47 protein-coding genes and 1 pseudogene are annotated in these 50,432 nt (G+C 69.1%); 24 read left to right on the top strand and 24 right to left on the bottom strand.

What is annotated here, in order from left to right:
- Positions 1-23 precede the first annotated feature (23 nt).
- Entirely contained in the window at positions 24-464 is a 441-nt protein-coding gene (locus E5198_RS08420; RefSeq protein WP_136489553.1) for an NAD(P)-dependent oxidoreductase, read from the top strand.
- Positions 465-484: 20 nt separating this feature from the next.
- A pseudogene (locus E5198_RS08415) lies at positions 485-655 on the top strand (type II toxin-antitoxin system HigA family antitoxin); the annotation flags it as partial.
- 46 nt (positions 656-701) lie between these two features.
- Here the strand turns inward: E5198_RS08415 and E5198_RS08410 are convergent.
- Together E5198_RS08410 and E5198_RS08405 are read right to left on the bottom strand one after the other, a co-directional pair.
- Positions 702-1,748: a metal-dependent hydrolase gene (locus E5198_RS08410; protein WP_136489552.1), complete on the bottom strand. Its 1,047-nt coding sequence runs from the start codon at positions 1,746-1,748 to the stop codon at positions 702-704.
- Positions 1,749-1,751: 3 nt separating this feature from the next.
- On the bottom strand, positions 1,752-2,399 hold the full coding sequence (locus tag E5198_RS08405) for a TetR/AcrR family transcriptional regulator (RefSeq protein ID WP_218569046.1): 648 nt from the start codon (positions 2,397-2,399) through the stop codon (positions 1,752-1,754).
- 227 nt (positions 2,400-2,626) lie between these two features.
- Here E5198_RS08405 and E5198_RS08400 point away from each other — a divergent pair, with 227 nt between their 5' ends.
- Positions 2,627-3,106 (top strand): histidine phosphatase family protein, encoded by a 480-nt coding sequence (locus E5198_RS08400; RefSeq protein WP_136489551.1) that lies wholly within the window; start codon positions 2,627-2,629, stop codon positions 3,104-3,106.
- A gap of 59 nt (positions 3,107-3,165) precedes the next feature.
- Here E5198_RS08400 and E5198_RS08395 read toward each other — a convergent pair whose 3' ends face one another.
- The 11 genes from E5198_RS08395 to E5198_RS08345 all read right to left on the bottom strand — a co-directional run bounded on the left by E5198_RS08395 (position 3,166) and on the right by E5198_RS08345 (position 14,548).
- Positions 3,166-3,585, bottom strand: coding sequence for a hypothetical protein (locus tag E5198_RS08395; protein WP_136489550.1), 420 nt, complete (start codon positions 3,583-3,585; stop codon positions 3,166-3,168).
- A 39-nt stretch (positions 3,586-3,624) separates the two neighbouring features.
- Positions 3,625-4,020, bottom strand: coding sequence for a DUF6306 domain-containing protein (locus E5198_RS08390; protein ID WP_136489549.1), 396 nt, complete (start codon positions 4,018-4,020; stop codon positions 3,625-3,627).
- A 225-nt stretch (positions 4,021-4,245) separates the two neighbouring features.
- Positions 4,246-5,184, bottom strand: coding sequence for an OB-fold domain-containing protein (locus tag E5198_RS08385; protein ID WP_136489548.1), 939 nt, complete (start codon positions 5,182-5,184; stop codon positions 4,246-4,248).
- A 5-nt stretch (positions 5,185-5,189) separates the two neighbouring features.
- Positions 5,190-6,401 carry a thiolase family protein gene (locus E5198_RS08380; RefSeq protein WP_136489547.1) on the bottom strand — a complete coding sequence of 404 codons (1,212 nt, stop codon included), beginning with the start codon at positions 6,399-6,401 and terminating at the stop codon, positions 5,190-5,192.
- Positions 6,402-6,597: 196 nt separating this feature from the next.
- A complete protein-coding gene (locus E5198_RS08375) occupies positions 6,598-8,193 on the bottom strand; it encodes a DUF1302 domain-containing protein (protein ID WP_136489546.1) in 1,596 nt (531 codons plus the stop codon).
- A gap of 70 nt (positions 8,194-8,263) precedes the next feature.
- Entirely contained in the window at positions 8,264-9,349 is a 1,086-nt protein-coding gene (locus tag E5198_RS08370) for an MBL fold metallo-hydrolase (RefSeq protein WP_136489545.1), read from the bottom strand.
- Complete coding sequence (locus tag E5198_RS08365) at positions 9,342-11,201, bottom strand: long-chain-acyl-CoA synthetase (RefSeq protein ID WP_136489544.1); 1,860 nt, start codon at positions 11,199-11,201, stop codon at positions 9,342-9,344. The genes E5198_RS08370 and E5198_RS08365 overlap by 8 nt, the downstream gene beginning before the upstream one ends.
- Positions 11,202-11,237: 36 nt before the next feature.
- Positions 11,238-12,311, bottom strand: a complete 1,074-nt coding sequence (locus tag E5198_RS08360; protein WP_136489543.1) for an alkene reductase — start codon at positions 12,309-12,311, stop codon at positions 11,238-11,240.
- A 10-nt stretch (positions 12,312-12,321) separates the two neighbouring features.
- A complete protein-coding gene (locus E5198_RS08355; RefSeq protein WP_136489542.1) occupies positions 12,322-12,954 on the bottom strand; it encodes a nuclear transport factor 2 family protein in 633 nt (210 codons plus the stop codon).
- Positions 12,955-13,023: 69 nt separating this feature from the next.
- A complete protein-coding gene (locus tag E5198_RS08350) occupies positions 13,024-13,797 on the bottom strand; it encodes an SDR family NAD(P)-dependent oxidoreductase (RefSeq protein WP_136489541.1) in 774 nt (257 codons plus the stop codon).
- A gap of 13 nt (positions 13,798-13,810) precedes the next feature.
- Complete coding sequence (locus E5198_RS08345) at positions 13,811-14,548, bottom strand: SDR family NAD(P)-dependent oxidoreductase (protein ID WP_136489540.1); 738 nt, start codon at positions 14,546-14,548, stop codon at positions 13,811-13,813.
- 179 nt (positions 14,549-14,727) lie between these two features.
- On the opposite strand from E5198_RS08345, the gene E5198_RS08340 reads away from it, so the two are divergent.
- From E5198_RS08340 to E5198_RS08320, 5 genes are all read left to right on the top strand, one after another.
- Entirely contained in the window at positions 14,728-16,062 is a 1,335-nt protein-coding gene (locus E5198_RS08340; protein WP_136489539.1) for an MFS transporter, read from the top strand.
- 14 nt (positions 16,063-16,076) lie between these two features.
- On the top strand, positions 16,077-16,907 hold the full coding sequence (locus tag E5198_RS08335) for an alpha/beta fold hydrolase (protein ID WP_136489538.1): 831 nt from the start codon (positions 16,077-16,079) through the stop codon (positions 16,905-16,907).
- A 54-nt stretch (positions 16,908-16,961) separates the two neighbouring features.
- The gene (locus E5198_RS08330) at positions 16,962-19,091 is read left to right on the top strand and encodes an FAD-dependent oxidoreductase (protein WP_136489537.1); all 2,130 of its coding nucleotides are present in this window, start codon (positions 16,962-16,964) and stop codon (positions 19,089-19,091) included.
- A 64-nt stretch (positions 19,092-19,155) separates the two neighbouring features.
- Complete coding sequence (locus E5198_RS08325) at positions 19,156-19,626, top strand: nuclear transport factor 2 family protein (protein WP_136489536.1); 471 nt, start codon at positions 19,156-19,158, stop codon at positions 19,624-19,626.
- A gap of 220 nt (positions 19,627-19,846) precedes the next feature.
- On the top strand, positions 19,847-20,251 hold the full coding sequence (locus E5198_RS08320; RefSeq protein WP_168772499.1) for a LysE family translocator: 405 nt from the start codon (positions 19,847-19,849) through the stop codon (positions 20,249-20,251).
- 33 nt (positions 20,252-20,284) lie between these two features.
- Here the strand turns inward: E5198_RS08320 and E5198_RS08315 are convergent, their stop codons facing one another.
- The 7 genes from E5198_RS08315 to rlmE all read right to left on the bottom strand — a co-directional run bounded on the left by E5198_RS08315 (position 20,285) and on the right by rlmE (position 29,183).
- Positions 20,285-21,889, bottom strand: coding sequence for a FadD3 family acyl-CoA ligase (locus E5198_RS08315; protein WP_136489534.1), 1,605 nt, complete (start codon positions 21,887-21,889; stop codon positions 20,285-20,287).
- A gap of 16 nt (positions 21,890-21,905) precedes the next feature.
- Positions 21,906-22,934, bottom strand: a complete 1,029-nt coding sequence (locus E5198_RS08310; RefSeq protein ID WP_136489533.1) for a ferredoxin--NADP reductase — start codon at positions 22,932-22,934, stop codon at positions 21,906-21,908.
- A gap of 2 nt (positions 22,935-22,936) precedes the next feature.
- Positions 22,937-23,710, bottom strand: a complete 774-nt coding sequence (locus tag E5198_RS08305) for a glucose 1-dehydrogenase (protein WP_136489532.1) — start codon at positions 23,708-23,710, stop codon at positions 22,937-22,939.
- A gap of 14 nt (positions 23,711-23,724) precedes the next feature.
- Positions 23,725-25,428 carry an FAD-binding protein gene (locus E5198_RS08300; RefSeq protein ID WP_136489531.1) on the bottom strand — a complete coding sequence of 568 codons (1,704 nt, stop codon included), beginning with the start codon at positions 25,426-25,428 and terminating at the stop codon, positions 23,725-23,727.
- Between the two features lie 11 nt (positions 25,429-25,439).
- A complete protein-coding gene (locus E5198_RS08295; protein WP_136489530.1) occupies positions 25,440-27,146 on the bottom strand; it encodes an FAD-dependent oxidoreductase in 1,707 nt (568 codons plus the stop codon).
- A gap of 37 nt (positions 27,147-27,183) precedes the next feature.
- Positions 27,184-28,371: an acyl-CoA dehydrogenase family protein gene (locus E5198_RS08290; RefSeq protein ID WP_136489529.1), complete on the bottom strand. Its 1,188-nt coding sequence runs from the start codon at positions 28,369-28,371 to the stop codon at positions 27,184-27,186.
- Positions 28,372-28,562: 191 nt separating this feature from the next.
- On the bottom strand, positions 28,563-29,183 hold the full coding sequence (gene rlmE / locus E5198_RS08285) for a 23S rRNA (uridine(2552)-2'-O)-methyltransferase RlmE (protein WP_136489528.1): 621 nt from the start codon (positions 29,181-29,183) through the stop codon (positions 28,563-28,565).
- 197 nt (positions 29,184-29,380) lie between these two features.
- Here rlmE and E5198_RS08280 point away from each other — a divergent pair, with 197 nt between their 5' ends.
- The 4 genes from E5198_RS08280 to E5198_RS08260 all read left to right on the top strand — a co-directional run bounded on the left by E5198_RS08280 (position 29,381) and on the right by E5198_RS08260 (position 33,501).
- Positions 29,381-31,018: an NAD(P)/FAD-dependent oxidoreductase gene (locus tag E5198_RS08280; protein WP_136489527.1), complete on the top strand. Its 1,638-nt coding sequence runs from the start codon at positions 29,381-29,383 to the stop codon at positions 31,016-31,018.
- Between the two features lie 10 nt (positions 31,019-31,028).
- Positions 31,029-31,757: an RNA methyltransferase gene (locus E5198_RS08275; RefSeq protein ID WP_136489526.1), complete on the top strand. Its 729-nt coding sequence runs from the start codon at positions 31,029-31,031 to the stop codon at positions 31,755-31,757.
- 278 nt (positions 31,758-32,035) lie between these two features.
- Positions 32,036-32,863: a hypothetical protein gene (locus tag E5198_RS08265; protein ID WP_136489525.1), complete on the top strand. Its 828-nt coding sequence runs from the start codon at positions 32,036-32,038 to the stop codon at positions 32,861-32,863.
- Complete coding sequence (locus E5198_RS08260) at positions 32,860-33,501, top strand: hypothetical protein (RefSeq protein ID WP_136489524.1); 642 nt, start codon at positions 32,860-32,862, stop codon at positions 33,499-33,501. Before E5198_RS08265 ends, E5198_RS08260 begins: the two co-directional genes overlap by 4 nt.
- A 121-nt stretch (positions 33,502-33,622) precedes the next feature.
- On the opposite strand, the gene E5198_RS08255 is transcribed toward E5198_RS08260, so the two are convergent.
- On the bottom strand, positions 33,623-35,056 hold the full coding sequence (locus tag E5198_RS08255) for an aldehyde dehydrogenase family protein (RefSeq protein ID WP_136489523.1): 1,434 nt from the start codon (positions 35,054-35,056) through the stop codon (positions 33,623-33,625).
- A 157-nt stretch (positions 35,057-35,213) separates the two neighbouring features.
- On the opposite strand from E5198_RS08255, the gene E5198_RS08250 reads away from it, so the two are divergent.
- From E5198_RS08250 to E5198_RS08225, 6 genes are all read left to right on the top strand, one after another.
- On the top strand, positions 35,214-36,194 hold the full coding sequence (locus tag E5198_RS08250) for a flavin reductase (protein ID WP_136489522.1): 981 nt from the start codon (positions 35,214-35,216) through the stop codon (positions 36,192-36,194).
- Positions 36,195-36,234: 40 nt separating this feature from the next.
- Positions 36,235-37,008 (top strand): glucose 1-dehydrogenase, encoded by a 774-nt coding sequence (locus E5198_RS08245; protein ID WP_136489521.1) that lies wholly within the window; start codon positions 36,235-36,237, stop codon positions 37,006-37,008.
- A gap of 79 nt (positions 37,009-37,087) precedes the next feature.
- Entirely contained in the window at positions 37,088-37,879 is a 792-nt protein-coding gene (locus E5198_RS08240; protein WP_136489520.1) for a fumarylacetoacetate hydrolase family protein, read from the top strand.
- A 25-nt stretch (positions 37,880-37,904) separates the two neighbouring features.
- The gene (locus tag E5198_RS08235) at positions 37,905-38,825 is read left to right on the top strand and encodes an acetaldehyde dehydrogenase (acetylating) (RefSeq protein WP_136489519.1); all 921 of its coding nucleotides are present in this window, start codon (positions 37,905-37,907) and stop codon (positions 38,823-38,825) included.
- Between the two features lie 10 nt (positions 38,826-38,835).
- Positions 38,836-39,867: a 4-hydroxy-2-oxovalerate aldolase gene (gene dmpG, locus E5198_RS08230; RefSeq protein ID WP_136489518.1), complete on the top strand. Its 1,032-nt coding sequence runs from the start codon at positions 38,836-38,838 to the stop codon at positions 39,865-39,867.
- A gap of 167 nt (positions 39,868-40,034) precedes the next feature.
- A complete protein-coding gene (locus E5198_RS08225) occupies positions 40,035-41,351 on the top strand; it encodes an MFS transporter (RefSeq protein WP_136489517.1) in 1,317 nt (438 codons plus the stop codon).
- A 132-nt stretch (positions 41,352-41,483) separates the two neighbouring features.
- Here the strand turns inward: E5198_RS08225 and E5198_RS21500 are convergent, their stop codons facing one another.
- Positions 41,484-41,654: a hypothetical protein gene (locus tag E5198_RS21500; protein ID WP_168772498.1), complete on the bottom strand. Its 171-nt coding sequence runs from the start codon at positions 41,652-41,654 to the stop codon at positions 41,484-41,486.
- Positions 41,655-41,839: 185 nt separating this feature from the next.
- On the opposite strand from E5198_RS21500, the gene E5198_RS08220 reads away from it, so the two are divergent.
- Complete coding sequence (locus E5198_RS08220; RefSeq protein WP_136489516.1) at positions 41,840-42,583, top strand: hypothetical protein; 744 nt, start codon at positions 41,840-41,842, stop codon at positions 42,581-42,583.
- Positions 42,584-42,586: 3 nt separating this feature from the next.
- On the opposite strand, the gene E5198_RS08215 is transcribed toward E5198_RS08220, so the two are convergent.
- Entirely contained in the window at positions 42,587-43,507 is a 921-nt protein-coding gene (locus tag E5198_RS08215) for a LysR family transcriptional regulator (protein ID WP_136489515.1), read from the bottom strand.
- A 123-nt stretch (positions 43,508-43,630) separates the two neighbouring features.
- Between E5198_RS08215 and E5198_RS08210 the strand changes: the two genes are divergently transcribed.
- The 3 genes from E5198_RS08210 to E5198_RS08200 all read left to right on the top strand — a co-directional run bounded on the left by E5198_RS08210 (position 43,631) and on the right by E5198_RS08200 (position 46,334).
- Positions 43,631-44,329 (top strand): CoA transferase subunit A, encoded by a 699-nt coding sequence (locus tag E5198_RS08210; RefSeq protein ID WP_136489514.1) that lies wholly within the window; start codon positions 43,631-43,633, stop codon positions 44,327-44,329.
- A 35-nt stretch (positions 44,330-44,364) separates the two neighbouring features.
- On the top strand, positions 44,365-45,024 hold the full coding sequence (locus E5198_RS08205) for a CoA transferase subunit B (RefSeq protein ID WP_136489513.1): 660 nt from the start codon (positions 44,365-44,367) through the stop codon (positions 45,022-45,024).
- 128 nt (positions 45,025-45,152) lie between these two features.
- Positions 45,153-46,334, top strand: coding sequence for an acetyl-CoA C-acetyltransferase (locus E5198_RS08200; RefSeq protein WP_136489512.1), 1,182 nt, complete (start codon positions 45,153-45,155; stop codon positions 46,332-46,334).
- Positions 46,335-46,410: 76 nt separating this feature from the next.
- Here E5198_RS08200 and E5198_RS08195 read toward each other — a convergent pair whose 3' ends face one another.
- Entirely contained in the window at positions 46,411-48,393 is a 1,983-nt protein-coding gene (locus E5198_RS08195; RefSeq protein WP_136489511.1) for a DEAD/DEAH box helicase, read from the bottom strand.
- Between the two features lie 402 nt (positions 48,394-48,795).
- Here E5198_RS08195 and E5198_RS08190 point away from each other — a divergent pair, with 402 nt between their 5' ends.
- Positions 48,796-49,878, top strand: a complete 1,083-nt coding sequence (locus E5198_RS08190; RefSeq protein WP_136489510.1) for a DNA-binding protein — start codon at positions 48,796-48,798, stop codon at positions 49,876-49,878.
- 207 nt (positions 49,879-50,085) lie between these two features.
- The coding region (locus E5198_RS08185) for a citrate/2-methylcitrate synthase (protein WP_305956038.1) at positions 50,086-50,432 on the top strand (347 nt) is incomplete at its 3' end.

Below are 50,432 nucleotides of genomic sequence, written 5' to 3'. Positions count from 1 at the left end.
CAATGCTGAGTTCGTGGTAAGACATGGCAACACCGTACCGGAAAGGTCAGGTGTTGCACTCAGTTTTTGCCGCCGCCTACGATAACGCGCAAGAATTGGCTGCCAATGTCGATTTTCTTGTGGTGTGCGCGAGTGGTGGAAGCACAACACGGGCATTGATCGACGAGGCAGTACTCGCTGCGCTTGGGCCGTCAGGTGTACTGATCAATGTCGCCCGCGGATCCATTGTCGATGAGAACGCACTGGTGCAAGCCTTGCGTGAACGCAAGATTCTGGCGGCGGGGATCGACGTGTTCTGTAATGAACCTCATATCCCAGAGGCATTTTTTTCGCTCGATAACGTGGTATTAACGCCTCATATGGCGAGTACCACTGGCGCTACCCTGCGAGCAATGCTGGATTTGACGTTCGATAACCTTGCGGCTCATTTTTCGGGGCAGCCTGTACTGACGCCAGTAGAGTAATCATCTTTTAACCCCGTACGGAGGTGCTGCGCTACCTGATGCAGGAGCACGGCCTGACCCAGGCCAACCTGCCCGAGGTCGGCGCGCAATCGGTCATTTCCGAGATCCTTGGCGGCAAGCGCCAACTCAATGTCCGTCACATCCGCGCGCTGTCGGAGCGCTTTGGCGTGCCAGCGGACGTGTTTTTCTGAGGCTGCACATGCCTTCTGTGGTGCTCCAGCGGTCGGGACCGGTGGCTCAATCCAGCCCTTGCCGCGAATCGGCCGAGAAGTAGCGCAGCCGATACAGCCGCCAGGGCTGGGTTTCACTGCCGCGGCAGAAGCCGTAGCGAAAGGTATCGGGCAGGGTCGGCAGGTCGTAGCGCAGGTCGGTGAACCAGATACAGGTTTCGCCGCCGTGGTCGATCCGCGACAGCGCCGGAAAGATCGCGAACCGGCGGTAGGAGGCGAAGCGGGGGTCGTGCCAGCGCGCCTGCACCTGCGGCTGCAGGTCAGCATCCTCCCCGTAGCGATGGCGCCGCTGCCAGACCATCTGCTGTGGCGACCTATAGGCCCGAGCCAGCTCACCCAGTGTGCCCGGGATCGGCAGCGCTGCGGCGCCAACGTCGAGCTTCAGATGGGCCTGATGATAATGGTCGCCATCGACCACGAGCAGTTTCCAGTTGAAGGGCGATAGCGGCTGGGCCAGCGCCGCCACCCGCACCGGTGCGATGCCATTGGCCTGCGCCCACTGGCGGGCGATGTCGCTGGCACGCAGTTGCTGCAGCGTCTGCCCTCCCGCATAGAGTGCCAGCAGCGCGAGGCCCGCGAGGGCGGGCCAGGGTCTGCGCAACCTCAGGCTGGCGACCAGCGCGCCCAGGGCGATCAGCAGGAAAACCGGGTCCACCAGGAACAGGCTGCCGATCCAGAAGCGCTGCTGGCTGAGCGGATACAAGAGCGCGGTGCCGTAGGCAGTCATCAGGTCGAGCCCGATGTGCGAGGCAAGCCCGACGGCGGCGAACACGCAGGCGGGCAGGAACGCCGCCTTGCGCCTGCCCACCAGCGCGAACGCGCCACCGATCAGCGCGGCCCATAGCGGCAGCAGGATGAGCGAATGCGTCGGGCCCTGGTGCCACTCGGCGAGAAAGCGCAGCGGATCGACGAGGAAGCCGATGAAGTCGATATCGGGGAAGACCGCCGAGCTGACGCAGATCGCCAGGCATTGCCGTGGCGACAGCACAGTGCAGCGCGCCGAGGTGGCTTGCGCCAGCGTAGCGCCCAGCAGCGCGTGGGCGAGCGCGTCCATCGCTCAGCCGCCGCTATCGGTCCCGCTGCCGCTGTTGCTGGCCGGTGCTGCGCCGAGCCAGCCGGCCAGCCACTCGGCCCGGGCGAGCAGCCGGTCGAGCAGGCTAAGGCTGCGGCTGGCGCCGGGACTGTCGTCGCGCAGCCAGCAGGCGAAGGTGGTCAGGTAGATGGCGGTGAGCGCCGCTTCCTCGCACTCGCGCCGCCAGCCGGTGGCGGGCAGCAGGGCCGCCTCGCGGATCCATTGCACCGTGCGGCTGACGCGCAGCGCGCCCTGAACCTGGAGATGCAGATGCTCGGGCTGCAGCTTGTAGCGCAGCATCTCGGCGGCCAGCTTGCGGTGCGGGGCCAGCGCGTCCAACCAGCTAAGGATCGCGCGCTGCAGGCGTTCGCGTGGGCTGAGGAACTGCCAGCCCGGCGTGTCCGCCGCGGCCAGCAAGGCGGCGTCGGCATGCCCGAACCAGGCTTCGGCGATCGCATCCTTGCCGGCGAAGTGCTGGGCGATGTCGGCCAGGCCGATGTCCAGTCGCGCCGCGAGGTCGTGGAGATGAAACCCGTCCCAGCCGCGCTCGGTGCCGAGGGTCAGCGCGGTGTCGATGATCCGGCATCTGAGCTCGGTCTGGCCGAGGTCGCCGGGGGCAGCCATTTCGCTCATCGGGTTGTCTCCGCCAAAGGGTGCTGTTCGGTCTCCCGGAAGCGTAGATGCACCGTCGCCCGGCGGTGCGCCGCCCAGCGGAATGCCGCCCAACGGAATGCCCGTGCCGCGTTGGCGCGGTACGCATCGTCGACGACAACGGACGCATCCTGGCCCCCGCGTGCATCTGTTTGTAAGCAGCGCCAGGTAGCCTGAGGCTCAAGCCCCAGCGCCAAGAGGTGCACACCATGAAGACACTGTTCCTCGTCCGCCACGGCCAGTCGAGCTGGGACGACGTCAGGCTGGCCGACAGCGAGCGCCCGCTGACCGACAAGGGCAAGAACGATGCGGTGAAGATGGGCAAGCGCCTGGCCGAGTCCGAACTGGCCGTCGACGCGATCGTTGCCAGCCCGGCGAAGCGGGCGCTGGCAACGGCGGAGGCCATCGCCCGGAAGCTCGACTTCAAGCGCAGGCACATCGTGCAGGACGGGCGGCTCTACAGCGGTGGGGTGGATGACCTGCTGGAGCTGATCCGCGAGCTGGGTGGCGAGCACAAGCGGCTGATGCTGGTCGGCCACAATCCGGCGCTGTCGGAACTGCTGCTGCACCTGGCGGACAAGGACGTCAACCTGCCGACCTGCGCCGTGGCCGTACTTCGGTTCGATGGCAGGTCGTGGGCGAAGATCGGCCGGAAAAGGCTCGAGAAGGTGGCGATCAAGTATTCGTGATGGGCGGAGTGGAGAGCCCCTCTCCTGCGGCCTGCGCCACTCGGGGCTCTCCTGCCGGTTCAGCAGCGCCCGTCGGCAGCCCCCGTCGGGGCGGCGCACAATCCGGACGGGGCCTGTCCCGAGTCGCTGCGTGCATAGAGCCGCCCGCCGCGATGGTCGACCTGCTCGCCGATGGCGAACTGGCGATTGGGCGAGCGCACCACGCGGGTTTCGCCGTCGGCGCCGCGCACGGTGTAGGCGTTCTCGCTGAGGCCGGTGCCTTCCTGCACGCCCCAACCGGCCAGCCAGCCGACACCGGCACCGACCAGGGCGCCCAGCGGCCCGCCGGCAGCGCCGCCGACCATCACGCCGGTCAGCGCGCCGACCGACTTGCCGGCGGTGTTGTCATGGGCAGGCGACAGTACTTCGTCGGCCTGCACGCCTCCTGCGATGAGCAGGCAGGCGCTCAACGCGAGAGAAACGGTGATCGAAGGTTTCATCTTGGGGTCTCCTCAAACTGGTACAGCGCGTACATCCAGTCAGGCTGGCGTGGCCGCACTGTTCTCTTCGTGAATACGCAGCACCGTTGCCAGCTCCGTGCGCACCAATGGGTCCGCGCAGTCGGGCAACGCCTCCTGCAGCTTGCGGATCACCCAGCGCTGGCCGCGGTCGATGAACGCCATGCGTTCATGCAGATCGGCGATGGCCATCGCCCTGGCGTGGAACTCGCCGGTCTGCCGGTTCGGCTCCAGGCCCAGGTGCTGCATGCAGGCCAGCAGGCGTCGGCAGCTTTCCCCCTCGCCGGCCAGGATCTGCTCCAGCAGCGGCCGCAGCTCCGGATCCTGGCACTCCCGCAGGCTCGCCGAAGCCACCTGGACGCCGGCACGTTCGGCACTGAGCAGGGTTTGCAGCAATTCATCGAGCGGCAGGGACATGGTTCGAACTCCTGTAGTGCGGGATCTCCAGCGAAATCCCGGGCGGGGTGGACGGTTCCAGTGTCATGCCTGGCGATGCATTTGGATAACGAATATTGCTGCACCTTCGGATCATTTTTTTTGCACCAAAGGCCGTGTGGAGTCCCCTCTTCCAGGGCCGCCGGAAACAAAAAGACCGCCCGACGCATGCGCCTCGGGCGGCCAAAGGGTGACACTCTCAGCAAATCACATGTACAGCACGACCAGATCGTTGATCACCGCCGGGCGATCGCTGCCGACCACGTGGATGTTCAGCTCCAGGGTCAGCTGGGTGCCGCGCTTGCCGATCTCCACGGCCTTGACCCGGCCGCGGGAATGGATGCGCGAGCCGGCCGGTACCGGGCTGGGGAAGCGCAGGCGGTCGGAGCCGTAGTTGACCATGTTGGTGAAGCCGACGATCTCGTGATCGAACGGCACCTTCAGGCGCGACATCAGCACCTGGACCAGCGCGCCGTGGGCGATGGTGCCGCCGAACGGGCCCTGCTTGCGGGCGCGTTCCGGGTCGGTGTGGATCCAGTAGTCGTCGCCGGACAGCTTGGCGAACTCGTCGATCAGCGCCTGGTCGACGACGATCTGGTTGCTCCACGCCGTGAACTCGTCGCTGACCAGCGCCTGCAGGGCCTCGGCGTCGTCGACGCGGATCTGCCGGCGCGGCGCCTGCTCCTCGACCTGCTCGACTACTTCCGGTTCGTCGAAGCGGCGCGGGACCACCTGCTTGTCGACGCCGGTGAAGCGCAGCAGGGTGTCGCCTTCGGCGTTGACGGTATCGAACACCGGCTTGAGGCGCATGCCGATCTTGATCTCGTCCTCGGCGAGGCCGACGAGGGTGGTGTTGATCCGCACACCCTCGTCCAGCTCGACCACGGCGAGCTTCTGCGGCGCCTCGTCGGCGAAGTCCGGCAGGGTCGGGATGCGCGCCACGGTGAAGCTGTAAAGCGTGCCGCTGCCGGAAACGTCCTGCCATTTCAGGTCGTGGGAATAGCAGCGGTCGCAGTGGCGACGCGGGTAGAAGATCCAGTGGCCGCAGGCCTGGCACTGCGGCAGGGTCAGGCGCTGCTCCTTGAGGCCGGCCCAGAACGGCGCCGAGATTTCCGTCTGTACGGGCATCGGTTTGTTGGTCGACATCTCGCTCATGCTCCCTGAAGAATCAGTGCGCCCTGCTCGCTCATCACGCCGCCGGTACCGGAGACGTAGACGTTGTCGCAGCGGGCGAGCTGGCGGTCGCCGGCGCGGCCGGCGATCTGGTGGAAGGCCTCGACCACCTGCGACATGCCGCCGGCCGCGCCGGACTGGCCGAAGCTGAGCTGGCCGCCGTGGGTGTTCATCGGGAAGTTGCCGCGCCAGGTCAGGTCGTTGTCGCGGACGAAGCGCATGCCCTCGCCCTTGGGCGCGAAACCGGCGTCCTCGAGGGTGAGCAGCACGGTGATGGTGTAGCAGTCGTAGATCTGCGCGGCGTGCATGTCGGCAGGCTTCAGGCCGGCCATGGCGAAGGCGCGCTGGGAAGCCGGGCCGATGGGGGTGGAGGTCATGTCGGCGGCGTAGGACGGCGACTTGAACTCCAGGTGCTCGCCGAAGCCGGTGACCACCGCACCGCGGTTGCGCGCACGGGCGGCGACTTCCTTGGAGGCGACGATCAGCGCCGCGCCGCCGGCGACCGGCATGACGATCTCCAACACGTGCAGCGGGTCGGCGACCATCTTGCTGGCCAGCACCTGCTCGGTGGTCAGCGGCTGGCCGTAGAACATGGCCTCGGGGTTGAACTGGGCGTTGAAGCGCTGATCGACGGCGATCTTGGCCATCGCCTCGGCGTCGTAGCCGTACTGGGCGGCGTAGCGCTGGGCGATCATCGCGTAGCCGGTGTTCTGGCCCATGTGACCGTAGGGCAGGTCGAACTCCGCCTCGGGCGCACCAAAGGCGGTGCTGTGGCCGCCGAAGCGCATCGAGCGGGCCATCCAGCTGGGATCCTCGTCGGGGCCGAACGGCGCCATGCGCGCCGGCAGCACGCAGAGCACCGCCTGGCACAGGCCCAGCTCGATGGCGGCGGCGGCGCGCCAGACCATGGCGACCGAGGTGCAGCCGCCGAGGTCGACCACTTCGGCGAAGTTGAGCTTCATGCCCAGGTATTCGGCAGCCATCGCCGGGACGAACACCGAAGCCTCGTGGAAGTGCGGGCCGTTGATCACCAGACCGTCGAGGTCCTCGGCGCGCAGGCCGGCGTCGGCCAGAGCGCGCGCGGCGAGGTCGGCCACCTGCTCGAGGTGGAACATACGCGGCGCGGTGGCGTACTTCTCCGGTTTGTACTGGGCCGCCCCGACGATGGCGGCGTTGCCTTTGAGTCCCATGGTTGTCTCCACTGGCGCAGGGCGTGACTGCAGACACTATGCCGCAGTCGTACCCCGCGCGAATCGTTTGAATCGACTAGACCGGGCCCTGTAGGGGCGAATTCATTCGCCTGGCGGGGCATCCGGGCGAATGAATTCGCCCCTACAGGAATTCCCGGATCGAGCCGGCCGGGCAGCGGACTGCCCGGCCGGTGGATCACAGCGAGTACTTGAGCGACAGGGTCGCGTAGTCCCGGTCGGCCAGCTGGCGCTTGATCGGGTCGGCCTCGCCGAGGAAGGCGTTGTAGGCCAGCGCCACCTCCAGATTGCCCATGTACTTGAAGGTGGTGCCGACGGTCATGCGGCGGTCGCCCTGGGCGCCGGAAATGGTGCCGGACATCGGCGTGGCGCCTTCCACGACGTGGGAGAAGCGCACCGGCACGTCCAGGTCCCAGCCGGTGAACACGCCCGGGTAGTTGAACACGCCGACCAACGAGTAGGCGGTGGCGGTCTTGCTCTTCCATGCCGAGGCGGTCTTGAAGGTGTAGTCGTCGGCGCCGTTGAGCGCATCGACGTCGTCGACCCGCACGTGCACCACCTCGCCCATGAAGGTGGTCTGGCTGGCCCACGGGCGGTCGCCGAGGATGCGCATGAACGACAGCTGCATCTGTTGGCCCTTGCCCTTGGTCGCCTGCGGGCCGCCGGCGGTGAGTACGTTCACCGGAGCGCCGTCGCGGTACGACCATTCGCCGCCGACCTGGGTGTCGCCGATCTTGGTGGAGAAGCTCAGGCCGGTGAGGTGGATGTCCTCGAAGTAGTTGACCTCGTAGCCCAGCGGACCGGCCGGCGGGAAGCTGATGGAAACCCCCGACGGGTTGCGGTCGTGGTAGTTGATGCGGAACAGCGACAGCTCGAGGTCGGCGGTCGGCCGGTAGCGCATCTGCAGGCCCCACTGGCCGCTGTCGCGCGGCTCGTTGGTGTTCAGGTAGGGGATCGACAGCGCACCGGCGCGCAGCAGCTCGCGGCCGGGACCGGTGACGTCGCTGGTGGACATGTAGCTGCCCGCCGGCGCCAGTTCGTTGCCACTCCACTCGTACTGAACGTAGGCGCCGAGGCTGAACGACTCGTTGAGGCTCCACTGGCCGGACACCTGGCCGATCGGCAGCAGCACTTCCTTGGCCTCGATGCCCGGCAGCGAGGCCTTGACCACGTCGACCGGCGACTGGGCGCCGGACACGCCCGGGAAGATCAGACTCTCGCCCCAGGACACCACATGCCTGCCGGCCTTGACATCGATGCTCTGCCCGCCTTCGGTGCGCCAGCCGCTGAACAGGTAGGCGTCGAGGATGCGGCTGCGCCCGCCGCTGTAGCGCTTGGCGTCACTGGTGAACTCGTCGTGGGCGCCGAACTTGTTGACCCGGCCCGGGGCGTCGTTGTCGTTGGACTGGTGGTAGACGTCGTCGTAGAAGGTACTGGCGCGCAGCACCGCGCCGTAGTCGTCCTTGCGCAGGATCAGCTCGGCCAGCGCACCGACGCGGTTGGTGACCAGGCTGCCCTTGTCGAAGTTGCGGTTGCCGTCGTCCATGTTGATGGTCAGCGGGCCGTCGATCAGCGCGCTGTCGGGCGACTCGGTACGCATGCCGATGCCGTAGTTGGCGGTGATGGTCCAGTCGAGGGTGGCGCCGTTGTCGAACTCGATGGTCTCCCCGGCATGGGCGGCGCCGCTGGCCATGGCGATGGCGGCGGCCAGCCCCATGAGCGGGAAGCTCTGGGCAACCAGGGTGGTGCAACGTGGATTTTTCTTATTGTGCATGCTGCTTCTCTCCTAATGAAGGCCAACCGGCCGCGTCGAGTTTCCAGACTTCGCTCGTCCGAACTCGTCGTCAAAAAGGACTAGAGAGTTCGCCGGTCGTCTCTTCGGGCCGGACACAGCGGTAGCGGTGCACGCCCGCCTGCTCCTCGCGCAGCAGCAGCCCTTCGCCGATCAGGTAGTTGGCGTGGGCCAGGGTCTCGCCGATGGCCATCAGCTCGTCGAAGCGGCTCTTCAGCCGCGGGAACAGCTCGACCATCAGCTCGGCCGCCGTGCACGGCTGCGCGCAGCGCTCCAGCACCTGATCGAGGTGGCGGCGGTGGTGCTCGCGCAACTGCCCGAGACGCGTGTGCAGGCCGTGGAACGGCCGCTCGTGGGCCGGCAGCACCAGCACGCGGTCGGGCAGCTCGCCGAGGCGCTCGATCGACTCCAGCCAGTCGCGCAGCGGATCGCCGTCCGGCTCGTCGACGGCGACGCCAACCGTGGGGGTGATGCGCGGCAGCACCTGGTCGCCGGAAATCAGCAGGCCGTCCTCGGCGCAGTACAGGCAGGCGTGCTCGGGCGAGTGACCGCGGCCGACCACCACCTGCCAGCGCCGCCCGCCGATGGGCAGCACGCTGCCCTCCTTCAGGCGGCGGAAGGCGGCCGGCGGCGTCGGCCGGAAATGTTCCTGGCGGATCATCGGCAGGAAGGCCGCCGAATCCTCTTCGCTCAGCCCGGCCAGCCGGTAGAACTGGTGGAAGGCCCAGTCCGGCTCGTCGCTGCGTGGCGGCGCGACGTGGATCGCCTGGTACTCGGCGTGGGTCATGTACACCGGGCAGCGGAAGCGCTCGGCCAGCCAGCCGAGCAGGCCGCTGTGGTCGTAGTGGAAATGGGTGCAGATCAGCGCCTGCAGCGGCCGGCCCTCCAGCACGCCGGCCAGCACCTCTTCCCACACCGAACGGCTCTGCTCGGTGCACAGGCCGCTGTCCACCGCCACCCAGCCGTCGCCGTGGCGCAGCAGGTAGAGGTTGATGTGGTCGAGGCCGAACGGCAGCGGCATGCGCAGCCAGAGCACGCCGGGCGCCACCTCCAGGGTCTGCCCGTTGGCCGGCGGCGCCACCCAGGGGAAGCGCAGGCCGGCCTTCAGCTCGTGGCCGTTGTGGTCGAGGTCAGCCATGGGCGGCACCGAACGGCGCCAGGCCGATGGCGGCCAGCGCCTCGGCCGAATACGGCCGGTAGGTGCCGGCTGCATCGTCGCGCACGTACAGCGGGTCGCTGAACGCGTTCGGGTCGTAGCCCTGGCGCTGCAGGTCGACCTTGCGCAACTTGAAGGTGCTGGTCAGGTCGGCCGCCGGCGACACGCGCACGAACACCGGCGCGGCGTAGCGCGGCAGGCGCGCCTCGGTCAGCGCGTAGAAGCTGTCCGGGTCGAATGCGTGGCCGTCCTGCATCAGCACCGCGGCCATGCCGGCGCGCCCCTCCTGACCCGGCACCTGCACGCCGTAGATGTTGATCAGTTCGAGGCCCGGATAGTCGGCCAGGGCGTCGGCCACCTCCATGGTCGAGACGTTCTCGCTCTTCCAGCGGAAGGTATCGCCGATGCGGTCGACGAAGTAGAAGTAGCCGTCCTCGTCGTAGCGCAGCAGATCGCCGGAGCTCCAGTAGGCGTCGCCCTTCTGGAACACGTCGCGGAGGATCTTCTTCTCGGTGGCCTCGGCCGAGGTGTAGCCCTCGAAGCGGCCGCCACCGATGTCCGGGTGGTTGACGATGTAGCCGATCGCCTCGCCCACCTCGCCCGGCTGGCACAGCAGGTAGAAGCCGTTGGCGTCGCGCGGGTGCGACTCGCTTTCCACGTCGAAGCGCACCAGGCGGAAGTTGGTCTTCTCCCAGTAGGGCACGCGGCCGCAGGAGCCGATGCGGTTGTCGACGTTGATCAGGTTGGTGTTGGCCTCGGTCGAACCCCAGCCCTCGAAGACCTGCACCGGGCCGAAACGCTCGATCCAGCGCTGCCAGGATTCCGGCGACAGGCCGGCGCCGAGCATGGCGCGCAGACTGTGCTCGCGGTCGCGCTCGTCTTCCGGCAGGTTGAGCAGGTAGCGGCAGATCTCGCCGATGTACTGCAGGACGGTGATGCCGTTACGACGCACGTCGTTCCAGAACTCGCGCACGCTGAAGCGCCGGCGCACCACGATGGCGGCGCCGGCCTTGAGCGCGGTGGAGGTCACCGAGGTGGCCGCCGCGCCGTGATAGAGCGGCAGGCAGCAGTAGAAGACGTCGGCCGGGGTGGCCTCGAGGGTCTCCACCATCACGTCGCCCGAGCTCATCCAGCGCATGTGGCTGTAGCGCGCCGCCTTGGGCAGGCCGGTGGTGCCGGAGGTGAAGATCAAGAGGCTCGGCGTCTCGGCGGTGATGCCTTCGCGCAGTTCGCGCGGCGGCGCCTCGCGCGACGCGGCAGCCACCTCGGTGGCGAAGCCGGCGTCGGCCAGCGCGCGCAGCTCGGCAGAGGCCGGCTTCTCGGCGTCCGGCACCAGCCACAGCGGCACCTGCGGCAGATTCTCGGTGGCGGCGAAGTTGGCCAGGCACTCCTCGCCGGCCAGCACGGCGCGCGCGCCGGTGCTCTCCAGCGCGTGGGCCAGCGGCTTGCCGCTGACGTGGGTGTTGAGCGGCGCCACCACCACGCCGAGCTTGACCAGGCCGAACCAGGCGAAGAAGAACTCCGGGCGGTTCTCCAGGGCCAGCGCGCACACGTCGCCGGCCTTGAGACCGCGGGCCAGGGCGGCGTGCGCCACCTGGTTGGCGCGCGCGTCCACCTCGGCGTAGCTGTAGCGCTCGCCGCCGTAGATCAGCATGGTCTGTGTGGCCAGGCACTGTGCCTGCTGCTCGAGGCGGTCGGCGATGGTGTAGAGGTCGCGCGGCTTGACCAGCGCGCTGGCCGCGGCGCGGCGGTCGAGCCGCGCCTGGGTGACCTCGCGGGGCACCGGGGCGGCGTCCAGCGCGGCCACGGTCTGCGCATCAATGCGATCGTTCATGTCGTTCCCCTTGAATGGGCTGGCGGGTCGCCGCGCTCACTGCGCCGGCACCGGCCAGCGCGGGTAGTCGAGGTAGCCGCGCGGCCCTGCGGTGTACAGCGAGCCGCGGTCGAAGCCGGCCAGCGGTGCGTTGACGCGCAGGCGCTCTGCCAGGTCCGGGTTGCCGATGTAGTGACGGGCGAAGGACACCGCCTCGCCCTGCCCGGCCTCGATGGCCTGGCGCGCGCTGTGGCCGTCGAAGCCGTCGTTGAGGATCAGCGCGCCCGGGAAATGCGCGCGGGCCAGGGCGAAGGCGTCCAGCCCGGCGACCGGCGAACGCATCACGTGCAGGTAGGCCAGGCCCAGCGGGGCGATGGCGTCGAGCAGCGCCGCCGCGGTGGCGGCCGGATCGCTGTCCACGCTGTCGTTGTAGGGGTTGCCGGGGCAGATGCGCAGGCCGACCCGGCCCGGGCCGATGGCCTCGGCCATGGCGGCGAGCACCTCGGCGGGGAAGCGCACGCGGTTTTCCACGCTGCCGCCGTACTGGTCGGTGCGCTGGTTGCTGCCTTCGGCCATGAACTGCATCGGCAGGTAGCCGCTGGTGCAGTGCAGCTCGACGCCGTCGAAGCCGGCGGCGCGGGCATTGCGCGCGGCCTGGGCGAACTCGGCGATCACCTCCTGGACCTCGGCGGTGCTCAGCTCCACGGGCTCGTCGGTGTCGACCATGCCGGCAACGTCGCTGAACAGCTGGGTGCGCGCGCGCAGCGCCGAGGGCGCCACGGTCGGCGCGCCGGCCGGCTTGTTGTGGTGGCTGGCGACCCGGCCGACGTGCATCAGCTGCAGGACGATGCGCCCGCCGGCGGCGTGCACCGCCTGGGTGACGCCGCGCCAGGCGGCGATCTGCGCGGCGCTGTAGATGCCCGGGGTGCGGCAGTAGCCGAGACCGGCGGCCGAGGGTGCGGTGCCCTCGGCGACGATCAGGCCGGCGCTGGCGCGCTGGGCGTAGTACTCGACCATGTCGAGGGTCGGCATGCCGTCGGCGGCGGCGCGGCTGCGCGTCATCGGCGCCATCACCACGCGGTTGGCCAGTTCGATGTCGCCGAGGCGAACGGGTTGGAACAGCGGATTCATGGTGGCCTCCTCAGCGCACGCGGATCTTCGGAGCACCGGCACCGCGGCGCAGGGTGGTGAGGAAACCTTCCAGCGGCGCCGGCTCGGCGACCTCGGGCAGGGTTTCCTTGTCCGGGCGCGCGGCCCAGAACTCGCTCCAGGAGGGGAACAGGTCGTGGAAGGTGCCGTGATAGGGCTCGCGGCCGGGCCAGCGCATCTTGCGCTGGCCGATCGGCGGCTTGTTGAGGTCGGTGGCGTACCAGTAGCAGGGCAGACGGCGGCGGAAGTACCAGCGGCCGTCGATGCGCTCGTAGTCGTCCCAGTAGAGCATCTGCATGATCACCCACTCGGGGCCGGTCTCGTGCTCGTTCTTCGAATACACCACGCCGGTGGCGTGGTCGGCGTCGACGAACTCGATGATGTGCTGACCGAGGTGGTGCGAGGTGCCGTCGAACTGGTTGCGCAGGGTGTCGTCGAGCCAGCTCTTGAGGTGGGCGCGGCCGACCTTGTCGCGGCCGACACGGATGTCCGGGGCGAACAGGTTGACGTGGGAGTCGAGGTCGCGCATGTCCAGCGACAGCGAATACTTGCCGGCCAGCTGGCGGATTTCCTCGATGGATTCGAGGCGGTCCAGGCGCGCGGCGAGGCTGTTGTTGTTGTCCATTGGGGTGCCCTTGCTGCGGGTGATTCGGCCCCGCGCGGGCCAGCCGCCGCGCGCGGGGGGCGCGTGGCCTTATTCGAGTACGGTGTAGAGGTCGGAGCTGCGCCCGCCGTCCACGGTCAGGCAGGCGCCGGTGACGTAGGAGGCTTCGTCGGAGGCGAGGAACAGGATGGCGTTGGCCAGCTCCACCGGCTCGCCGACCCGACGCATCGGGATCAGCTTCTCGGTGTTGGCGCGGCCCTTGTCGTCGGCCAGCATGCCGGCGGTGGCCGGGGTGGCGACCACGCCGGGGATCACCACGTTGCAGCGGATGTTGGCGGCGGCGCCCTCGGAGGCGGCGGCGCGGCTGAAGTTGATCACCGCGGCCTTGGCCGCCGAGTAGCCGGCCATCCAGGCGGTGCCGAACAGGCCGCAGATCGACGCCAGGTTGACGATGGAACCGCCGCCCTGCTGCTGCATCAGGCGCATCGCGGTGCGGGTGCCCCAGAAGGTGCCGTCCACGGTGGTGGAGAAGTTGCCGTGCCAGGTGGCGGTGTCGGTGCCGGTGATGGCGCCCCAGCTGTAGGCCATGGCGTTGTTGACCAGGATGTCGAGGCGACCGTGGCGCTGGGCCGCCGCCTCGATGGCGGCGACGAAGGCCTGCTCGTCGCTGACGTCGGCGACCACGCACTCGGCGTTGCCGCCCTTGTCGCGGATCGCCGCGACCACCGCTTCCAGCGGCTCGGCGCGACGGCCGCAGATGACCACGGTGGCGCCTTCCTCGGCGAAGCGGTGGGCGGTGGCCTCGCCGATCCCCGAGCTGCCGCCGGTGATGAAGGCGACCTTGCCTGCAAGACGTGCTGTCATCGTTCTCCCCTCCTCAGATGAAGGCCATGCCGCCGTTGACGGCGATGTTCTGGCCGGTGATGAAGCTGGCGTCGTCGCTGGCCAGGAAGGCCGCCACGGCGGCGATCTCGGCCGGCTCGCACATGCGCCCGAGCGGGATGGCCTTGACCATGCTCTGCATCCAGTCGTCGGGGATGCCGGCCATCATCGGGGTGTTGGTCGGGCCGGGAACGATGGTGTTGACGCGGATTCGGCTGGGCGCCAGTTCGCGGGCCAGGCTGCGGGTCAGGCCCATCACGCCGGCCTTGGCGGCGCAGTAGTGGCTCGGCCCCTCGCCGGAGATGGCGGCGGTGCTCGACAGGTTGACGATCACCCCGCCCTCGCCGCCCTGGTGCATCAGGCGCGCGGCCTCGCGGCTGCACAGGAACACGCCGGTGAGGTTGACGCCGATGACCCGCTGCCAGTTCTCGTCGGGGGTGTCGAGGAAGGCGTCGACCGAGCCGATGCCGGCGTTGTTGACCAGCACGTCGAGACGGCCGAAGCGCTCGACCACGGCCGCCATGGCCGCGGCCACCGAGGCGCTGTCGGCGACGTTGCAGGCCAGCGCCAGGGCGCTGCCGCCGGCCAGGCCCTCGATGGTCGCGCGCGCGGCGTCCAGGTTGATGTCCGCCGCCACCACCACGGCGCCCTCCTCGGCGAAGCGGCGTACCATCGCCCGCCCCATGCCCTGCCCTGCTCCGGTGACGAAGGCCACCTTGTTCACCAGTTTCATGTGCGTTCTCCCGCAAGCGAATGTTCCATCGCGGCGGGGAAAGTCCCGCAGCGACCACGGGACTCATGATTGGCGGCGGGCGGCGGGGGGGCATCGTCCGATTTGACGATGCCCGTGACGGGGGGCAAAGCGGAGCCTCTCGCTCAACTTCTGCAGAAGAACAACAAGAGGATCTGCCCGTGAACTCACCTGCACGTGTCACCTGGCGTAGCCACTACGCCCTGGCGGTACTGACCGTCATCTACGTGTTCAACTACATCGACCGGCAGTTGATGGCGATCCTCATCGAACCGGTGAAGGCCGAGTTCGCCATCTCCGACACCCAGATCGGCCTGCTCTCGGGGCTGACCTTCGCGCTGTTCTTCACCCTGTTCGGCTTCCCGCTCGGCCGGCTGTCCGACCGCATCGGCCGCAAGCCGGTGATCGTCATGGCCTGCATCGGCTGGAGCGTGATGACCATGCTCTGCGGCCTGGCCGGCAGCTTCCTGTTCCTGCTGCTGGCGCGCATCGGCGTGGCCATCGGCGAGGCCGGCGGCACCGCGCCCTCGGTGGCGATGGTCTCCGACCTCTACCCGCCGCAGCGCCGCTCCAGCGCCATCTCGGTGCTGATGCTCGGCTCCAGCCTCGGCGCGGTGTTCGGCCTCGGCCTTGGCGGCTGGATCGCCCAGCACTACGGCTGGCGCGCCGCGTTCGTGGTCCTTGGCGCCCCGGGCATCTTCCTCGCCCTGCTGCTGTGGGCCACGGTGCGCGCGCCGCAAACGGTCGCGCCGGCCGGCGCCGGCCGCAACCAGGAAAGCTGGCTGCAGACCCTCGGCCTGCTGCTGCAGACCCCGGGCTTCATGTGGATCGTGCTGACCGGCTCGGCGGCCGCCATCGCCGGCTACGCCATCGGTACCTGGAGCCCGAGCTACCTGATCCGCTCCCATGGCCTGTCGATCAAGGAAGCCGGCATCCTGGTCGGCGTGGTCGGCGGCAGCTGCTCGGCCATCGGCACCCTCGTCTGCGGCTGGGTCACCGACCGCATGGCGCGCCGCGATTGCGGCTGGCAGATCGGCGTGCCGCTGCTCGGTACCCTGCTCAGCATCCCCTTCGGCCTGGCCTACTTCCTCTGGCCCGAGGGCGTGGCCTTCAGCGCCTTCGGCATCGGCGTGCCCATGGCCTTCCTGTTCTACATCCCGTTCGGCTTCTTCGGTACCTGGTGGGCGACCCCCTGCCTGGGCGCGATCAGCCACCTGTTCCCGGCCAACCGCCTGGCCCAGGCCACCTCGATCTTCGTGATGGGCATGAGCCTGCTCGGCGTCGGCCTCGGCCCGCTGGTCACCGGCATGCTCAGCGACTACTTCACCCCCATCGCTGGCAGTGAGGCGCTGCGCTACTCGCTGGCCGCCTCGATGTCGCTGCTGGTGCTGGCCGCGCTGTTCCTCGTCCTGGCCCTGCCGCGCTACCGCCGCCAGCTGCTCGGCCAGCCGTCGCCCTCCAGCGCCGCCTCCGGCGCCACCACCGCTACCGCCTGATCAGGAGATAACCCATGTCCGCACAAGACCTGCCGCTGCCCCTCGGCCACTTCGCCACCCTTCCCGACGGCCTGCGCCTGCACTACCTCGACGAGGGCCAGGGCCCGGTGGTGCTCTGGCTGCACGGCAGCGGCCCCGGGGCCAGCGGCTACAGCAACTTCAAGGCCAACTACCCGGTGTTCGCCGCCGCCGGCTACCGCAATATCGTCCTCGACCTGCCCGGCTTTGGCCGCTCGGACAAGCCCGAGGACACCGAGTACTGCCTGGAATTCTTCGTCGCCGCGCTGAACGCCTTCCTCGCCACCGTCGGCATCCAGCGCTGCACCCTGGTCGGCAACTCGCTGGGCGGCGCCATTGCCCTCGGCCAGGCGCTGGCCCATCCGCAGACCGTGGAAAAGCTGATCCTCATGGCCCCGGGCGGCCTCGAGGAGCGAGAGACCTACTTCCAGATGGAAGGCATCCAGCGCATGGTCGAGGTCTACAGCGCCGGCCCCATGGGCGTCGAAGAGATGCGCCAGGTGATGACCCTGCAGCTGTTCGACCCGGCTCTGCTCGACGACACCCTGCTCGCCGAGCGCGCCGCGGTGGCCGCCACCCAGCCGCGCAGCCTGTTCGCCGGCATGCGCGTGGCCAACATGACCGAACGCCTCGGCGAGCTGACCTGCCCGGTGCTGGCCTTCTGGGGTACGGTCGACCGCTTCAACCCGGTCGGCGGTGCGCTCAAGCTGCTGGAGAACACCCCGCAGGCGCGCTGCCTGCTGCTCAACCGCTGCGGCCACTGGGTGCAGGTCGAGCACACCGAACTGTTCAACCGCAGCTGCCTGGACTTCCTCGGCGAAGCCTGAACAATCGAGCCGGGGTGGCACCGCCACCACCGGCCAGCTAGGGACGATCCTTTTATGACCAGCTTCAACCACCTGCTCGCCCCCGGGCGCATCGGCAAGCTCGAACTGCGCAACCGCATCGTCATGGCGCCGATGGGCTCCAACTTCGCCGAGGCCGACGGCCACTGCGGCGAGCGCATCCAGGCCTACTACGAGGCGCGCGCCGCCGGCGGCGCGGGCCTGTTGATCATGGGCGTGTGCTCCATCGCCTATCCGCAAGGCACCGCCGAGCCCTACCAGGTCGGCGTATCCAGCGACGACTTCCTGCCCGGCCTGTCCGCCCTGGCCGCTCGCGTGCACAAGCACGGCGCCAAGATCGCCATGCAGCTGCAGCACGCCGGCAAGGTCGCCGTGCGCGACATGGCCGAGGGCCGGCCGATCTGGGTGCCGTCGATCCCGCCGGCGCTCAACACCAACATGATGGCGGCGCTGACCCGCGAGGAGCTGGGCACCTTTGTCAGCTCCAGCAAGCGCCGCGAAGGCGGCGCCGCGATCCGCGTGATGGACAAGGCAGACATCGCGCAGATGGTCGAGTGGTTCGCTGCCGCCGCCGAGCGCGCCAAGCGTGCCGGCTTCGACGGCGTGGAGATCCACGCCGCGCACAACTACATCATCGCCGGCTTCCTCTCCGCCTACTTCAACAAGCGCGACGACGAATACGGCGGCCCGCTGGAGAACCGCGCGCGCCTGCTCATGGAGGTGCTGGCCGCGGTACGCGCACGGGTCGGCGCCGACTTCCCGGTGTGGCTGCGCCTGGACGCCTACGAGCTGCGCACCCCCGGCGGCATCACCCTGGAGGACGCCAAGACCGTGGCAGTGATGGCCGAGGCGGCCGGCGCCGACGCCGTCAGCGTGTCGGCCTACGCCGCGGTCACCGAGGGCGTGGCCTTCACCGAGGCGCCGCTGGTCCAGCAGCCGGGCGGCTTCCTGGAGTGGGCGACGGCGATCAGGAAGGAAGTCGGCATCCCGGTGATCGCCGTCGGCCGCGTCGAGCCCGAGGTCGGCGACCAGGGCATCGCCCGCGGCCAGTACGACTTCGTCGCCATGGCGCGCAAGCTGCTGGCCGACCCCGAACTGCCCAACAAGCTGATCGCCGGCCGGCCGCAGGACGTGCGCCCGTGCATCTACTGCTACGTCTGCGTCAGCCAGATCTTCATCAACCAGCGGGTCAAGTGCGCGGTCAATCCGCGCACCGGCCACGAGGCCGAGCTGGTCATCGTCCCGACCGCCACCCCGCGCCACGTGGTGGTGGTCGGCGGCGGCCCGGCCGGCATGGAGGCGGCGCGCGTCGCCGCGCTGCGCGGTCACCGCGTCACCCTGCTGGAGCGCAGCGACCGCCTGGGCGGCACGCTGTTCTTCGCCGCCCTCGCCTACGCCGAGAACGGCCGCCTGCTCGACCATCTGGTGGAGCAGGTGCGCAACCTGCCGATCGAGGTGCGCTACAACAGCGAAGCCACCCCGCAGCTGCTGCGCGAGCTGGGCGCCGAGACGGTGCTGGTCGCCACTGGCGCACGGCGCGCCGCGCCGGCCATCCCCGGCGCCGAACAGGACCACGTGTGGAGTGGCGACGAGCTGCGCCGCCTGCTCACCGGCGACCGCGCCGAGGAGATCGCCAGGCGCAAACTGTCGCTGACCCAGCGGGCGATGATGAAGGCCGGCAGCCTGGTCGGCGTCACCGACTCGACCTCCGCCATGCAGAAGCTCTCCCACGTGTGGATGCCGCTGGGCAAGCGCGTGGTGATCGTCGGCGGCGGCCTGGTCGGCCTGGAGCTGGCCGAGTTCCTCATCGAGCGCGGACGCGAGGTCTGCGTGCTGGAGAGCGGCCCGAGCCTCGGCCGCGAACTGGCCATCGTGCGCCGCTGGCGGGTGCTGCACGGCCTGCAGGAGCACCAGGCGCAACTGCTCACCGGCGTCGAGGTCGAGTCCATCGGCCGCAGCAAGGTCGCCTATCGCAATGCCGACGGCGGCAGCGTCGAGGTGGCCGCCGATTCGGTGGTGCTGGCCACCGGCGCCGAGCCGGACGACAGCCTGGCGCGCACGCTGGAAGCCGATGGCTTCGCCGTCACCCGCCTGGGCGACAGCAACGAGCTGGGCTACATAGAGGGCGCCATGGCCTCCGGCCTGCGCGCCGGCTGCGCGGTCTGAGCCTGCGGACGCTGCGGGAACTCCCCGCAGCGTCCATCCTTCATTTTCTCGGGGGATCTTTGCGATGACCGACTCGGCCCTCGCCATCACCAACCTGCTGCACCGCTACGCCGAAGCCATCGACGCTGGACACCTCGAGGAGGCCGCCGCGCTGTTCCGCCATGCGCGCATCGAGGCTGGCGGCAACGGCACGCTGGACCACGCCGGCCTGCTCGCCCTGTGGCGGCGGATCATCGTCCTCTATCCCTGCGGCACCCCGCGCACGCGTCACCTGATTTCCAACCCCATACTCGAGATCGACGAGGCAGCGGGCACGGCGACCGCGCGCTCCTGCTACACGGTGTTCCAGGCGACCGAGCAGATGGCGCTGCAGGCCATCGCCAGCGGCCGCTACCTGGATCGCTTCGCGCGCCTCGACGGGCAATGGTGTTTCAGCGCACGGGAATACCGGCTGGACCTGACCGGCGACCTGAGCAGGCATCTGCGAGCATCGCCAACGGTGCAGTCCAGGGGAGCGATGCCGGGCTCTTGGTAAGCGCTCCATAAACCCCATCTGCCGACGATGAAGTTGGTGCATTACATTGTCGTCGCTGGCGTGCAGTTCCACGGCAGCAGTGCTTCGTAGTCGGGGCGGTGTCACTCAACCCCGAGCGGGAGCAAGAGCAACAGCCGCTGAAACAGGCGGCCTGAAAACACGGTCGACGCGACAACTACCTTGAAAAACGCCGGCCCTGAGCCAGAAGACATTGCTCCTGGTGAGCCTTGCCGGCTGCCTTTATATCGGATGGCTGGCGGCCTGCGCGATCCTCGAAGAAGGCGGCCGGAGAACCACACGTGATGGATTCCTTTCCGGTCTCTTGATCGGGATCTCCAACCCCAAGGACATTATCTTTTTCGTGTCCTTCTTCCCACAGTTCATCGGGGTGACCGATTCGGTCGAACGCAGCATGATCCTGCTCTCGGCGATCTGGATTGCCGTGGATCTGCTGGTTCTCGGGGCTTACATCTTTTTCCTAGGCAGGGTCGTTTCAAAGCGGTACCACAGGACGATATCGCTCGTCTCGGCGATGATCCTGCTCGCCATCGCGGTGCTGGGGTTCGCATACAACATCGTTGAATTGCGCCAAATGCAGCGTTGCGCGACTGTCGTTTGCCTGTAGCCGGTGGCTATTCCACCGGCTACAGGCAGGCCATTAGCCGGCAACCACTCCTCTCAATTCCCCCTTCACCACCTTGTTCGACGCATTCACCGGCAGCGCGTCGAAGAAGCGCACCAGGCGCGGCACCTTGTAGTTGGCCATGCGCTGGCGCGACCAGGCGATCAGGTCGGGTTCGTCAAGCTGCTGGCCGGGGCGCAGCACCACGCAGGCGCAGCCGACCTCGCCCATGCGCTCGTCGGGCACGCCGATCACCGCGACCTGGGCGATCGCCGGGTGTTCGAGCAGGCCGGCCTCGATCTCCGCCGGGTAGCAGTTGAAGCCGCCGACGATGAACATGTCCTTGAGGCGGTCGGTGATGCGCAGGTAGCCGCGCGCGTCGAGGGTGCCGACGTCGCCGGTGTGCAGCCAGCCCTCGGCGTCGATGGTCTCGGCGGTGGCCTGCGGGTTCTCGAAGTAGCCCTGCATGACGTGGAAGCCGCGCAGGCACACCTCGCCCGCCTCGCCCGCCGGCAGCGGGCGGTTTTCACCGTCTACCACGCGCACCTCGGTGCCGGGGATGGCGCGGCCGCAGGTGGTGGCCACGGTCTCGGCGTCGTCGGCCGGGTCGCAGATGGTCGCCAGGCCGCCGCACTCGGTCAGCCCGTAGGCGGTGGTGACCACCGCGAAGCCCAGCTCGCGGCGCATGCGCTCGACCAGCACCGGCGGGATGGTCGCCGCGCCGGTGACGGCGATGCGCAGGCTGGACAGGTCGGACTCGGACAGCTTCGGGTGGGCGAGCATCGACAGGTACAGGGTCGGCGGGCCGGGCAGCACGGTGATGCGGTCGCGTTCGATGCGCTGGAACACCGCCTCGGCGTCGAACACCGGGTGCGGCAGGATGGTCGCGCCGCCGAGCAGGCAGGTCAGCCAGCCGGCCTTGTAGCCGAAGGCGTGGAAGAACGGGTTGACGATCAGGTAGCGGTCGCCGGGGCGCAGGCCGATGACCTGCACGTATTCGGCGAAGGCGCGCAGGTTCTGGCCGTGGGCGCTCATCACGCCCTTGGGCTTGCCGGTGGTGCCGGAGGTGAACAGCAGGTCGGACAGGTCGTCCGGGCGCACGGTCAGGGCGCGCGCCTGGGCCTCGTCCATGTCGACCGCCTCGCCGGCGGCGAGGAAGCCCTGCCAGCTCAGGTCGCCGTGCTCCGAGGGCGCCTCGCAGGGCAGCACCACCACGCGCTGCAGGCAGTCCGGGCGGTGGGGTTCGAGCATCGCCGGGTAGTCGATGCCGAGGAACTGGCCGACGCAGAACAGCAGGCGGGTGCCGCTGCGTTCGAGGATGTCGGCGGCCTCGTTGCCCTTCATGCGCGTGTTGATCGGCACCAGCACGCCACCGGCGCAGTGGATGCCCAGCGCGGCGAGGATCCAGTCGTGGCGGTTCGGCCCCCACACGGCGACGCGGTCACCGGGCTGGATGCCTTCGGCGATCAGCGCGCGGCTCACCGCCAGCACCCGCTCGGGCAGCTCGGCGTAGTCGATGCGCACCTCGCCGTCGGCCAGGGCGCAGCGCCCGGCGTGGCGGCGCGCGGCGGCGAACACCAGGGCGGGAATGGTCGGCGGCACGCCCTCGGCGGCCGGGGTGGTCAGCGGAATATCGGTCATCTCGGCCATCCGTATCTCAGTCGGGGAAGCGCACGCGCACGTGCGCGCTGGTGGCCACGGCCTGGCAGGCCAGGGTCCAGCCTTCGTTCAGTTCCTGCTGGTCGAGGGCCTCGTTGCGCAGCAGCTCGACCTCGCCCTGCTCCACCGTGCACATGCACGAGGCGCAGGCGCCGACCAGGCAGGAGTGCGGCGCGCGCACCCCATTGCGGCGCATGGCGTCGAGCAGGGTCTCGCCCGGTTCGCAGTCGAGGGCGTGCTCGGCGCCGTCGAGGCTGACCTCCAGGCGCGCGGCCACCGCCGCCTCGCTGACCGGCGCCTCGCCCTGCTCGCCCTCGCCGGGCAGCGAGACGAAGCGCTCGACGTGCACCTTGGCGCTGGGCACCTCGAGGCTGTGCAGCGCGGTCACCGCGGCGTCCATGAACGGGCCGGGGCCGCAGATGAAGGCCTCGGCGTGCCTGAACGGCCGCGCCAGTTCGGCGAGCTGCTCGACGGCGGGGATGCCCTGCACCGAGTCCAGCCAGTGGATCACCTGCAGGCGGCGCGGGTGGGCGGCGGCCAGTGCCTGCAGCTCGTCGCGGAAGATCACCGAGGCCTCGTCGCGGTTGGCGTAGATCAGCAGCACGCGGCCGGAGCCGGCGTGCAGCACCGAGCGCAGGATCGACAGCACCGGGGTGACGCCGCTGCCGCCGCCGAACAGCAGGAAGTCGCCGTCCAGGCTGCGCGGCACGAACACCCCGGCCGGCGCCATCACCTCGATGGCATCGCCGGCCTTGGGTACGTCGCACAGCCAGTTGGAAGCGCGGCCGTCGCGCACGCGCTTGACGGTGACGCGCAGCGGCTCATCCAGCAGCGGCGTGCTGGACAGCGAGTAGCAGCGCGGCAGCCAGCTGCCCTCGTGGGGGATGCGCAGGGTGAGGAACTGCCCCGGCTTGTACTTGAACTGGCCGGCCAGTTCGGCCGGCACCTCGAACACCAGCGAGCGGGCGTCGGCGGTTTCCTCGATGACCTGCGCCACGCGCAGGGAGATGTATTCGGGACTGTTCATGGCTAGATACTCATGACGAACTGGCCGCTGTCGATGCGCAGTTCCATGCCGTTGATGGCGCGCGACTCGTCGCTGGCCAGGTACAGGGCGGCGGCAGCGACGTCCTCGGGCAGGCACATGCGGTTCATCGGGTCGCTGTCGATGGTGAACTTCGCCGGGTCGATGCCCGGCGGGTAGCTGGCGACGGTCATCGGCGTCAGCACGCCGTCGGGATGCAGCGAGTTGCAGCGGATGCGGTACTTCTGCCGACGGCAGTGGGCCGCCACGGCGCGGTTGAGGGCGGCCACCGCGCCCTTGGAGGCGCCGTAGGCGGCATAGTCGTCGCGCCCGGCCAGGGCGGCGATGGACGAGACGTTGATGATCGAACCGCCGCCGCTGTCCTTCATCAGCGCGACGGCCATGCGGCAGCCGAGGAAGGCGCTGTCGGAATTGACCCGCAGCAGCTTGTGCCAATCCTCAAGGCTGGCTTCCTCGATGGAGCCCTTGAGCAGGATGCCGGCGTTGTTGACCAGCACGTCGAGGCGGCCGTAGCGCTCGCGCACCAGCTCGGCGACCGCGTTCCAGTCGGCCTCGCTGGCGGCGTCGTGGCGGACGAAGCTGGCCGCCTCGCCCCGCTCTTCATTAAGTTGGTCGGCCAGCGCCTGCCCGGCGTCGGCGTTGAGGTCGCTGATCAGCACCCGCGCGCCCTCGCCCACCAGCGCCTGCACGATGGCGCGGCCGATGCCGCTGGCGCCGCCGGTGACCAGGGCGATCTTGTCCTGTACCCGTCCTGTCATGTTCGTCTCCTCGTTCAGGCGGGCGCGCCGGCTGGCGCTGCCCGGGTGGTCGTGGTGTGGTTCGCCTGGGCCGCCGCTTCGCCGGCGCGGCGGCCGGAGAACACGCAGTCGGCCAGCGACAGGCCGCTGATGTAGAGATGCGAGGGAATGCCGATGGCGGTGCGTCCGGCGGCGTACAGGCCGGGAATGGCCTGGCCCTGGGTGTCGAGCACCGCGCCGTTGTCCTCGTCGACCTTGAGGCCGCCGAGGGTCAGCGCACCGAGCGGGAACACCGGGTTGCCCACCGAGATGTCGCAGGCGTAGAACGGCCCCTGGTCGAGCACCTGGCGGCTGCTTTCCGACTTGCCGACCGGGTCCGGCGCGGTGCCGCGAGCGGCGGCGTTGTAGGCGCGCAAGGACTCCTCAAGCAGCGCCGGCTGCATGCCAGTGACGCCCGCCAGTTCGCGGGCGGTGCGTCCCTTACGCACCTTGAGCAGCATCAGCGCCAGCGCCGGCAAGCTCTGGAACCACCAGTAGCCGCCGAACAGCGCCTGTTTGATCGACTGGCGACGCAGGCGCGCGTCGAGCACCAGCCAGGCCTTGCCGCCCTGCTCCTCGCACAGCGGGTAGCCAAGGGTGCCGCCGTAGACTTCCTCGTTGACGAAGCGCTGCCCGGCGGTGTTGACCACGATGCCCTTCGGCCAGCACAGCGGCGGGTTGATGAAGCGCCACGGCGAGACCTGCTGCAGGCGGTCGCTGGCCGCCCCGGCGGAGAGGCCCAGGCGCAGGCCGCTGCCGTCGCAGCCGGTGGCGCCGACCTTGAAGTTGCGCCGGTACTTGGGCGCGTGTTCGCCGATCATCGCCCGGTTGAAGATGAAGCCGCCGGTGCTGAGGATCACCCCGCGGCGGGCTAGCACCAGGCGCGGCCGGGCGTGCTGCTGTTCGATCCGCGCCAGCTTGCGGCGCAGGCCGTCGCAGTAGCTCGGCGCGAAGTTCTGCAGGCGCTCGGCGCGCGCGGCCAGCTTGGCGTGCTCCCTGGCCGCCGCGCTGCCGGGCGGCAGGCACCACAGCTCGGCGCCGATCACCCGGCCCCGGGCGTCCAGCACCAGGCGGCGCGCGGCGGATTGCGTCTGCGGGCGCACGCCGGCCTTCAGGCAGGCGCGCTGCAGGTGGCCGTAGAGCACCGCGCCGCACTGGCCCTTGCCGACCGTGCGGTGGCCGCGCGGCGCCGGTGGCAGCGCGCCGCGGTGCGAGGGCACCATCTCGTTGCCCGAGTAGTAGAGGAAGTAGCCGTCCGGCGGATAGGAGGTCTTGCCGCCGCCCGGCGGCATGCTGTGCGCGTAGCGCGCGCCGTGGCCTTCCAGCCACGCCAGGTTGGCCGCGCTGGACTCGCAGAAGCGACGCAGGGTGGCGTCGCCGATCACGCCCTGGGTCTCGTGCTTGAGGTAGTCGAACATCGCCTCGGGGCTGTCGGCGTAGCCGGCGTCGCGCTGCTGGCGGGTGCCACCGCCCGCGTACACCACCCCGCCGCTCTTGGCGCTGGCGCCGCCGCCGGTGAAGCGGTCGGCGACCAGCACGTCGGCGCCCCGGGCGCGGGCCTCCAGCGCCGCGCAGGCTCCGGCCGCGCCCCAGCCGATCACCAGCACGTCGCACTGATCGTCCCACTGCAGGCTGCTGGCATCGGCCACCTGCAGCGGCAGCTGGATGTCGGTGCAGGTGGAAATCGCATCGTGCTTCATGACCGCTCTCCTCAGGCGCTGGCAGCGATGTGCCGGGCGGCGATGTAGCCGAAGGTCATCGCCGGGCCGAGGGTGCCGCCGGCACCGGGGTAGCTGGTGCCCATCACCGAGGCCGAGGTATTGCCGATGGCGTACAGGCCGGGGATCGGCTGGCCGTTCTCGTGCAGCACCTGGGCGTTGGCGTTGGTCAGCAGGCCGCCCTTGGTGCCGATGTCGCCGGCATCCAGGCGCATGGCGTAGAACGGCCCCTTGGCGATCGGCGCAAGGCACGGGTTGGGCTTGACGTTGCTGTCGCCGTAGTAGCGGTCGAACACGTTGCCGCCGCGGGCGAAGTCGGCGTCGACGCCGGTGCGGGCGAACTCGTTGACGCGCTTGACGGTGGCATCCAGGCCGGCCGGGTCGACGCCGATCTGCCGGGCCAGGCCCTCGAGGCTGTCGGCCTTCCAGTACACGGTGTTCAGCCACTCCTTGCGCAGGCGGCTGTCCGGCGACACCTGGGCCGGCATCAGCGGGCCCATGGCGTAGTTGAAGCGGTAGTGGGCGTCGAAGATCACCCAGGCCGGGATGCTCTTGGCGTCCTTCTGGTGCTCCTTGTACATGGCGTCGACGAACTCCAGGTACGGCGCCGCCTCGTTGACGAAGCGCTTGCCCAGGCCGTTGACCACGATGGCGCCGGGGAAGGCGCGCTCGGCGAAGATACCGCGCGGCTTCTCTTCACCCGGCACCTTGATGGTCGGTGCCCACCAGGCCCAGTCCATCAGCTCGGTGGCGGCGCCGATGGCCTGCGCGGCCTCCAGCGCGGCGCCGGTGTTGTTGCCCGGCGGAGTGGCGCTCCAGTCGACGCGGGTCGGCTGCGGCAGGTACTTCTCGCGCAGCGCCTGGTTCTGCTCGAAGCCGCCGCAGCCGAAGATCACCCCGCGACGCGCCTGCAGGGTCATCTTCTGGCCTTCGCGCACCACCTGGATGCCGGTGACCCGGCCGTTCTCCACCACCAGCTCACGGAAGTCGGTGTTCAGCCACAGCGGCACGTCGCGGTCCATCAGCGAACGGCGCAGCGCGGCGATCAGCGAGGCGCCGAGGGCGGCGCGGCGGTCCATCTTGGTCTTGCGCCGCCACTTGAAGTCGAGCTTGTAGCGGGCGATCAGGCCGATAATCATCAGTCGCCAGCCGAACTCGCGGGACATCGCCTTGTGCGCGTGGCGCGCGGTCCAGGCGATGCAGCCCATCAGCAGGGTGGTCGGCGACGGCTTGCGCATGTGCTCGTATTCGTCGCCGAGCAGGCTGGTGTCGAACAGCTCGGGGTCGAGGCTGCGCCCGCCGGGCAGCGAGCCGGGCAGGTGCTGGTAGTAGTCCGGGTACTTCTCGGCCACCGCGTAGCGCACGCGGCTACGGGTCTCGAGGTAGTGGATCATCCGCGGCGCGTACTCGAGGTAGGCGCGCAGGCGCTCCTCGTCGATCTTGCCCTCGGTGGAGGCCTTCAGGTAGGTCAGCGCCTTGTCGTAGCTGTCCTTGCCACCCTTCTCGGCGAAGTAGTGGTTGTTGGGGATCCAGATGCCGCCGCCGGAGATCGCCGAGGTGCCGCCGTACTTGTCGCTCTTCTCGACGACCAGCACCGAGAGGCCCTGGTCGGCGGCGACCACCGCCGCCGACATGGCGCCTGCGCCGGAGCCGACGACGATCACGTCGTAGGCGGATTGGGGCCGAACCTGTGTTGTCATTGTTTTCGTGTCCTTTGCCGTGGTGGTCGAGCCGAATTCAGACGTACGGATCGGGGTTGGGCAGGCCGAGCTGCACCGCGCCGTAGCTGCGGCCGTAGGCGGCCACGTTGTTGGAGATGTGCCCGCGCGCCTGGTGCAGGTCGCGGAAGGTGCGCGCCACCGGGTTGGTGTTGTACAGGCCGGAGGCGGCCATCGAGCGCAGCAGATCGCTGACCCGCTCGGCACAGATATTGGTGACCTGGGCGGACTGGTAGCGGTACAGCAGGCGGGTCTCGGTGTCGGGAATCTCGCCCTTCTCGGCCAGCGCCAGCATGTGCGCGAAGTTGCGCTCGAGCACCAGCTTGAAGGCGTCGACGGTGGTGATCGCCTCGGCCACCGCGGTCTGCGCCACCGGGTCCTCGGCGGTCTTGGCGCCGTGCTTGCCGATGTGGCGGGCGGCGTTGTCGCGGAACTCGTTGATCGCGCCCTGCAGGGCGCCGAGGCACGAGCTGGACACCGCGCGGGTGAACACCTGGGCGAAGGGCAGCGCGTAGATCGGGTTGGTGTTGACCTCGCGGCCCGGGGTGGCCGCCAGACTGGCGTTGTTGGTGCGCTGCACGCGGTGGGCGGGGACGAAGGCGTCCTCGATCACGATGTCGTGGCTGCCGGTGCCGCGCAGGCCGAGCACGTCCCAGTTCTTCTCGATGCGGTAGTCGCTGCGCGGTACCAGGAAGGTGCCGTGCTCGACCGGCAGGTCGCCATCGGCCGGCAGGATGCCGCCGAGCAGGCACCACTGGCAGTGCTCGCTGCCGCTGGAGAAGCCCCAGCGCCCGCTGATGCGGTAGCCGCCTTCCACCGGGGTGACCTTGGCCACCGGCATGTAGGTGGAGGAAATCAGCGTCGAGGTGTCCTCGCCCCACACGTCCTGCTGGGCTTCGACCGGGTAGCGGGCCAGCTGCCAGGGGTGCACGCCCATCACGCCGTAGATCCAGGCGGTGGACATGCAGCCTTCGGCGAGGGTCATCTGGATCTCGAAGAAGGTGCGCGGGTCGACCTCGTAGCCGTCCCACTGCTTGGGCTGCAGGGCGCGGAACAGGCCGGCCTCCTGCATCTCGCGGATGGTCTCGTCGGGCACCTTGCCCTCGCGGTCGGCCCGCTCGGCCCGCTCGCGCAGGGCGGGCACCAGGCGGCGGGCGCGAGCGATCAGCTCGATCTCTACCGCGGTTTTCTCTCGCATGACATGCATCGCCAACTCCTCCATCCATCTCGATGAGCGAATCTGCTCGTGGCTTCGATCATCGGGCGCGGCCCGGCTGCGCTCATCGTCAAACCGGACTAGGCAGAAGCATGCAGACGGCGGACAGCAAAAGGCCCGGCGCTGGGCCGGGCCTTGGAAGGCGTGGGATGGGGAGTCGGAAGCGGCGTGGCGTGGCTGGCTTAGCCTTTGAAGCCCTTGGCCACGAAATACACCTCGCTCGAGCGGGAGCGCGAGGCATCGGGCTTGCGCACCACGACCTTTTCGAACGAGGTGCGGACATCCTTCAGGAACTCGTCCGAGCCTTCGCCCTGGAACACCTTGACCGCAAAGTTGCCGCCCGGCTTGAGCACCTGGCGGACCATGTCGAGGACCAGCTCGACCAGGTACATCGAGGAAGCCTGATCGGCGGCGGCAACCCCGCTGATGTTGGGAGCAATGTCGGAGATGATCAGGTCGGGCTGCCGGCCATCGAGCTTGTCGAGGATCTGCTGGAACACCTTGTCGTCGGTGAAGTCGCCCTGGATGAAGTCGACGTTTTCCAGCGAGTCCATCGGCAGGATGTCGCTGGCCAGCACCCGTCCCTTGTCGCCCACCAGACGGCCCGCCACCTGCGACCAGCCACCGGGCGCCGAGCCCAGATCCATGACCAGCATGCCGGGGCGGATCAGCTTGTCCTTCTCGATCAGCTCGAGCAGCTTGTAGGCGGCGCGCGAGCGATAGCCGTCCTTCTGCGCCTGTTTGACGTAGGGATCGTTGACGTGTTCTTTCAGCCAGCGGCTGCTGCTTTTGGAGCGTTTCATGATGGAGCCAACCACGGAAATCAGGTGAGGAGCGGACCAGCGCATGAGGCATGGGGCCGCAAAATGGCGGCAAGTATACGCCGATAGGGCTTGGCGCGGCACCGCCCCTGACAGGGGTGGGCGCCAGCAGCTACAATTCGCGCCTTTCCCCTCCCCCAGTTGCTTCCTTTGCCGGAGACACCGGCCAGGATTACCCCATGATTCGCATCAACGAACTGTCCCTGCCCCTCGACCACTCCCCCGAGGAGCTGCGCGCGGCCATCGTCAAGCGCCTGAATATCCGCGACGCCGACCTGCTGAACTTCAGCGTGTTCAAGCGCAGCTACGATGCCCGCAAGAAGAACAGCGTCATCCTGTTCATCTACATCATCAACCTGGAAGCCCGCGACGAGGCATCGATCCTGGCGCGCCTGGCCGATGACAAGAACATCCGCCCGGCCCCGGATACCAGCTACCACCCGGTAGCCCAGGCACCGGCCGAGCTGAGCGAGCGGCCGCTGGTGGTGGGCTTTGGTCCCTGCGGCCTGTTCGCCGCCCTGCTGCTGGCGCAGATGGGCTTCAAACCGATCGTGCTGGAGCGCGGCAAGGATGTGCGCCGGCGCACCAAGGACACCTGGGCCCTGTGGCGCAAGAAGACCCTGACCCCGGAATCCAACGTGCAGTTCGGCGAGGGCGGTGCCGGCCTGTTCTCCGACGGCAAGCTGTACAGCCAGATCAAGGACCCGAAGTTCTACGGCCGCAAGGTGATGCACGAGTTCGTCCGCGCCGGCGCGCCGGAAGAGATCATGTACGTCAGCAAGCCGCACATCGGCACCTTCCGCCTCACCGGCGTGGTCTCCACCATGCGCGAGGAGATCATCGCCCTGGGTGGCGAAGTGCGCTTCGAAAGCAAGGTGACCGACCTGCTGATCGACGACGGCCAGCTCGAGGGCGTGGTGCTGGAGAGCGGCGAAACCCTGCGCAGCCGCCATGTGGTGCTGGCGCTGGGCCACAGCTCGCGTGACACCTTCCGCATGCTGCACCGCCAGGGCGTATTCCTCGAGGCCAAGCCGTTTGCCGTGGGCTTCCGTATCGAGCACCCGCAATCGATGATCGACCAGGCGCGCCTGGGCAAATACGCCGGCCATCCGGAGCTGGGCGCCGCCGACTACAAGCTGGTGCACCAGGCCAAGAATGGCCGCGCGGTGTACAGCTTCTGCATGTGCCCCGGCGGCACCGTGGTGGCCGCCACCTCCGAGCCGGAGCGCGTGGTGACCAACGGCATGAGCCAGTACTCGCGCAACGAGCGCAACGCCAATGCCGGCATCGTCGTCGGCATCAACCCGGAGCAGGATTTCCCCGGCGGCCCGCTGGCCGGCGTGGAGTTCCAGGAGCGCCTGGAGTCGCGTGCCTACGTGCTGGGCGGCAGCGACTACTGTGCACCCGCGCAACTGGTCGGCGACTTCATCCGCGGCGTGCCGTCGAGCGAGTTCGGCGAGGTCGAGCCCTCCTACAAGCCCGGCGTGCGCCTGGGCGATCTGGCGCCCTCGCTGCCGGACTATGCGATCGAGGCCATCCGCGAGGCGCTGCCGGTCTTCGGCAAGCAGATCCGTGGCTTCGACCGCAATGACGCCGTGCTCACCGGCATCGAAACCCGCACCTCGTCGCCGGTGCGCATCACCCGCGACCCGGAGACCCTGCAAAGCCTCAACCTGCGCGGCCTGTTCCCGGCCGGTGAGGGTGCCGGTTATGCCGGCGGCATCCTGTCGGCGGGCGTGGATGGCATCAAGGTCGCCGAAGCGGTGGCCAAGTCGCTGCTGGCCGGGCTCGAACCGACCGCTGCGCAGAGCCACTGAGCGAGCCTCGATGAAACTCGACGACATCAAAAAACTGCACCAGAAAAAGTACCGGGCCGAGCTGGGACATTTCCTGGTGGAGGGCGAGCACCTGCTGCTGGAGCTGCAGAAAGCCGCGGCCCACGACCCGCGGCTGCTGCACAGCCAGCTGTACGTGACCGGCGCCTACGAGCACTGGCAGAGTCCGTTCAGAACCCACCTGATCAGCGAGCGGCAGATGGCGCAGATCGCCGACACCAAGACCCCGCAGGGCATTCTTGCCGTGGTGCCGATGCCGGACGCCAGCGCCCCGGCCGTCCCAGCGGCCAACGAGCGCGCCATCTACCTGCACGAGATCCAGGACCCCGGCAATCTCGGCACCATCCTGCGCACCCTGGCCTGGTTCGGCGGTTTTCGCTGCCTGCTCAGCCCGGGCAGCGTCGATCCGTACAACCCCAAGGTGGTGCGCGCCAGCATGGGGGCGATCTTCCATACGCCGCTTGAGCTGGATGTCGAACTGGATTCGTTGCGCACGCGCTTCGCCCGGATCGCCTGTCTGGACATGCAGGGCGAGCGCGTGCAGGCGGCCAGCTTCAGGGACTTCGACTGCTACCTGTTCGGCAACGAAGCCCGCGGCGTGCCCCGCGAGCAGCTGGTCGCCCTGCATGCCCAGCCCTTCACGATTGCCGGCTGCGGCAGCATCGAATCGCTGAACCTGGCCACGACGGTCAACATGTGTGCGTATGAGTTGAGCCGATAGTAGGTTGTTCATCCGGGGCGTTCCCGGAATTCTGGAAGCGCGACCAACACAGCCTTCCAGGAGCCCCGGATGAATCTGCATAAACATGCCCGTCTTACCCCGCGCGCTCGAGCCCTTCTGGTTCAACGTATGCTCAACGGCCTGCGCGTCGAGGACACTACAGACCGCGCCAGCTCTGGCGCCTGCTGCAAGTGTTAGGGGTTTTGATAGCGGCTCTAAGCAATGTGGGGTATTCATACGCTTACCCTCAAGCGGCACCTCACCACTGGCATCGGCTTATGAAACTCATATTCTCCCGCAAAGGTTTCGACTCCTCCGCCGGCGGAGTCCCTAGCCCACTCGTGGAAGGACGGCCAATCTCGCTCCCTATCCCCACAAGCATGCCGACGCCCATCACCTTCGGCGACCTGGCTGAACCGATTCCGACACTCATCGAACAACTCACCCGAGGTCGCCACACGAGAGCAACTCCATGCCACCTCGATCCAGATATTGATCCCAGCTTGCGCCCTCGCGCGCCCGGGTGGCGCGGCGCACTCGGTCAGCTTGCCGCAGCGCAGAGTCATCTCGCCGGGCAAGGTGTCGGTGTTGGCGACTTGTTCCTATTCTGGGGGCTGTTCCGACCTGCGACGCAAATCCAAGGCCGCTGGTCCTACGAGGGGCAACGCGAGCATCGCGTATTTGGGTGGTTGCAAATCGGGGAGGTCCTCTCTCTGGGTGTCGATGGAACACATGCGGGTGAGCGCTACCCCTGGCTCAAAGAACACCCACACATCCGGGCTGGCTGGAAGAAAAACAACACGCTTTACCTTGCTGCCGACCGCCTGATGCTGGACGGTCGCATAACCCAGCGCCCGGGCTTCGGCCTGTTCAAGACGGGCTTTCGACTGACCGAGAGTCATGCGCCGAGTCCGTCCATTTGGTCGGTACCTGACTGGCTGAACCCAACGCGCGGCGGAGTCGGCCTGACCTATCACCCATCGCCGCGCTGGTCGTCGTCCGGGACTCTGGAGGCCGCCGCACGTGGTCAGGAATTCGTCGCAGACATCACGAATCGTGCCGATGCGCTCGCGTGGATCGATCAGCTCTTTGCGCAGGAGGCATGACTATGCGAGTCCACACGTATGTGATCGCCACGGACGCAGGCTCCGCACCAAACTACGATTCGCCGGCCGTTACGCTGGCTGTCTGTAAGCCGCGCATCCGCAAGAAGGCGAAGGTCGGGGAGCTCGTGCTCGCATTTGCAGGTGCGACAGTGAATCCCACCTCAGGCCACAGTGTCGTATGGGCCGGCATCGTCTCCGAAGTACTGACCTTCACTGAGTATTGGAACGACCGCCGCTTCGCCTCGAAGAAGCCTGACCGTACCGTCGTACCGGACAACTTCTATAAGCCTACCGGAAACGGTGTCTTCGCCTGGCAACCCAATCCCGTTCACGGCCCTGAGGCCCAAGAACGTGATACCGGCGGGCTGAACGTCCTTGTGTTTGATTACGCTTGGCTCTTCGGCGCCTTCGGCCCCCTGCTTCCAGAGGACTTTGGTCTGCGCATGAACGCCGGCCGGCGCGGGGAGAGGGTTGTCGATCTCACCGATTCCGTCTGGCAGCGCCTCGAAACCTGGCTGAACACCCAGCCACAAGTCACCATTGAGGCTGCCAGTGACCGCAAGTCGAGCCGCTGTTACACGCCCCCTGCGATGCCGGGATCACCGCAGCCAGCCTCCCCAACACGACGGCGATGCTGACCATCTGAACATCTACAGGGCTGATAGGTCAGCACCGTAAGGTGGAAGACTCGCGCAGCGATCTTCCACCGGGCCCGCGCCAAGGGTGGGAAATGCCTTCGGCAGTTTCCCACCCTACGGGCTACGGGGTGATCTGCGCCTCCATCGCCGCCAGGAAGTGCTCGCCATACGGCGGCAGCAGGCCCCACTCGCGGCGCGGGTCGTAGGCGCCGGCCTCGAACACCGTGCGTGCGTGGCTGAATTCGAGGAAGCCCTCGCGGCCGTGGTAGTGGCCCATCCCGGAAGCGCCGATGCCGCCGAACGGGGCGTCCTGCATGGCGGCGTGCATCATGGCGTCGTTGATGGTCACCCCGCCGGACAGGCTGTGCTCCAGCACTCGCTGCTTCTCGGCCTCGTCCGTGCCGAACCAGTACAGCGCCAGCGGCCGGTCGCGGCGGTTGATGTCGGCGAGCACCGCGTCGATGGTGTCGTAGGGCAGCAGGACCATGGCCGGGCCGAAGATCTCCTCCTGCTGGATGCGGCAGGCGGCCGGCGGATCGACCACCACGCGCAGCGGCCGGCGGCGGTCTGCGGCATCGGCCGGCAGGATTTCAGGCAGCGACTCGACGCGCACCCCGGCGGCCACGGCATCCTCCACCAGCCCCTCGACCCGCGCCAGATGGCGCTGGTTGACCACGGCCACCACGTCCGGGTTGCCCTGCACCTGCGGGAACAGGCTGGCGTAGGCGCCCTGCAGCTCGACGAGGAACGCCTCGGTCTGCTCGCGCGGCACATAGACCAGGTCCGGGTTGACGCACAACTGGCCGCCGTTGCTGGCCTTGGCGGCGGCGATGCGGAAGGCGGCGGTGGCCAGGTCGGCGCTGCGCGAGACGATGGTCGGCGACTTGCCGCCCAGCTCCAGGGTCAGCGGCACCAGGTTCTCCGCGGCGTTGCGCATCACCGCCTTGCCGATGGCGGTGCTGCCGGTGAACACCAGATGGTCGAACGGCTGGCGGGTCACCGCCTCGGCCATCTCGACGCCGCCCATGGCCACGCCGACCACCTGCGGATCGAGGTGCTCGGCGCAGGCGGCGGCCAGCACCTCGGCGGTGCGCGGGGCGATCTCCGAGGGCTTGAGGATCGCCCGGTTGCCGGCGGCCAGCACGTAGGCCAGCGGGCTGAGCAGGGTGAACAGCGGCGCGTTCCAGGTGCCGACGATGGCCACCGAACCCTTGGGCTGGTAGAGCACCCGCGCCCGGGCGCCGAGCTGATCATAGGGCGGGAACGGCTGGCGCTCCTGCGGCTGCATCCACTCCTCCAGATGGTCGCGGGCGTGCTTGAGTGAGGCCAGCGAGCCGAGCACGTCGTTCATCAGCGAGAAGCCCGCCGGGCGATTGCCGAAGTCCTCGTCCATCGCCTTCGCCAGCGGCTTGTGCCAGGCCACCAGCAGGTCGATCACCTGCTGGATGCGCCGGCGCCGTTCGCCTGCAGGGACAGCGCCCTCGGCAATGAGGGCGGTCTTCTGCGCAGCCAGCAGCGCGGCCAGCCCCTCGACAGTGGTAATCACGGAACTCATCGAACCTCCTCGATCCTTGCGGCGGCGGCCGGTGCGGCGCCCTGCGGCGATAGTGGCGAGGGCCGCCTTTCCGACGCCTCGTCCATAGAGACGATGCCACGTCCCGCCTGCGCTGCGAATACTCTGTGCACCATCCCCCGAACCCGCGAGGCAGAGCATGAACGCTCCGGCTACCTTCGACCCGCAGGCCTTCCGTGCCGCCCTGGGCACCTTCACCACCGGGGTGACCATCATCACCACCCGCACCGCCGAGGGCGAGGCGGTCGGCATCACTGCCAACAGCTTCAACTCGGTGTCGCTCAATCCGCCGCTGGTGCTGTGGAGCCTGGCCAAGAGCTCACGCAGCCTGCCGGCGTTCAGCGAAAGCCGCTTCTGGAACGTGCACGTGCTGGCCGCCGAGCAGGAGCCGCTGTCCGGGCGCTTCGCCACCCAGGGCAGCAACAAGTTCGCCGGCATCGAGCTGGACGACGGCATCGGCCCGGCGCCGCTGCTGCCCGGCTGCACCGCGCGCTTCCAGTGCCGCACCGCCTTCCAGTACGAGGGCGGCGACCATGTGATCTTCGTCGGCGAGGTGCTCGCCTTCGACAGCAGCGAGCGGCCGCCGCTGGCCTTCCAGAGCGGCCAGTACGCGCTGGCCGCGCGCAAGCCGCGCCAGGAACTGCGCCTGGGCGCCACCCCGCCGCCGGAGTGCAGCTACACCGAGGACCTGCTCGGCTACCTGCTCGGCCGTGCCCACTACCAGATGCTCGACAGCCTGCGCCGCCTGCTGGCCGCGCAGAGCCTCGACGAGCACGTGTTTTTCATCCTCTCGGTGCTGTGCATCAGCGACAACCTGACCCTCGACGAGCTCAACGCCTTCGTCGGCTACACCGGCCACCGGGTGAGCGCACAGACGCTGGCCGAGCTGGAGCGCAGCGACCTGATCGCCGGCGAGCAGGACGCCGACGGCGAGCGCCGCTACCTGCTGACCGCTGCCGGCCGCGAACGCTCGCTGCACGAGATCGCCCTGGCCAAGGCCGTCGAGAGCGAGGTCGCCGACAAGCTGGAGCCCGGCGACGTGATGGCGCTCAAGGTGCTGCTCAAGCGCCTGGTGGCCGCCACCGATCCCGGTCTGCCCGACCTGTGGGCGGCGCGCTGAAACCTTTCCCGGACCGACAACAACGACAAGGAGATACGCCATGACCATCCTGCAGCGCTTCAACCTCGACGGCAGCGTCGCCGTGATCACCGGCGGTGGCCGCGGCATCGGCCGCGCCATCGCCCTCGCCTACGCCGAAGCCGGCGCCGACGTGGTCTGCGCGGCGCGCACCCTGGCCGACGTGCAGGGCGTGGCCGACGAGGTCCGCGCCCTGGGCCGCCGCGCCCTGGCGCTGACCTGCGACGTCAACGATGGTGCGCAGCGCGAGGCGCTGGTGGCGGCCGCCCGCGAGCAGTTCGGGCGCATCACCCATCTGGTCAACAACGCCGGCGGCGCCGGGCCCAACGACCCGCTGACGCTGACCCCGGAGCGCCTGGAGGAGATCCTGCGCTTCAACGTCACCTCGGCCTACCACCTCACCCAGCTGTGCGTGCCGCACATGCGCGAGGCCGGCGGCGGCAACGTCATCAACATCACCTCCGGCGCGGCGCGCTACGCCCAGCGCCAGTTCAGCGCCTACGGCACCGCCAAGGCAGCACTGACCCAGATGACCCGTCTGCTGGCCCAGGACTTCGCCCCTCAGGTGCGGGTCAACGGCATCGCTCCCGGACCGATCCTCACCGATGCCCTGCAGCGGGTGATGCCGGCCGAGATGCGCATCGCGATGGAAACCGGCACCCCGCTGGGCAGCCTCGGCGAGGTCGAGGACATCGCCTGCGCCGCCCTGTACCTGGCCAGCCCGGCGTCGCGCTGGGTGACCGGCAAGATCCTCGAGGTCGACGGCGGCGCCGAGAACAGCGTCTGGCCGGGCTGAAAGACGCTGTAGGGGCGAATTCATTCGCCCACATGCCCCGGCAAGGCGAATGAATTCGCCCCTACAAGAAGGCAATCGCATGAACGAATCCCTGATCGATACCCTCGGCGACGAGCTGTTCGCCGCCCTGCGCGACCGGCGCACCCTGGCGCCGCTCACCGAGCGCCACCCGGACATCACCCTAGACGACGCCTACCGCATTTCCCTGCGTTTCCTCGCCCAGCGCGAGCAGCAGGGCGAGAAGGTGATCGGCAAGAAGATCGGCGTCACCAGCAAGGCCGTGCAGGACATGCTCAACGTCCACCAGCCGGACTTCGGCTTCCTCACCGACCGCATGCAGGTGGCCGACGGCAGCGATGTCAGCCTCGCCGAGCACCGCCTGATCCAGCCGCGCGCCGAGGGCGAGATCGCCTTCATCCTCACCGAGGACCTGGTCGGCCCCGGCATCACCGCCGAGGACGTGCTGGCCGCCAGCGCCTGGGTGGTGCCCTGCTTCGAGATCGTCGACTCGCGCATCCACGACTGGAAGATCCGCATCCAGGACACCGTGGCCGACAACGCCTCCTGCGGCGTGTTCGCCCTCGGCGAGCAGCGCATCGACCCGCGCAGCCTGGATCTCGCCGCCGTGCGCCTGGAGATGAGCAAGAACGGCCAGCCCGCCGGCAGCGGCCTGGGCAGCGCGGTGCAGGGCCATCCCTGCGCGGCGGTGGCCTGGCTGGCCAACACCCTGGGCGAGCTGGGCATCCCGTTCCGCAAGGGCGAGGTGATCCTCTCCGGCGCCCTCGCCCCGCTGGTGCCGGTGACGGCCGGCGATCAGATCCACCTCTCCCTCAGCGGCCTGGGCGAAGCCTCGCTGCGCTTCGTGCCCTGATGTCCCCCTTTTCGAGAGCGAAACCATGACCAAGAAGATCAGATGTGCCCTGATCGGGCCGGGCAATATCGGCACCGACCTGCTCTACAAGCTCAAGCGCAGCCCGGTGCTGGAGCCGGTGTGGATGGTCGGCATCGACGCCACCTCCGAGGGCCTGGCCCGCGCCCGCGAGCTGGGCCTGAAGACCACCAGCGACGGCGTCGACGGCCTGCTGCCGCACGTGCTGGAAGACAACATCCAGATCGCCTTCGACGCCACCTCGGCCTACGTGCACGCCGAGAACAGCCGCAAGCTGAATGAGCTGGGCGTGCTGATGATCGACCTGACCCCGGCCGCCATCGGCCCCTACTGCGTGCCGCCGGTCAACCTCAAGCACAACCTCAAGGCCGGGGCGATGAACGTCAACATGGTCACCTGCGGCGGCCAGGCGACCATCCCGCTGGTGGCGGCGGTGTCCAGCGTGCAGCCGGTGGAGTACGCCGAGATCGTCGCCACCGCCGCCTCCAAGTCGGTCGGCCCGGGCACCCGCAAGAACATCGACGAATTCACCCGCACCACCGCCGGCGCCATCGAGAAGGTCGGCGGCGCCAAGCAGGGCAAGGCGATCATCGTCATCAACCCGGCCGAGCCGCCGCTGATCATGCGCGACACCGTGCACTGCCTGACCGAGACCGCGCCGGACCGCGAAGCAATCACCGCCGCCATCCTGGCGATGACCGAGCAGGTGCAGCAGTACGTGCCGGGCTACAAGCTGGTCAACGGCCCGGTGTTCGACGGCAACCGCGTGTCGATCTTCATGGAGGTGGAGGGCCTGGGCGACTACCTGCCCAAGTACGCCGGCAACCTCGACATCATGACCGCCGCCGCCGCGCGCACCGCCGAGATGTTCGCCGAGGAAATCCTCAGCGGCGAACTGACCCTCGCCCCGCAACCCGCCCTCGCCTAAGGAGCCGACCATGGATCTTCGCGGCAAGAAAATCACCGTCCACGACATGTGCCTGCGCGACGGCATGCACCCCAAGCGCCACCAGATCAGCCTGCAGCAGATGAAGGACATCGCCAGCGGCCTGGACGCCGCCGGCGTGCCGCTGATCGAGGTCACCCACGGCGACGGCCTCGGCGGGCGCTCGGTGAACTACGGCTTCCCGGCGCACAGCGACGAGGAATACCTGTCGGCGGTGATCCCGCTGATGAAGCAGGCCAGGGTCTCCGCCCTGCTGCTGCCGGGCATCGGCACCGTCGACCACCTGCGCATGGCCCACGAGCTGGGCGTCTCGACCATCCGCGTGGCCACCCACTGCACCGAGGCGGACGTCTCCGAGCAGCACATCAGCATCGCCCGCCAGTTGGGCATGGACACCGTCGGCTTCCTGATGATGGCGCACATGAACAGCCCGGAAGGCCTGGCCAGGCAGGGCAAGCTGATGGAGAGCTACGGCGCCAACTGCGTGTACATCACCGACTCGGCCGGCTATATGCTGCCCGACGACGTGGCCGCGCGGGTCGCCGCGCTGCGCGAAGTGCTCGATCCGGCCACCGAGATCGGCTTCCACGGCCACCACAACCTGTCGATGGGCGTGTCCAACTCCATCGCCGCCATCGGCGCCGGCGCCACCCGCATCGACGCCGCCTGTGCCGGCCTCGGCGCCGGGGCCGGCAATACGCCGATGGAGATCCTCGTCGCGGTGTGCGACCGCATGGGCATCGAGACCGGCGTCAGCGTGTTCGGCATCCAGGACGTGGCCGAGGACCTGGTGGTGCCGATCATGGACTTCCCGATCCGCAGCGACCGCGACGCCCTGACCATGGGCTACGCCGGGGTCTACGGCTCGTTCCTGCTGTTTGCCAAGCGCGCCGAGAAGAAGTACGGCGTGTCGGCCCGCGAGATCCTCGTCGAGATGGGTCGCCGCGGCATGGTCGGCGGCCAGGAGGACATGATCGAGGACACCGCGATGACCATGGCCCGCCAGCGCGGCCTGCCGGTCTGAGCGTCGCCGGCCTGGCGCCGCCGAGGCGCCAGGCCGGTTAGTGGTATCCGCCCGGCCGCGCGGGGTGTATTGCGCGGCCGGGCCATCCCCCGACCGGACCGGCCGGGCGCCGTGACGGCATCGCGAGCCGCCCGACCGCCGGGCCGGCCCTCTGCAAGGAGGCCGCCATGGCCCGCGCCACCCCCTCCCCCGGCCTGTGGCACAGCCACGGCCTGCTGTTCCTGCTGGCCCTGATGTACGCCGACAACTTCGTCGGCCGCCAGATCCTGGCGGTGATGATCGAGCCGATCAAGCAGGAGTTCGGCGCCAGCGACAGCGCCATGGGGCTGATCTCCGGCCTCGCCTTCGCCGCCGTCTACGCGGTGCTCGGCCTGCCGGCCGGGCGTCTGGCCGACCGCCTGCCGCGCACCCGCCTGCTCGCCGCCTCCTGCCTGCTGTGGGCGCTGGCGACCATGGCCTGCGGCCTGGCCGGCGGCTTCCTGGTGCTGGTGCTGGTGCGCATGGCGGTGGCCAGTGCCGAGGCGCCGGCGACGCCGACCGCCTTCTCGCTGATCGCCGACCTCTATCCGCCGCACCGGCGCTCGTTCGCCATCAGCTGCTTCACCGCCGCGCCGACCTTCGCCGCACTGATCGGCCTGTCGGTCGGCGCCTGGCTGGTGGAGACCCACGGCTGGCGCACCACCTTCATCCTCATCGGCCTGCCGGGGCTGCTGATCGCTGCGCTGCTGGCCGTGACCGTGCGCGAGCCGCAGCGCGGCCGCTGGGAGATCAGCCATGTGCCGGCGGCGCCGCAGGGCATGCTGCGCACCGCGCTGGAGCTGTGGCGCGAACCGGCGCTGCGCTGCCTGCTGGTCGCCGGCGGCTTCTGCACCCTGAGCGGCTACGCCCTGGCGATGTGGAACGCCAGCTTCCTGGTGCGCTCCCACGACCTGTCGCTGCAGCAGGCCGGCCTGCTCGCCGGGCTGGTCGGCGGCGGCGTGGCCGCCATCGGAACCCTGACCAGCGGCTGGCTGACCGACCACCTGGCGCAGCGCAGCCGCCTGTGGCTGCTCGGCATCCCGCTGCTCGGCAATCTGCTCGGCGCCCTGGCGATCACCGCCTACCTGCTCTGGCCGGCCGGCACCCTCGCCCAGTTCGGCGCCCTGGCGGTACCGACCGCGCTGCTGTGGTGCGCGCTGGCCTGCTTCTTCAGCGTCTGGTGGGTGGCGCCGTCCTACACCCTGATCACCCATCTGGTCGCCCCGGACCGGCGCGGCACGGCGATGGCGCTGCAGACCATCCTCTCCACCATCCTCGGCGTCGGCCTCGGCCCGCTGGCCACCGGCATGCTCAGCGACCTGCTGCTGCCGACCTTCGGCCAGGAGTCGCTGCGCTACGCCCTGCTGGCCAGCAGCCTGACGGTGGTGGTGCCGGTGCTGTTGCTGCTGCGGGTCTACGCACTGAGTCGCGAGAGCGAGGCGGCGCTGGCCTGGCGGCCGCAGTGAGGCTTCCGGCAGCCCGCCCCACGGCGGGCTGCCGGAAACACCGACGCACGGACAAAAAAAGACGGTAACCCCCCTGGAGGTTACCGCCAAACACGCTCGACCGTTTTGTTGCGAACAGGCGGCCTGACCGCCTCAGAAACCGTTGATAAATGGCGCCAGGCCCATCCGCGAGAGGATCAGGCCCATGAAGTCGTCCGCGCGCAGCCGTTCGGCATAGGGATCGTGGACGCAGAGGAATACCAGCAGCAGTGCCGTCATGACGAAGAACAGAAGCAGTATCAGTTTTTGTTTTTCCAGCTTCATCGGATTCACTCCGCCCGGCGGACATGGCCCGGGAATGATTCGTTGCGATCCTCATGCTACTCGCGAAGAAAATGCCGACATCGTCCATGCGGACTACGGCCGCGGGCAATGGAAGCGGTAATTTCCGCCGGCGGCGCACGCGCCGCGGACAAGCTCCCCCACTCCAACGACAGGATGCCCCCACCATGCTGCGCCGCCTTCTGGCAGTGACCCTGCTGCTCCTGACCACCCTGCCCGCCTGGGCCACCACCGACGCCAGCGACCGTCTGCACGCCATGCGCAGCCACGGCTTCCTGCTGGTCGCCAACGTGCTGGTGTATTTCAACTATCACGACTCGGCCTCGACCTTCTCCCCGGAGGTTCGCGAGGCCTACCGGGCACACCTCGCCAGCCTCGGACGCCTGGCCGGCGAGGCGCCCGCCACCCCGGGGCTCGGCGAGGCCGTGCAGGGCCTGCAGGAGGCGCTCGCCCAGCTCGAGAAGCAGCCGGAGGATGCCGCCGGACAGTACGCCCGCTGGATCAACCCGCTGCTGCGCGCCCACGGCGAGCTGGAGAAGGCCGCCGCGGCAGCCTATGGCGGAACGGGCGCCGACGACTCGCCGGCCGGGCGGCTGCAGCAGCAGAGCCTCGATCTGGGTCGCCTGCTGCTGCTCTACGAGACCCAGGCCTTCACCAACCTGGGGATCTTCGCCGTGGACTTCCACGAGGACAGCTTCCGCGAGATCGACCAGCGCGTCGCCGCCCGCCACGCCGCACTGCTCGAGGAACTGCCGGACGCGGGCGCCACGCTCGGCAAGGTATGGACGGACTACAACTTCATCCGCCCGCACCTGCTCGACTCCGGCAAGGGCGTCGCCTCGCGCAGCGCGGTGCGCTATCTGGGCAAGGGCATCGAGCGCCTGGACCAGCTGGCGCTGGCCAGGCGCTGAGGACTAGCGCGGGACCACGGGTAGCCCGAAGCCCCCGGTCGGAGAGCGCGAAACTTCCATGATCACCGCCCGGAGGGCCTGCGCCGCGCTCGACAGCTTGCGCCCGGCGTGGCACAGCAGGCCCACCCGCCGCTCGACGACCGGCTCGTCCAGCGGCACACAGACCGCGCCAAGTTCCTGCATCTGGCGGATGCACAGCGACGGGATCGCGCTCACCCCCAGACCGCAGGCCACCATGCGTCCCACGGTGACCAGTTGGTGGCTCTCGAAGGCGACCGTCAGCGTGCGCCCGCTGCGCGCCAGGCTCTCCTCGAGCAGCAGGCGTAACGCCGACGGCCGCTGCAGGGCGATGAAGTCGCCCTGCAGCAGTTGTTCCCAACCGACCTGCGCCTGCCGGGCCAGCGGCGAGTCGGCCGGCAGCACGGCGACGAAGCGGTCGGCGTACAGTTCGGTGAACTCCAGCTCTCCGGCCTGCTCGGGCTCGAAGCCGATGCCCAGCTCGACCCGGTGGTTGCGCACCATCTCCAGCACCTGCTCGTTGATCACGTCGTGCACCGCCACGTTGACCCGCGGATGGCGGTCGCGAAATGCCCGGAGCAGCAACGGCAGCTGGTTGGCGGCGAAGGAAGGCATGGCCGCGATGGCCACCTTGCCCAGCTGCAGGGTGAAGTGCTGACGCAGCAGCTCCTCGGTGTTGTCCCAGTCGGCGAGCAGGCGGCGGGCCAGCGGCAGCAGCGTCTCGCCTTCCGGGGTCAGCGCCACGCTGCGCGTGGTACGCACCAGCAGGGGACCGCCGAGGGAGTCCTCCAGGCTCTTGATCGCCAGACTCAACGCCGGCTGCGACAGGTGCAGACGCTCGCAGGCCTGGGCGAAGCTCAGGCTCTGCGCCACGGCGAGGAAGGCGCGCAACTGCTTGACGGTCATTGATTTGTTTTCCCGATCAATCGATTTCAAAAACAAACTTAACAAATCAACGCCGAACACAGAAGCTCTCGGTCAACGCCCGGCAGCGCGGCTGCCGGCTCGACGACGACAAGAGGCGCAGCAATGAGTGGACTCGACAAGCGAGTAGGCAGCTACGAGGAAGCCCTGGCCGGGCTGACCGACGACATGACCATCCTGGCCGGCGGTTTCGGCCTGTGCGGCATCCCGGAAAACCTGATCGCGGAAATCCGCCGCCGCGGCACCCGCGGCCTGACCGTGGTTTCCAACAACTGCGGGGTGGACGGCTTCGGCCTGGGCGTGCTGCTGGAAGACCGGCAGATCCGCAAGATGATCGCCTCCTACGTCGGCGAGAACGCGCTGTTCGAGCAGCAGTTGCTCAATGGCGAGCTGGAGGTCGAGCTGACTCCGCAGGGCACCCTGGCCGAGCGCATCCGCGCCGGCGGCGCCGGGATCCCGGCCTTCTTCACCGCCACCGGCTATGGCACCGCGGTGGCCGAGGGCAAGGAGACCCGCCAGATCAAGGGCCGCCACTACATCCTCGAGGAAGCCATCACCGGCGACTTCGCCATCGTCAAGGGCTGGAAGGCCGACCACTACGGCAACGTGATCTACCGCCACACCGCGCAGAACTTCAATCCGCTGGTGGCCAGCGCCGGGCGGATCACCGTGGTCGAGGTGGAGGAGATCGTCGAACCCGGCGAGCTGGAGCCCAGCCAGATCCACACCCCCGGCATCTACGTCGACCGGATCATCCAGGGCAGCTTCGAGAAGCGCATCGAAAAGCGCACCGTGCGCGCCTGACCCTTTCGCCATTACCTGACAAGAAGAGGCCTGCGATGGCACTTACCCGCGAACAGATGGCTCAGCGCGTCGCGCGCGAGCTCAAGGACGGCTACTACGTCAACCTCGGCATCGGCATCCCGACCCTGGTGGCCAACTACGTGCCCGAGGGCATCGAGGTGATGCTGCAGTCGGAGAACGGCCTGCTCGGCATGGGCGCCTTCCCCACCGAGGAGGAACTGGACCCGGACATGATCAACGCCGGCAAGCAGACGGTCACCGCCACCAGGGGCGCGGCGATCTTCGACTCCGCGCAGTCCTTCGCCATGATCCGCGGCGGCCACGTCGACCTCACCGTGCTCGGCGCCTTCGAGGTGGACGTGCAGGGCAACATCGCCTCCTGGATGATCCCCGGCAAGCTGGTCAAGGGCATGGGCGGCGCCATGGACCTGGTGGCCGGCGCGGAGAACATCATCGTGCTGATGACCCACGCCTCCAAGGACGGCGAGTCCAAGCTGCTGCCGCGCTGCAACCTGCCGCTGACCGGCGCCGGCTGCATCCGCCGGGTGCTGACCGATCTCGCCTATCTGGAGATCGAGAACGGCGCCTTCGTGCTCAAGGAGCGCGCACCGGGGGTGAGCGTCGAGGAGATCGTCGCCAAGACCGCCGGCGAACTGGTGGTGCCGGAGCACGTCCCGGAAATGCACTTCGCCTGACGCCCGATCCGGCACCGAACCAACGGCAGGGTGGGAAACTCGCGCAGCGATTTCCCACCAGGCGGGGCGCAGCGACAGCCGCCTCGCCCGCCAGCGCAGCCCGCAATCACAACAAGGGAAGCCCCCCCATGCACGAAGTCGTCATCGTCGCCGCCACCCGTACCGCCATCGGCGCCTTCCAGGGCGCGCTGAGCGCCATCCCCGCCGCCGAACTGGGCGCCACCGTGATCCGCGCCCTGCTGGAGAAGACCGGCCTCGACCCGGCCGCCGTCGATGAGGTGATCCTCGGCCAGGTGCTCACCGCCGGCGCCGGCCAGAACCCCGCCCGCCAGGCCGCCATCCTCGCCGGCCTGCCGCACGCCGTGCCGGCGCTGACCCTCAACAAGGTCTGCGGCTCCGGCCTCAAGGCCCTGCACCTGGCCGCCCAGGCGATCCGCTGCGGCGACGCCGAGGTGGTGATCGCCGGCGGCATGGAGAACATGAGCCTGTCGGCCTATGTGCTGCCCAAGGCGCGCACCGGCCTGCGCATGGGCCATGCGCAGATGCTCGACAGCATGATCCACGACGGTCTGTGGGACGCCTTCCACGACTACCACATGGGCATCACCGCCGAAAACCTGGTGGAGAAATACGGCCTGTCCCGCGAGGAGCAGGACGCCTTCGCCGCCGCCTCGCAGCAGAAGGCCTGCGCGGCGCTGGCGGCCGGCCGCTTCACCGACGAAATCACCCCGGTGCCGATCCCGCAGCGCAGGGGCGAGCCGCTGCCCTTCGCCGTCGACGAGCAGCCGCGCGAGGGCACCAGCGCCGAGAGCCTGGGCAAGCTCAAGCCGGCGTTCCGGAAGGACGGCAGCGTCACCGCCGGCAACGCCTCGACCCTCAACGACGGCGCCGCCGCAGTGCTGCTGATGAGCGCCGCCAGGGCCGAGCGACTGGGCCTGCCGGTGCTGGCGCGCGTCAAGGCCTATGCCAACGCCGGCGTCGATCCGGCGATCATGGGCATCGGCCCGGTGGCCGCCACCCGCCGCTGCCTGGACAAGGCCGGCTGGCAACTCGCCGACCTCGACCTGATCGAGGCCAACGAGGCCTTCGCCGCCCAGGCGCTGGCGGTCGGCAAGGAACTCGGCTGGGACACGGAGAAGGTCAACGTCAACGGCGGCGCCATCGCCCTCGGCCACCCGATCGGCGCCTCCGGCTGCCGCATCCTGGTGACCCTGCTCCACGAGATGATCCGCCGCGACGCCAGGCGCGGCCTGGCCACCCTGTGCATCGGCGGCGGCCAGGGCGTGGCGCTGGCCATCGAGCGCCCCTGAGCGTGACAACCCCGGCGCCCGACGGCGCCGGGTGATCGACCGCCTGCAGGGGTGACGGCTCGCTTCCGCCGAGCAGCTAGCGCGTCTGCGCGGCGCCGCGGCCGAGCAACCTGGTCGCCCCCTGCGCCTTGCGGGTGAACCACAGCACCCGGCTCACCCCGCGGGTGATCGCCACGTAGGCCAGGCGCAGGCTCTCGTCCTGCATGGCCTGGTCGTAGCTGTTGCGGAAGAAGCCCGAGCGGGCGTACAGCGCGTTGCGCAGCGGGTGCGGCTCGGGCGCCGCGCAGTCGTCGACGATGATCGCCACCTCGGCCTGCAGCCCCTTGGCGCGGTGGATGGTCAGCGCCTTGACCGGCAGCTTGCGGCCCAGTTCGCGCTGGATCTGCTGCAACGGCTCGTTGCGCCGGCTGAGCAGCAGCACCGCGATGCGTTCGGCGCTCTGCCGGCTGGCGGCGTGCTCGCACTGGGCGCGCACCTGCGCGAGCAGCTCGGGCATACGGCTGTTCAGCTCGAAGCCGGTCACCACCTGCACGCCATGGTCGCCCGGCTGCACGGCCCTGGCCGCCTGGCTGGTCTTGGCCTGCTTGACCGCCACGGCGGCGAGCACCCGCTCGCCGTCGCGGATCACCGGCTCGATGGAACGGTAGTTGGTGGAGAGGTTGAGCACCGCACTGGCCTTCGCCTTGCCCTTGCCGGGAAAGTGCCTGTCGAAGTCCATGAACAGCTCCGGCGAGCTGCCGCGCCAGCCGTAGATCGACTGCCAGTCGTCGCCGATGGCCATCAGGCTGACCGGCTCGCCGCGGCGCGCCAGGCTGGCGTGGACGGCCTGCAGCCACTGGACGATCTGCGGCGAGATGTCCTGGAATTCGTCGATCAGCAGATGGGCGAAGGGCGCCAGGGCCTCGCCCGCGATGCCCTCGCCGCCCTCGGCCAACTGGCGGGTGAGGCGCTGGAAGGCGCCGTTGAAGGTCAGCAGCCCCTGCTCCTCGAGAACCGCCTCGAAGTGCTTCCAGAACGCCACCAGCGCGGCGACGAAGCTGCGCTCGCGCTCCGGGCAGTCCAGCGCCCCGGCATCCAGCTGGTCGATGCGCAGGCCGATGCTATCGATGAAGCCGGCCTGGGCGTAGAAGGCCTCGAACAGCGGCACGGCGGCGAACTCGCCGGCCAGGCGCAGACCGTCCAGCGGTGCGCGGCCGCGCTTGCCGCTCGGCGCCGGCAGGCCGAGCAGCGCGTGCACCCGCTCGGCGAAACCCGGCTCCTCGGCATAGCAGCGCTGGTAGGCCTGCTTGAGCAGGCGCTGCTGGGCAGGCCGCAGGCGGCCGCCGCCCAGCGGGGTGTCCGGCTCGTCGGTCGCGGCGGCCCGGTCGTCCAGCTGCTCGAACCAGGCCGGGGTGCACAGCTGCGTGCGGGCCAGCTGCGCCATCGCCGAGTGGAAGGTGCGCACGCAGTGGCGGGCCTGCGCCTCATTGAAGGGGTACTGCCAGAAGCCCAGCACCCGCAGCAGCTGCTCGCGCAGCTCGGCGCAGGAGGCGTTGGTGAAGGAAATCACCGTCAGCCGCTCGGCCGGGATGCCCAGGTGGCAGAGCATGAACACCACGCGCAGCACCAGGGTGGTGGACTTGCCGGAGCCGGCGCCGGCGAAGATGCGGGTCGCCGGCTGGCGGGCGAGGATCATCGCCCACTGCTCGTCCGAAGGCGCGCGGATCACCCCGGCGGCCACCGCCTCGGCCACCCGCGCGCGCATGGCCTCGACCTGCGCGGGCTCGACCGCCAGCAGCGCCGGGCCGTAGATGCCGGCGCCGCCGCGCGGCCTGGCCGGGGCCCGCGGCTTGTCTGCCTTGTCGGCCTTGGTTGTCTTGGCTGACCTGGCGCCTGGCTGCTTCGCCGCCGGGCGGGCCTTGCCGGCCGACGCCTTGCCCTGCTTGTTGGCCCGCGGCGCCGGCGCCTGGTGGAACAGCGCGGCCTCGCGCTCGGCGCGCAGGTAGGCCACGGTGCGCGGGAAGTAGCGCGCCAGGACTCCGGAGAGGAGCAGTTTGTAGCGCTTGACGGCAGACAGCATGCGACGGTTTCCGGTCAGGACATCAGATGGGGCGGCACTATGGTAAGGGATTTGCCCGGAGCCGGCAGGCGGCGGCACGCCGCCATCACCCCCTCCCCGGCGTCCTGCCCCGTGCCCGCCAGCGCGCGTCGATCCGCGCCCGGAACCGGCAGCGCCTGCGCGGGATCTGCTCCGCTCTGGCCGGAATCCAGACGGCCTTTTCTCTTCCTCTTCCACGCCAGCCACTCCCGGCAGGCCGATTTCGTACCGGCCAGCGACAGTGGAGCGGCATTTCCGCCTATCAGATTGGATAAGTCCTGTTTATACAATCATAGAATCGACTGTTTCATGTACAGCATATCTGCGTATCATGCTACATATGTACATAACACGTAATACAGTACGAAATCGTAGGAGCGACCCATGGCCCGAGGCGGCATCAACAAGGCGCTGGTCCACAAGGCCCGCCAGACCCTGCTGGCGCGCGGCGAGCACCCCAGCATCGATGCGGTACGCGTCGAGCTGGGCAATACCGGCTCGAAGACCACCATCCACCGCTACCTCAGGGAGCTGGAGGCGTCCGAAAGCGAGCGGCCCGTACAGGAAGTCACGCTCGGCCAGGAGCTTGGCGAGCTGGTGGCGCAACTGGCGGCGCGCTTGGAGGAAGAAGCGCAGCAGACGGTGGCGCCGGAGCGCGAGGCCCTGGCCCGCGAGCGGGTCGAGTACCAGCAGCAGCTGACCGAGGCAGCCGGGCGCATCCGCCAGCTCGAAGCCGACAACGCCGCCCTGAGCGGGCAGCTGCAGGCCGCGCGCGCTGCCTGCGCAGAGGAGCAGCAGCTGCGCCACCAGGCGCAGATCGAGGGCGCGCGCCTGCTGCAGGCCGGCGAGGATCTGGCCGCACGCCTGGCCGATCGCGACGCCCAGGTCGTTTCGCTGGAGCAGAAGCACCAGCACGCGCGCGAGGCGCTGGAGCACTACCGCACGGCCAGCAAGGAGCAGCGCGAACAGGAGCAGCGCCGCCACGAGGCGCAGGTGCAGCAGCTGCAGGTGGAGCTGCGTCAGCTGCAGCAGACCCTGATCGTCAAGCAGGACGAGCTGACCCGGCTGAATCGCGACAACGAGCGCCTCGTCACCGAGGCCCGGCAGCTGCGCAGGGACATGGCGGGCCGGGAGGCCGACCTTGAGCGCCAGGCCAGCGCCTGCGCCGGCCTCAGGGAGCAGCTCGGCCTGGCGGAGGCCGGCAAGTCCCTGCTGCAGTCGCGCGTTGAGGATCTCCAGGGAGAGCTTGCCCGACAGGTGGAGGGCATGACCCTGCAGGCGCGCCAGACGGAGGCGCTGCAGGCGAGCCTGATCGAGATGGCCGCCCAGCTGCGGCTGGCCGCCGCACATGCACCTGCCGAGCGCGCCGAGCCCCACGGCGTCGAAGGCGAGGCAACCGGGGATGTGCCCGGTGCCGGCTCATCCGCGGAGGCCGCGGCCGAGGCGCGGGACGACTCCGCATCCTGACTCCGCCGCGAACGCCCGGCCGGCGCCAGCTCCGGCCGGGCACCTCCACCCCTGCCCGCGGATTTTCCACCCGCAAAATCCACCCCCGGTTCGACGCCGGCAAGGGGGCCAGCCTGATAGAAACTGCCGCCAGCAGCGCCGTCTTGCGCCTCGGACAAGGCCATCGGCGCGGAAAACCACCCAGAACAAATCCAAGAGGAGAACGCCATGGCTGAAGCAAAAGTGCTCAGTGGCGCCGGCCTGCGCGGCCAGATCGCCGGACAGACCGCCCTGTCCACCGTCGGCAAGGAAGGCGCCGGCCTGACCTACCGCGGCTATGACGTGCGCGAGCTGGCCAAGGACTGCCTGTTCGAGGAAGTCGCCCACCTGCTGTTCTACGGCGAACTGCCCACCCAGGCCCAGCTGGACGCCTACCTGACCCAGTTGCAGACTCAGCGCGACCTGCCCCAGGCCCTCAAGGAAGTGCTCGAGCGCATCCCGGCCAGCGCCCACCCGATGGACGTCATGCGCACCGGCTGCTCGATGCTCGGCAACCTGGAGCCGGAAGAGAGCTT

The organism is Pseudomonas sp. A-1 (genome assembly GCF_004801855.1).
Lineage (GTDB): Bacteria > Pseudomonadota > Gammaproteobacteria > Pseudomonadales > Pseudomonadaceae > Geopseudomonas.
The sequence above is the reverse complement of the archived record's forward strand: the minus strand, read 5'-3'. Positions and strand labels throughout refer to the sequence as shown.

Bases quoted from the DNA above. Each gene is read 5' to 3' on its own strand.
- E5198_RS08420 (WP_136489553.1), top strand. From the start codon at position 24: ATGGCAACACCGTACCGGAAAGGTCAGGTGTTGCACTCAGTTTTTGCC.
- E5198_RS08410 (WP_136489552.1), bottom strand. From the start codon at position 1,748: ATGGACGCGCTCGCCCACGCGCTGCTGGGCGCTACGCTGGCGCAAGCC.
- E5198_RS08405 (WP_218569046.1), bottom strand. From the start codon at position 2,399: ATGAGCGAAATGGCTGCCCCCGGCGACCTCGGCCAGACCGAGCTCAGA.
- E5198_RS08400 (WP_136489551.1), top strand. From the start codon at position 2,627: ATGAAGACACTGTTCCTCGTCCGCCACGGCCAGTCGAGCTGGGACGAC.
- E5198_RS08395 (WP_136489550.1), bottom strand. From the start codon at position 3,585: ATGAAACCTTCGATCACCGTTTCTCTCGCGTTGAGCGCCTGCCTGCTC.
- E5198_RS08390 (WP_136489549.1), bottom strand. From the start codon at position 4,020: ATGTCCCTGCCGCTCGATGAATTGCTGCAAACCCTGCTCAGTGCCGAA.
- E5198_RS08385 (WP_136489548.1), bottom strand. From the start codon at position 5,184: ATGTCGACCAACAAACCGATGCCCGTACAGACGGAAATCTCGGCGCCG.
- E5198_RS08380 (WP_136489547.1), bottom strand. From the start codon at position 6,401: ATGGGACTCAAAGGCAACGCCGCCATCGTCGGGGCGGCCCAGTACAAA.
- E5198_RS08375 (WP_136489546.1), bottom strand. From the start codon at position 8,193: ATGCACAATAAGAAAAATCCACGTTGCACCACCCTGGTTGCCCAGAGC.
- E5198_RS08370 (WP_136489545.1), bottom strand. From the start codon at position 9,349: ATGGCTGACCTCGACCACAACGGCCACGAGCTGAAGGCCGGCCTGCGC.
- E5198_RS08365 (WP_136489544.1), bottom strand. From the start codon at position 11,201: ATGAACGATCGCATTGATGCGCAGACCGTGGCCGCGCTGGACGCCGCC.
- E5198_RS08360 (WP_136489543.1), bottom strand. From the start codon at position 12,311: ATGAATCCGCTGTTCCAACCCGTTCGCCTCGGCGACATCGAACTGGCC.
- E5198_RS08355 (WP_136489542.1), bottom strand. From the start codon at position 12,954: ATGGACAACAACAACAGCCTCGCCGCGCGCCTGGACCGCCTCGAATCC.
- E5198_RS08350 (WP_136489541.1), bottom strand. From the start codon at position 13,797: ATGACAGCACGTCTTGCAGGCAAGGTCGCCTTCATCACCGGCGGCAGC.
- E5198_RS08345 (WP_136489540.1), bottom strand. From the start codon at position 14,548: ATGAAACTGGTGAACAAGGTGGCCTTCGTCACCGGAGCAGGGCAGGGC.
- E5198_RS08335 (WP_136489538.1), top strand. From the start codon at position 16,077: ATGTCCGCACAAGACCTGCCGCTGCCCCTCGGCCACTTCGCCACCCTT.
- E5198_RS08330 (WP_136489537.1), top strand. From the start codon at position 16,962: ATGACCAGCTTCAACCACCTGCTCGCCCCCGGGCGCATCGGCAAGCTC.
- E5198_RS08325 (WP_136489536.1), top strand. From the start codon at position 19,156: ATGACCGACTCGGCCCTCGCCATCACCAACCTGCTGCACCGCTACGCC.
- E5198_RS08315 (WP_136489534.1), bottom strand. From the start codon at position 21,889: ATGACCGATATTCCGCTGACCACCCCGGCCGCCGAGGGCGTGCCGCCG.
- E5198_RS08310 (WP_136489533.1), bottom strand. From the start codon at position 22,934: ATGAACAGTCCCGAATACATCTCCCTGCGCGTGGCGCAGGTCATCGAG.
- E5198_RS08305 (WP_136489532.1), bottom strand. From the start codon at position 23,710: ATGACAGGACGGGTACAGGACAAGATCGCCCTGGTCACCGGCGGCGCC.
- E5198_RS08300 (WP_136489531.1), bottom strand. From the start codon at position 25,428: ATGAAGCACGATGCGATTTCCACCTGCACCGACATCCAGCTGCCGCTG.
- E5198_RS08295 (WP_136489530.1), bottom strand. From the start codon at position 27,146: ATGACAACACAGGTTCGGCCCCAATCCGCCTACGACGTGATCGTCGTC.
- E5198_RS08290 (WP_136489529.1), bottom strand. From the start codon at position 28,371: ATGCATGTCATGCGAGAGAAAACCGCGGTAGAGATCGAGCTGATCGCT.
- rlmE (WP_136489528.1), bottom strand. From the start codon at position 29,183: ATGAAACGCTCCAAAAGCAGCAGCCGCTGGCTGAAAGAACACGTCAAC.
- E5198_RS08280 (WP_136489527.1), top strand. From the start codon at position 29,381: ATGATTCGCATCAACGAACTGTCCCTGCCCCTCGACCACTCCCCCGAG.
- E5198_RS08275 (WP_136489526.1), top strand. From the start codon at position 31,029: ATGAAACTCGACGACATCAAAAAACTGCACCAGAAAAAGTACCGGGCC.
- E5198_RS08265 (WP_136489525.1), top strand. From the start codon at position 32,036: ATGAAACTCATATTCTCCCGCAAAGGTTTCGACTCCTCCGCCGGCGGA.
- E5198_RS08260 (WP_136489524.1), top strand. From the start codon at position 32,860: ATGACTATGCGAGTCCACACGTATGTGATCGCCACGGACGCAGGCTCC.
- E5198_RS08255 (WP_136489523.1), bottom strand. From the start codon at position 35,056: ATGAGTTCCGTGATTACCACTGTCGAGGGGCTGGCCGCGCTGCTGGCT.
- E5198_RS08250 (WP_136489522.1), top strand. From the start codon at position 35,214: ATGAACGCTCCGGCTACCTTCGACCCGCAGGCCTTCCGTGCCGCCCTG.
- E5198_RS08245 (WP_136489521.1), top strand. From the start codon at position 36,235: ATGACCATCCTGCAGCGCTTCAACCTCGACGGCAGCGTCGCCGTGATC.
- E5198_RS08240 (WP_136489520.1), top strand. From the start codon at position 37,088: ATGAACGAATCCCTGATCGATACCCTCGGCGACGAGCTGTTCGCCGCC.
- E5198_RS08235 (WP_136489519.1), top strand. From the start codon at position 37,905: ATGACCAAGAAGATCAGATGTGCCCTGATCGGGCCGGGCAATATCGGC.
- dmpG (WP_136489518.1), top strand. From the start codon at position 38,836: ATGGATCTTCGCGGCAAGAAAATCACCGTCCACGACATGTGCCTGCGC.
- E5198_RS08225 (WP_136489517.1), top strand. From the start codon at position 40,035: ATGGCCCGCGCCACCCCCTCCCCCGGCCTGTGGCACAGCCACGGCCTG.
- E5198_RS21500 (WP_168772498.1), bottom strand. From the start codon at position 41,654: ATGAAGCTGGAAAAACAAAAACTGATACTGCTTCTGTTCTTCGTCATG.
- E5198_RS08220 (WP_136489516.1), top strand. From the start codon at position 41,840: ATGCTGCGCCGCCTTCTGGCAGTGACCCTGCTGCTCCTGACCACCCTG.
- E5198_RS08215 (WP_136489515.1), bottom strand. From the start codon at position 43,507: ATGACCGTCAAGCAGTTGCGCGCCTTCCTCGCCGTGGCGCAGAGCCTG.
- E5198_RS08210 (WP_136489514.1), top strand. From the start codon at position 43,631: ATGAGTGGACTCGACAAGCGAGTAGGCAGCTACGAGGAAGCCCTGGCC.
- E5198_RS08205 (WP_136489513.1), top strand. From the start codon at position 44,365: ATGGCACTTACCCGCGAACAGATGGCTCAGCGCGTCGCGCGCGAGCTC.
- E5198_RS08200 (WP_136489512.1), top strand. From the start codon at position 45,153: ATGCACGAAGTCGTCATCGTCGCCGCCACCCGTACCGCCATCGGCGCC.
- E5198_RS08195 (WP_136489511.1), bottom strand. From the start codon at position 48,393: ATGCTGTCTGCCGTCAAGCGCTACAAACTGCTCCTCTCCGGAGTCCTG.
- E5198_RS08190 (WP_136489510.1), top strand. From the start codon at position 48,796: ATGGCCCGAGGCGGCATCAACAAGGCGCTGGTCCACAAGGCCCGCCAG.